The sequence below is a fragment of the Kitasatospora sp. NPDC018058 genome (assembly GCF_044327205.1).
Classification (GTDB): domain Bacteria; phylum Actinomycetota; class Actinomycetes; order Streptomycetales; family Streptomycetaceae; genus Kitasatospora.
This window is the reverse complement of record NZ_JBIRFA010000010.1, coordinates 109,508-164,609: the sequence shown is the minus strand read 5'-3', so window position 1 is coordinate 164,609 and position 55,102 is coordinate 109,508. Positions and strand designations below refer to the sequence as shown.

Below are 55,102 nucleotides of genomic sequence, written 5' to 3'. Positions count from 1 at the left end.
TCGAGCCCGAACGGGACGAGGTACTCCCAGCCGCCGGAGAGACCGAGGTTCTGCACGCCGAAGCCGACGAGGCCGTGGAAGGAGAGCGCGGCGGCGACGCCGGCGCAGCAGAACAGCAGCGTGTACGAGGCGGCGCCGTACAGGGACTCCTTGTGGCGGCGCCGTTCCTCGGAACGCTCCCAGGAATCCGCGCCGCCGACGGTCGCGGATCCCCGGCCCCGGGCCAGGGCCACCAGGAGCGCGCTGACCAGCAGCCCAGCAACCCCGGTGACGGCCCAGCCGAGCGGTATGTCGGACAATTTCATCGCCGGAACCAGCCTCGCTTTCCTGCGTCGCGTTCCTGCGTCGTGATGGCGGGGACCATCATGACGGATGCTCGGCGGGGGAACGGCTGATTCGCTGTCAATGCGCTGAGGAGAGCGATTTCCGATCTGGCGGCAATCGCATTGTCATATGAATATGAAGCGGATTGTTCCCGAAATCTCGGGCTTTTCAGACTCGGAATCGGACGGATATCCGTCAACTCCGCGTGACGCCGGGGTGGCGGGGCTCAGCGCCGCCGGATCCGCGGGCAGCCGCCGCACATGTCCTTGGGCTCCACGGTGTACACGAGGCAGCAGCTGGCCCGGGCCCGGTCGGTGCCCGAAGCACCCGGTGCACCACGCGAAGCGCCGGCGCGGTCGGGCGCCGGGTCCGCGAAACCGGCGCCCGGAGTGAAGGGGGCCGGGGCGGGAGCGGGATACCGGCCCGCGCCGGGCGTGTGCGCGGGCTCGGCGGGTGCGGTGGATTCCGTCGGCCCGGCCGGCCTCCCGGGCGCCAGCAGCGCGGTCAGCTCGGCGCGCGCCCGCTCCTGCTCCCCGAGCAGCCCGCCGGCGTACCCGAGCCCCTCCACCACCGCGTCGGTGGCCATCGCCCACAGCACCCGCGGCCCGCGTCGCACCTCCGGCCCGAAGGCGGTCAGCACCGGTCCGAGGAACTCGGCCAGCGCGCACCGGAGTTCGGCGGCCAGTGCGTGCTCGTCCGCCGCCGTACTGGCCTGCGGGGAGCCGGCCGCCGGGTCGTCCGGCAGACAGGCGAAGGCCTCCGGGCGGACCGTCAGCTCGACCGTGTTCGGGCCGCGGTGGACCGAGACGTCGTCCAGGCCGAGCAGCGGGACGCGCCGCTCCAGGAACCACGGCACGGTGAACAGCAGCGAGACCGGCCAGACGAAGCGGTGCAGCCCGAAGCCCGCCGCCACGTCCGGGCGCAGCGGCTGCCCGTAGCGGGCGAGGCCCTGCCGGGCGTCGTGGGCGACCAGCTCGCGCACCGCCCCGGGGTCCGCGACCAGGGCGGCGGCGGTCAGTCGGCCCTCGCCCCGCCGGGGCGGGCCGCAGCGCACGCTCACCACCGGGGTGAGCACGGCCAGCCGGTGGTACGACGGCGCGCAGGGGGCGGGGGAGTCCGGCGCGGGGCCGGGCCGGGTGCTGCTCGCGGTCATGGGCGGGCCCCATCGGGTCGACCGGGGCCGCCGCTGGACCGCCCGGCGGGCCCGGACGCCACGGCGACCGGGCCCGGTCGGACCGGGGCACGGCGGTGCCCGGGGAACGGCAAGGCGACCCGTCCGGGGCGCTGCTCACCCCGGACAGGTTAGGCTCACCTTAGCTGATTGTTCCCCGGGTCTCGCCGGTGATGCATCCGTCCGGGCGAGGCCCCGGCGCGCGGGCGGTGCCCGGGGGCGTGGCGGACAGCTGGCGTGCGAGCCAGACCGGCACCCCGCCCAGGGCGTGCACCAGCCGGGCGGCCTCGGCGCGCAGCCGCGTCGCCTCGGCCGGCTCGGACACCTCGGCGAGCGCCGCGAGCGCCGGCGCCACCCCCACCGTGAAGCCGAGTTGCTCGCGCAGCCGCAGCGAGGCGTCGAACCCCTCCCGGGCGTTCCCGCGGTCCCCGCGTGAGAGCGCCAGCGCGGCCAGGTGTCGCCAGGTGTACGAGCGCAGCAGTTCGTCCCCCCGCTCGCCCGCGCCCTCGTGCGCCCTCCGGTAGGCGATCCAGGCGGCGCTGCGGTCGCGCAGCAGGTTCTCGGCGACCAGCCCGCGCCGGAAGTCCAGCAACGGGCGGCCCGGCGCGTCCGGCGGCAGCAGGGCCGAGGTGCGGCCGAGCGCGGCCTGGGCCTCGTCCAGTCGGTCGCGGGGGCCGAGCACGCTCGCCAGGTACGCCAGGAAGCCGCGGGCGCAGGCGGCGGCCGCGCGCTGCTCGGTGCCCTCCGCCAGGGCCTCGGCCAGTCGCAGCGCCTGTTCCGCCTGGGTCCAGTGCGCGGCGGTGAACAGGCACTGCTCGATGAGGAGTTCGGCCCGCGCTAGGGCGGCCGTCGGGTCGTGTTCGGCGGCCGGGCGCAGCAGTTCGGCGGCCTCCTGCCAGCACCCCCGGGATCGCAGCCGCCACACGGTGTCGCCCGGTTCCTCCGCTGCCGCCCGCCCCCGCCCGTCCGGATCGCTCGGGTCCCATCCGTGCTCCGACAACGCCACCTCCTTGTGTGCGCCATCCGGCAAGGGCGCGGACCTGCCCCTGAGGCCCGACCGTCACGGTCCGTTCGCATGGTGACGGCAGGGCGAAAGGCCCACGCTGTGGCGGCAATTCAACACGGGGGTGAGCTTGTGCACCAGATCACGAGCGGAGGTTGTTGCTTTTGGTGGGGAAATGATCTAGTGGGGTGGTCGGACGGCGGCCGGCGGCGGTCAGGAGGTCCAGCCGGTCTCCATCAGGGCCTCGGCGGCGCCGTTGGCGGGCTGCGGAACGCCGGCCAGGTCCAGGCTGAACAGGGCGACCAGCAGCTGTTCGCCGCGCACGGTGGCCTGGTGCGAGTACCCGGCCAGGGTGAACATGGCGGCGGCCATCTCCTCGGCGTGCAGGGTCTGCAGCCACAGGCACTCGACCGACTTCACGTCGGCCGGCTCGGTCCAGGTGTCCACCTGGGCGACCATCCGGCTGCCCAACAGGGTCACCCCGTCGCGCTCCTGAGCCTCGGTCAGCTCCAGGTCGTCGAAGCCCAGCCACTCCAGGTAGCGGGCGGCGGTGAACACCGCGTCCTGCGAGGTGCGCACCGGGTGCGGGCGGAACGGCGTGCGGTGGCGGAACGGGCGGGAGCGCCCGGCCGAGCCCCCGGGCGGCGCGGGCGGGGCCGGCACCGGGGCGCTCATCGGGTGGGCCGGGTGCGGGCGGGAGGCCTGCGGGCCGGGGGCGGCGAGCGGGCCGGCCGTACCGCTGCCCAGCCGGGTGGCGCGGTCCACCGGGAGTCGGACGGTGGCCCCGCAGTTGCAGGTGAACTCGGGCTGCGGCCACTGGTCGGAGCGGCCGCAGTGCGGGCAGCGCATGCTCAGCCAGGAGTCCTCCCAGGAGCGGAACCGCACCTGCACCGGCACCCCGCCGCGCAGCAGCGGCACCTTCAGCGAGGCGCCGCACGGACACGGCAGCGACGGCGGCTCGTACAGGTGCTCGCGGCGGCAGGCGGGGCAGCGGATCGCCCGGGCGCCACCGCCCGCCCCGGGCCCTGGCCGCGCGGGGTCGTGTCCGGTGAAGTCGTCGGGCAGTCCTGCCATCGCGGGCTCCGTCCGTCGGTGTCGGGTGGGTGGGACGGTTTCCATGCTCCCCGAAACGTCCGGTTCTGGGCGCGGAATGGGGCAATCCTCAGGGACGGATCAGGGGACGCCGCTCCGCAGGGGCGATGCCGACACCCATCGCGGGGAGGATGCGCGGTCGGCGTGCGGACGGTGCTCAGTGCGCGGACCAGCGTGCCAGGTCGGCGGGGGTGTCCAGGTCGTCCGGGAGGGCCACGTCCGCGCACTCGACCAGGACCAGTTCCCCGGCGCGCGCCGCCAGCAGGGCGCGGGCCCCGGCGTCGCCGGCGGCCCCCGCGGCCGCCTCCGCGAAGTGCCGGGCGCCGATCAACACCGGGTGCCCGCGCCGCCCGTCGTACGCCGCCGCGGCCAGCTCGGCGCCCGCCCGGTGCGCGGCCAGCAGCCGGGCCACCGCGGCCGGGGTGACGCCCGGGGTGTCCACCAGCATCACCAGCACCGCCGGGGCCCCGGGCGGCAGGGCGGCCAGCCCGGCCCGCAGCGAGGAGCCCATGCCGTCCGCCCAGTCCGGGTTGGCCACCAGCCGGCAGCCCGGCAGGTGCGCGGTGGCCCGCACCCGCTCGCCCTCCGCCCCGAGCACCACCGTCACGTCCGGGCAGCCGCCGGCCCGTACGGTGGCCACCGCGTGCTCCACCAGTGGCCGGCCCGCGTACCGGACCAGCGCCTTGGGCCGCCCGCCGAGACGGCGCCCGCCTCCGGCGGCGAGGACGAGGGCCGGGACGGCGGCTGCTGCGTTCTGCATGGGCCCAGCCTGCCCGGTGGGGCCGGGGTCGCGCAGCACCCCCGCGGTTGTACGAATCCACAAGGTGAAGACGCAGGTCGCGGGCGGTCCCCGGCTGTTCGGCCGCTGGCCTCGCGGGCGCCCGCCCTCTGTACTGGGCCGATGAACACCGCACCGAACACCGAGCCGCGCCGCCCGCTGGTGGACCGCTTCGGCCGGGTCCACACCGATCTGCGGGTCTCGCTGACCGACCGCTGCAATCTGCGCTGCACGTACTGCATGCCGGCGGAGGGGCTGGACTGGCTCGCCCGGGCCGCGGTGCTCGACGACGACGAGCTGGTGCGGCTGGTGCGGATCGCCGTGGAGCGGCTCGGGATCCGCTCGGTGCGGCTGACGGGCGGGGAGCCGTTGCTGCGGCGAGGGGTGGTGGGGCTGGTCGGGCGGCTGGCGGCGCTGGGGGTGGAACTGTCGCTGACGACCAACGGGATCGGCCTGGCCCGTACGGCCGTCGGGCTGCGGGAGGCGGGACTGGGGCGGGTGAACGTCAGCCTGGACACCCTGCGGCCGGAGCGCTTCGCGGCGCTCACCCGGCGGGACCGGATCGGCGATGTGCTCGCCGGGCTGGCGGCGGCGAAGGCCGCCGGGCTGGACCCGGTGAAGATCAACGTGGTGCCGGTGCGCGGGGTGAACGAGGACGAGATCGTCCCGCTGGTCGAGTTCGCCGTCGAGCACGGCTACCGGATGCGCTTCATCGAGTCCATGCCCCTGGACGCGCAGGGCGCTTGGGAGCGCGACGCGATGGTGACGGCGGACGAGATCCTGGCGCGGCTGGGCGAGCGCTTCGACCTGGTGCCGGCCGGGCGGCACGGCAACGCCCCCGCGGAGGAGTGGCGGATCGCTGGGACGCAGGCGGTGGTCGGCGTGATCGCCTCGGTGACCCGCCCGTTCTGCGGCGGCTGCGACCGGGTGCGGCTGACCGCCGACGGGCAGCTGCGCAACTGCCTGTTCGCCACCGAGGAGTCCGATCTGCGCGCCCTGCTGCGCGGCGGCGCGGACGACGACCGCATCGAGGCGGCCTGGCGGACCTCGGTGGCGGGCAAGGGGCCCGGACACGCCGTCAACAGCGCCGAGTTCGTCCGCCCCGACCGCCCGATGTCCGCCATCGGCGGCTGACAGCCGGCGAAGTGTGAGCTCCGACAAGCTCCTTGGGGCCCCCGTGGCGTCGGCCGATGCCTCAGGCGACCTCCCGAGCGACCCCCGAGAGACCTCCCGAGCGGATCCCCGAGCGACCCCCCGAGAGACCTCCCGAGAGACCTCCCGGGCGACCGCCGGGCGATCCCCCGGGTGGGTATGAGGCCGGTGCGGTGTGCCACGGGCCGGGGGCGGGTGGTATTCGTGGGCGGTGGCCCCGTTGATCCCCCGCCTCCCGCGGCGCGCCCTGCCCGCCCTCGCCGCCCTCCTGCTCGCCCTGCCGGCCGGCTGCACCGGCCCGGGCGGCCGGCACGCCTCGGGCGCCCCGACCACCCGCCCGCCGCTCGCCGAGCGGGTCGCCGTCGACACCTCCCCGGCCCTGAAGGGGTTCTACGACCAGCGGATCGACTGGACTCCCTGCCCCGACCAGGGCGACGGCGACCAGGACGAGCCGGTCGTGCAGTGCGCCACGCTCAAGGTCCCGCTGGACTACGCCGACCCCGGCGGTCGCACCATCGGGGTCGCCGTCGCCCGGGTGCCTGCCGCCCACCCCGACGCGCGGCTCGGCTCCCTGCTGCTCAACCCCGGCGGACCCGGCGGCTCCGGAGTCGGCATGGCCCGCTGGCGCTGGAAGGGCTACGGCCCGCTGCACGACCACTACGACCTGGTCGGCTTCGACCCGCGCGGCGCCGGCGACACCACCCCCGTGCACTGCCTGGACGACCGCACCCGCGAGGAGTGGACCAGCACCGACGACCCGACCTACGACCATGGCCGGATCCTCGCCGACGCCTGCCAGGACCGGCACGCCGACCTGCTGCCGCACCTCGGCACCCGCGACAGCGCCCGGGACATGGACGTGCTGCGCGGCGCTCTCGGCGAGCGCAAGCTCGACTTCCTCGGCCTCTCCTACGGCACCTACCTCGGCGCCCTCTACGCCGAGGAGTTCCCCGACCGCACCGGCCGGCTCGTCCTCGACGGCGCTGTCGAGCGCAGCACCGACCTGGTGCACCTCAACGGCGAACAGGCCGTCGCCATGGAGGCCGAGTTCCGCGCCTTCGCCGCCGACTGCGCCGCCGACGGCGGCTCCTGCCCGCTCGGCAGCGACCCGGCCACCGCCCCGAACCGGCTCGCGGACTTCCTCGACGGCCTCAAGGACCACCCGCTGCGCGCCTCCGACGGCCGTACCGTCACCGCCGCGCTCGGCTGGGCCGGCGTCATCGACGCGCTCAACGACGGCGCCCGCTCCTTCCAGCGGCTGCGCGGCGCCCTCGAACCGGCCCTCGCCCACGGTGACGTCGACGAACTGCTCAAGCTCGCCGACGGCGCCAACGGCCGTGAGGAGGACGGCCGTTACGAGACCGCCGCGGACGCCTTCGCGGCCATCCACTGCGCGGACGCCCCGATGGCGCCCACCGGGCAGGAGGTGGACGCGGCCCTCGCCGACCTCGCCGCCAAGGCCCCACTGACCACCCGGCACGACCCCGGCGCCACCCTGTTCGTCCCGGACTGCCGCCCCTGGCCCTACCGTTCGCCGGAGCGGCCGCACACCGTGACCGCGCCCGGCAGCGCCCCGATCCTGGTGGTCGGCTCCACCGGCGACCCGGTCACCCCCTACCCGTGGGCGCAGCGGATGGCGGCCGGACTGCCGCACGCCGTGCTGCTCACCCGCGACGGCGACGGGCACATCGCGTACGACAAGAGCGGGTGCGTGCGCGACGCCGTCACCGCTTTCCTGGTGGACGGCCGGATGCCGGCGGCCGGGACGCGCTGCCCGTCCGACTGACGGTGCACGCGAAGGGGGCGCACCGCGCGAACGCGGTACGCCCCCTGGGGAGTCGGGGTCAGGACTGCGGGGCCGTCAGGTCGTAGAAGGTGGCGCCGCCGACCGTCTTGGCGGTGAAGTGGCCGGTCACCCAGGCCTCGATCTGGGCGGACTCGGTCTGCTGGCCGCCTTCGCCGCCCTGGCCGCCTTCGCCGCCCGGGCCGCCGAAGCCGCGGTGGGAGCCGCCACCGATGAACCAGTGCACCTTGCCCTCCTGGACGTACTTCTGGAAGTCCGCCAGGCTGAGCGAGGGGTCGGTCCCGTTGAAGCCGCCGAGCGCCATCACCGGTCGGCCGGTGGCGAGTTGGTAGCTCGCGGCGTTCTGCGAACCGCTGGTGGCGGCCGCCCAGGTGTAGTGGTCGGCGTCCTGCGAGACCAGGGCCGCGGCCTCGTCGCTGACCTTGGTGCCGCCCAGCAGGCCGCCCATGCCGCCCGCGAAGCCGCCGGGGCCCATGCCTTCGGGGTCCTGGAGACCGGGGAAGCCGGTGGTGCCGCCGCGCTCGTGGCGGCCACCGGTGCCGTCGGAGCCGTTGCCGCCGTTGCCGCCCCGGCCGCCGGCGCCGTTGCCGCCCGGGAAGCCGGGGAAGCCGCCAGGGAAGCCGTTCTGCCCGTGCGAGCCCTGACCGCCGGCCCCGCCCGGGAAGCCGCCCTGGCCGCCGAAGCCCTGACCGCCCTGGCCGCCTTGACCGCCTTGACCGCCCTGGCCGCCCTGGCCGAACATCCGGCCGTTGCCCGGGAAGCCCTTGGCGCCCTTGCGCCCCGCGCCGCCCGGCCCGAACGCGCCCTTCACGGAGGGCCCGGCGGTGATGATCGAGCCGTTGTGGGCGGTGTCCACGGTGTCCACCGCGTACGCCGCCGGACCGCCGAGCGCCGCCGCCAGGCCCAGCAGGCCGGCCACCGAGGCGATCCGCGCGCCCGTCCGTCCGGACACCTTCCCGGCGAACTGCCCGGCCACCAGCGCGGCCGCCGCGACCAGTCCGCCGACCAGCACCGCCCAGCGCAGCCAGGGCAGGAAGTCGGAGCTGCGCCCGAGCAGGACGAAGGCCCACACCGCCGTCACCGCGAGCACGCCCGCCAGCAGCAGCGCGTACGGCAGCCGGTGCCGCGCCCGCCACAGCCCGTCCACGCCCATGCCGAACAGCGCCGCGACGGCCGGGGCCAGCGCCACCGTGTAGTACTGGTGGAAGATCCCGGACATGAAGCTGAAGATCAGCGCGGTGGAGATCAGCCAGCCGCCCCAGACCAGGAAGGCCGCGCGGGCGGTGTCGGGCCGGGCGTAGCGGCGGGTCGCCCAGAGGCCGACCACCAGCAGGATCAGCGCGGCCGGCAGCAGCCAGGCGATCTGCCCGCCGATGTCGCTGCCGAACAGCCGGGTGATGCCGGTCTGGCCCCAGCCCCGGTTGCGCATCGCGCCGCCCGGCAGGTCGAGCCCGGCCGGCAGCCGTCCGCCGCCGCCCACGCTGCCGCGCTCGTTGCCGTCGACCCGGCCCAGGCCGTTGTAGCCGAAGGTGAGCGACAGGAAGCTGTTGTCCTGCGAGCCGCCGACGTACGGGCGGGCCGAGGCGGGCAGCAGCTCGACGATCGCCACCCACCAGCCGCCGGAGACGACGACGGCCGCACCCGCGAGCAGGGTCTGCCGCACCCGCCTCCAGAAGCCGGTGGGCGCCACGACCAGGTAGATCACCGCGAAGGCGGGCAGGATCAGGAAGGCCGCCAGGGTCTTGGTGAGGAAGGCGAACCCGAACATCACCCCGGTGAACACCAACCACCGGGTGCTCGCCGTCTCGATCGCACGCACCAGCCCGTACGCGGACAGGGTGAGCAGCAGCACCAGCAGCGCGTCCGGGTTGTTGAAGCGGAACATCAGCGCCGCCACCGGGGTCAGCGCCAGCGCCGCGCCGGCCAGCAGACCGCCGATCGGGGAGAAGCGGCGGCGCACCGTCGCGTACAGCACGCCGACGGTGGCGGCGCCCATCAGCGCCTGCGGGGCGAGGAGCGACCAGGAGGAGAGGCCGAAGATCCGGGCCGACAGCGCCATCGGCCACAGCGACGCCGGGGGCTTGTCGACGGTGATGAAGTTGGCGGCGTCGGAGGAGCCGAAGAAGAAGGCCTTCCAGCTCTGGCTGCCGGCCTGGACGGCGGCCGAGTAGAAGGCGTTGGCCCACCCGGAGGCGCTCAGGCCCCACAGGTAGAGGACGGCGGTCGCGGCCAGCAGCGCCAGCAGGGCCGGGCGCACCCAACGCGGGTCGTCCGCGCGGCCGCGCCAGGCGCGGGCCGGGAGGGTGCGCAGCCGTCCGGACCAGGAGGCGGGGCCCTTGGGGCCGGCGGGCGGCAGGGGCTGCTCGGGGAAGAGCGGTGCCGGGTCCGGCCGGTCGGCGCCCGGCTGCGGCACCTCCGGCGGCGGGTACTTCGCGGCCTCGGGCCACGGGTCGCCGGCCGGAGGGGAGTAGCTGCTCGTGGTCATGCGCCATACCGTGCGTGGCGCGGCTGAGAGAACCGTGAGACGGGGCTGTGAGACGGGTGTGATCTGCCCGCCTATGCGGCGGTCGGCATGGTGATGTGCTTGCCCAGCCACTCCAGGGCCGGGGGGATCTCCCGGGTCCAGGTGTGGAAGTTGTGGCCGGCGGTGTCCAGGGTGATGGTGGACATCTTGGTCGGGGCCTTGAAGGCGCCGACCATGGCCTGGGTCTCCTCGTAGTTGTTCTCGTCGTTCGCGGTGGTCAGCAGCAGCGAGACCGGGGCGGCGGGCTGGTTCTTCAGCCGCCACAGCAGGTCGTTCTCCTGCTTCAGCTTGTCGTTGCCGCCGAACAGGTCGCCGGTGGTCGGGTCGTGGGCCGCGCTGTAGTAGCCGGAGAGCGCGACCGCGGCGGGGTAGCTGTCGGGCTTGCGCAGCGCGAACTTGAGCGCGCAGTAGCCGCCGGTGGAGTTGCCGATCACGGCCCGGTTCGCCGGGTCGGTGCCGATCCGGTAGGTGGTGGCGAGGGCCTTGGGCAGGTCGCTGGTGAAGAAGGTCTCCACCTGGGGGCCGTTCGGCACGTCGACGCACTCGGTGTCCCGGTCGCCGACCAGGGTGGGGCGGGTCATCACCAGGATGGTGGGCGGCAGCTTCTTCTGCTCGATCGCGTCGAGGGTCGACGCCGGGTACTGCATCAGCGAGATCAGCTTCTCCGGGGTGCCCGGGTAGCCGGTGAGCACCAGGGCCATCGGGAAGCGCTGCTTGGCGAAGCCCGGCTGGAAGTACTGCGGCGGCAGGTAGACGTACGCCTCGGTGGTCAGGCCGCTGCCGGCTCCTTTGACGTCGACCTTCTGGATCAGCCCGGAGCGCTCGGGCTCCGAGCCCTGCGCCGAGTAGAAGCTCTGCTGGCCGGTGACGGCCACGCCGGAGGCGTTCGGCGAGTGGTCGACCACCGTGCCGAGCTTGCCGCTGGTGCCGAGCAGGTCGGTCCAGGAGCTGTAGAAGCCGAAGTAGCTGTTGGCGATCAGCCCCATCGCGGCCAGCACCGCCACCTGGGTCGCCAGGAAGGCGCCGATCCGGCCGGCCCAGGCCTTCCAGCCCTTCCCGCCGAACCGCGGCCAGAGCCACATGGTGGCGGCGAAGACGGCGATCGCGAGGACGCAGGCGACGATCTGGAGGGGAAGGCCGGTGAGACTGAGCACGAGCCCGATCGTAGTTGACCCAGATGGGTGGGCCGGGACGGCCCCTTCGGGTGATCTATTGAAACCTGTTGACCGGGCGGTCCGTGCTCGGCAGCATGTCACGGGGTGTGCGCGCGCTGTGCGCGCCGGGTGTCAATGGGGTGGGGTCATGAGGTCCTTCGGCAAGGCCGGTCTGGCCGTCGGTATGGCGCTGCTGCTCGCGGCCTGCTCCGGCGGTGGGGGCGATGACACCCGCTCCTCGTCCACCGGTACGGCGACGGGCCTGACCGCGCCTCAGGTCACGCCGACGCCGACGCCGACGCCGTACGGCCCGGTGCTCAGCGCGAGCATCGACCCGCTCAACGCCGCGCTCGCCCAGGTGGCGGGGGCCAAGAACCTCGCCGACCTCGGCACCGTGCTCACCACCGTCTCCACCAGCGCGCAGACGGCCGCCGCGAGCCTGAGCAAGGCGGACCAGCCGGCCGCGGTCTCCAAGGACCAGACCGTGCTGGTGGCCGCGCTGAAGCTGCTCGCCAAGGACGCGACCACGGTCCGCGGTGACATCAAGTCCCACGGCGTCTGCGCCCTGGGCTCGGCCGAGGCCGAGCTCGGCGCCTCGCAGGGGGTGGCGGAGGTGTCGGCGGCCCTGAGCAAGATGGCGGAGGCCGGCTACTCGACCACCTTCGCCGTCCCGCAGCTGCCGAAGCAGCAGTCCCGCTCGCTGGACAACGGCACGATGGTCAGCAAGGGCAAGCTGCGCGGCGACGGCGTGTTCAAGGTCGACAACGGCACCAAGAAGGACGCCGTCGTCTCGCTGGTGCTGAACGGCAAGACGGTGCACTCGATGTTCGTGGCCAAGGGGCAGAAGGCCGACCTCGAGGGCGTGGAGGACGGAACGTATGACGTCTTCGTCTCCGAGGGCGCGGACTGGGACTCCGAGGCCAAGGCCTTCACGCAGAGCTGCGGGTTCACCAAGTTCGAGGACAACTTCCCGTTCGAGACCGGCCGTACCTCGACTTCCTGGTCGATCACCCTGCAGCCGGTGGCCGACGGCAACGCCAAGACCAACGATGTGGACCCGAACTCCTTCCCGCAACCGTAGCGTTCATCCTGCCGTCGCGTAACGGTCATAACGGGACGGGAAGTTGCCAGCCAGTGGCACAACACAAGCCGAACAGTGGCGAGTTGTGCCGGAACGGTTGACCTCTTGAAGTGACCATGGCACTTTCGTGCGCGCGGGCCTCGGCGACCAGTCGTACACCCCGCGATCCCCCACAAGGAGAGCCATGTTCAAGAGACTTGTCGCGATGGCCGGTACGAGTGCCGTCGTCGCGAGCGGGCTGGTCTTAGCGGCCGCCCCCGCGCACGCCGTCCAGGCGGCCGACCTGACGTCCACCATCGCCCTGAGCAACTGCTCGGCCTCGCTGGTCCGTTACCCCACCTCCGTGGACGGCGACCGGGCGATGATGCTCACCAATGGCCACTGCCTGCCCAGCATGCCCTCGGCCGGCGTGGTCATCCAGAACCAGAGCGCCAGCCGCAGCGGCACCCTGCTGGACGGCGCGGGTAACAGCCTCGGCACCGTCCAGGCCGACCAGGTGCTCTACGCGACGATGACCGGCACCGACGTCGCGCTCTACCGCCTCACCGACACCTACGGGTCGATCAGCTCCAAGTACGGCGCCACCGCGCTGACCATCAACGACGCGCACCCGAGCGACGGCGCCTCGATGTACATCCCGTCCTCGTACTGGAAGCAGGTCTGGAACTGCTCCGTCAACGGGTTCGTGCCGACCCTGCGCGAGGACCAGTGGACCTTCCACGACTCGCTGCGCTACAACTTCGCCTGCAACACCACCCACGGCACCTCCGGCTCGCCGATCATCGACTCCGCGAGCGGGCGGATCATCGGCATCAACAACACCGGCAACGACAACGGTGAGATGTGCACCCTGGACAACCCGTGCGAGGTCGCCGCCGACGGCACCACCACGGCCACCAAGGGCCAGAGCTACGGTCAGGAGACCTACTGGTTCACCACCTGCCTGAACTCCAGCCGGGCCATCGACCTCACCGTGCCCGGCTGCCTGCTCACCAAGCCGGCCGGCACCGGTGCCGTCTCGGTCAGCAGCCCCGGTGACCAGTCCACCGCGGTGGGTGGCTCGGTCAGCCTGCAGATCAACGCCTCCGGCGGCACCGCCCCGCTGTCGTACAGCGCGACCGGCCTGCCCGCCGGGCTGTCGATCAACTCCTCCACCGGCGTGATCTCCGGCACCGCGACCACCGCGGGCAGCTCCAACGTGACGGTGACGGTGAAGGACTCGGCCGGCAAGACCGGGACCACCAGCTTCACCTGGGCGGTCACCGGTGGTGGCGGCGGTACCTGCACCCCGGCGCAGCTGCTGGGCAACCAGGGCTTCGAGACCGGCTCGGCGGCGCCGTGGACCGCTTCGAGCGGCGTGGTCGACAACAGTTCCTCGCAGGCGGCGCACGGCGGTAGCTGGAAGGCGTGGCTGAACGGCTACGGCAGCACCCACACCGACTCGCTGTCCCAGACGGTGACCATCCCGGCGGGCTGCAAGGCGACGCTGAGCTTCTGGCTGCACATCGACACCGCCGAGACCGGCTCGACCGCGTACGACAAGCTGACCGTGTCGGTCAACGGCACCACGCTGAAGACCTACTCCAACGTGGACGCCGCGGCCGGCTACCAGCAGCGCACCTTCGACCTCTCGTCCTACGCGGGCCAGAGCGTCACCCTGAAGTTCAACGGCGTCGAGGACTCCTCGCTGCAGACGAGTTTCGTGATCGACGACACCTCCATCCAGACCAGCTGACGCCGTACGACGGCTGGACGTTCGAAGGGCCCGGTGGCTTCGGCCGCCGGGCCCGTCAGGCCAGGCGCCGTACGTCCGCGCCGCGGTGGAAAGCGGCCACGGACAGGCCCCGGGGCCGCTTTGCTCAGGTTCCGCTCAGATTTTTAGCGCTTTTTTTACGCGACAACGGCCGATGGTTAGGCTGCCGACTGATGTCGAACGGGTGGGCGATTCATCGGCGTGATCATCTGTCGTGCGCCGGCGCCGCTCGCGCCGGTTCACGGCCGCATGGAGCCGTACGGGCTGGGGGCGGAGACAAGTGACTGACCTTGATTTCGAGCGACGGGTGAATCCGTGGCTCTTCGACAAGTCGGGAAACCTGACGGAGGACGCGAAGAAGCGGTTCCCCGACCTCGCCGCCGCCGCCTCGGGCGCCGCGGCCCCGGGGTGGACGCCGCCACCGGTGGCCACGGCGGCCCCCGGCGGGCCGACGGTGAAGGTGAGCCCGGAGGCGCTGCGCAAGGCGGGGACCAACGCGGGCACCCTGCACACCGACTTCGACAAGGCCACCAAGGACGTGTGGAAGGACCTCCAGGGCAGCCTCCAGGGCATGTCCAAGGACTGGGCGATCGTGGGGGCGGTCCAGGCCGCGCACGAGATGTGGGCGGCGCAGGCGCAGACGACCAGCCAGGCGATCGCGGACATCTCCACCGGTCTGACCAGCAATGCCGACCAGTACGCGCGCGCCGACCAGGTGAACGCCCAGAACTTGAAGACGAACTGAGGCCGGTGACATGAGTACCTACTCCGACCTGCGCCAGGAGACGTTCAAGGGCATCGAGACCCTGGCCTCGGCCTTCGAGTCGTTGACGAGCAACTGGAATCTCTCCTCCGAGTTCACCGGCGACATCCTCACGCCGCTCCAGGGATCGAACTGGCGGGGCGACGCGGCCGAGCGGGCCGCCGCCACCATCACCAAGACCCGCAACGAGCTCGACGCGGCCTTCGAGGAGGCCAGCGCGATCGGCAAGACGCTGCGGGACGCACACACCGAACTCGCCGCCGCCCGGGCGGACCTGGACGCGGCGTTGAAGAGGGCCGCCGACAACTCCCTGACGGTGGACGCGGACGGCGTCAACATCAGCTGGCCCGCGCCGACGAGCGAGGCCGACAAGCACGACCCGACCTATGCCACCTCGTACAAGGCTTTGGCCCAGTCGGTGGGCCAGGACATCGCGAAGGCCGTGGCCCGCGCGACGGCGGCCGACACCGCGGCCGCCGCGGCGCTCGGCGGTGCCACCGGGAAGAGCAAGACCGCGTTCCAGCCGTCGACGGGCCCGGAGGAGCAGGGCAAGAAGGCGGCGGACCTCCTCAAGCTGGCCGGGAATCTCTCCGACGCCCAACTCGACGAGCTCAACAAGGCACTGAAAGCCAACGCCAACAACCCGCAGTTCACCACCGCCTTCTACAACCGGCTGGGACCGGACGGCTTCCTCAAGTACTACGGCCAGCTGGCCGTCGCCTCGGCGGACAAGGGCAACCGCTCGACCGCCATCGCCGACCTCCAGAAGAACCTCGGCACGGCGCTGGCCAGCGCCACCGACAGCCACAACTTCCCGCACCTGTCCGACGAGTGGGAGGCGGGCCTGCGCCGGGCCGGAGCCACCAGGACGGAGATCCTGCCGCGCGGCGACCGGGTCAGCGGCAGCGTCCAGCCGTACGGCTACCAGATCCTGGCGAACATCCTGCGGACCGGAACGTACGACCCGCACTTCCTCAACCCGGTCGCCGAACACGTCACCCAGCTCAGTGAGATGCCCGGTTTCTGGACCACGACGCCCTGGCTCGACACCGACTTGGACAAGATGAAGCTGCTGGGCTACTCGCAAGGTTCCCAAGCGGGCGGATTCAACCCGATGACGGGCGTGCTGGACGCGCTCGCGCACAATCCCGAGGCCGCGACCAAGTTCTTCAACGACGAGAAGACGGAGTACAACCTCGATGGGTCGGTGAAGGCTGACCACCAGAAGAATGACTACCTCACGGCGCTGACTGTGGGGGGTGACCGCTCGCCGCTCCAGGACATCTCGAAGGGGAACTACTACCTCGCCAGCGGCCACGCGGAGTCGCCCGATATGCTGGCCCTGGGCCACGCGCTGGAGGCGGCCACCACCGGACGCGCCCTCGACGCGCCCCAGGACGCCCCCTTGCCGCAGCACACGCCGGAGATGGCGAAGGTGATGCAGGACGTGGTCGACCGCTTCGGGAGCGGGGACGGTCCCAAGCTGCTCCGCAAGGGGGCTGACCTCGCGGACCTGGCGCCCAGTCTGGGCCATCTGACCGCTGCCTACATGGGCGACGTGCAGGGGACGATCAGTCCGCAGGACCACTCGCTGACGACCTACGGTTCCCGGGCGGACCTGAACCCGGGTAACACCGCGAAGCTGCTGGGGGCGCTGGGCCGTAACCCCGATGCCTTCGGGGCCGTCGCGCAGGCCCAGCAGGCCTACACGACGGCCCACATCCAAAACGTGATGCTGGATCGGGACACCTATGGCGCCGAGTTCGACCAGGCCGTGAAGAACGCGGCGCACTCCGGCGGTGAGGTGGCCGGGATTCTCACCGCGGGCCGGACCGCCGGCTTGGTGGACGAGATGAAGGGCCAGGCGGACGCGTACAACAAGTCCATCGACCAGAACGGCATGTGGGGGAAGACGGTCTGGGCCATGACCGGCGGCAGGCTGCTGGGGGACATTCCCGGTCTCGGTAAGGGCATGTCGTTGCCGGCGAACTTTCTCATCGACCAGCTGACGTCGAGCTACCACATCGCTGACCCGAACACCGCGGACCCGGCCACGGACGCGGACGTCGCGGGCTTCAGAGGGCTGGGCGACGCAGCCAAGAAGGCGGTGGAGAGCGCCGTGCAGGGGACCGGGCTGAACCCGCAGCAGATCGAAGTGCTGTCCTCGGCAGCCGCGGACGCGGCGCGGGACGGTGCGACCGGCGGCGCCGGGCTCTTCACGAGGGCCATCAATGGCTGAGGGCAAGCGGCTCCGGCGGCGGTGGCTCGCCAGCGGAGCCGCGACTGTGCTCCTCGCCGGAGCCGGGCTCGGGCTGTGGTGGCGGTCGGCACACGCAGCGGCGGAACTACCCGCCAGCGCCTGCTGGTCGGTGCTCACCCGGGCGGACCTCAAGCCCCTGGCGAATGACGCGCACGGGACGTTCGTCGAGCACTACTGGCTGAACTACGGCGTGCGGCTCCACCCCACGGTGAATGGTCAGAGCTGCGAGGTCCGGCGGGAGCTGGAGGCCCCCATCGTGCAGATCAATGTGTGGTCGATGGACGAGTTCGTCATGAACGCCGTCTACGGCGCGGGCGCGAAGAAGCCCAAGAGCCGGCTCGATTTCGGTGCGGACGTGCAAGGGTGGGTCGGGCAGGATGACGTGAGCCTCGGGTTCCGGTGCGACAACCCGGAGACCACGCGTCTGGGCGCGCCATACGTGGGGCTCCAGGTTTTCACGCGCGACAACAGTCCGAAGTCGGACAGCAGTCACCGGGCGGTCCTGGGCATCGCGTTGAAGTACGCCAAGGCCGTCGTGGCGGACTTTTCCTGCTCGAACCCGTTGCACCTGCCGGACAGCGTGCCCGAGACGGCGGCGAACTTCCCGTCGGCGGGCCCCTGACCGTTCACGGTCCACCCCTATGCTGAGAGGATGATCGACCCGATAGAGCTGGTGATATTCGACTGCGACGGCGTCCTGGTGGACAGCGAGATCATCGCCGTCCGCGTCCTGGTGCAGCTGGGGGAGGAGTACGGCTGGCCGCTGACCGAGGCCGAGGTGATCGAGAAGTTCGTCGGGCGGTCCGAGGCGGCCAACCACGCGATGGTCGCCGAGCGGCTCGGCGAGGAGACGGCGACGCTGTTCGACAAGCGCTTCCGCGAGTTGCACGCCGAGGCGGTTGACGCCGGGTTGACCCCGGTGGACGGACTGCCGGAGGCGCTGGCCACGATCACCCTGCCGACCTGTGTGGCGTCCAGCGGCACGCACGAGAAGATGCGCCACACCCTGGGCCGGACCGGGCTGTACGAGCGGTTCGCCGGGCGGATCTTCAGCGCCACCGAGGTCGGGCGCGGCAAGCCCGCGCCCGACCTGTTCCTGCACGCCGCGCGGAGCATGGGCGTCGACCCGGCCGCCTGCGTCGTGGTCGAGGACAGCGGGCCCGGCGTCACGGCCGCCCGCGCCGCCGGGATGCGCGCGCTCGGCTACGCGGGCGGCGTGACGGCGGCGGAGCGGCTGGCCGGGCCGGGCACGGTCGTCTTCCACGACATGCGCGAGCTGCCGGCCCTCATCGCTTCCTACCAGGGGTAGGTGCCGCCCTCCGCGTTGAAGAACTGCCCGGTCGCCCCGGCCTCGGCCTCGCCCAGCTGCCGGGCGATCCGGCGGCCGCCCTCCTCAGCGGTGGCGTGGCCGCTGTGGCCGTTGAGGTCGGTCGCGCAGTAACCCGGCTCCAGCGCGCAGACCTTGATGCCGGACTCGCGCAACGCCCGGGCGTAGACCAGCGTGACGGCGTTCAGCGCGGCCTTGGAGGAGTTGTAGGCGAGCAGGGTCGCGTGCTCCCAGATCGGGGACTCCGGGTCGGCCAGGAAGGAGAAGCTGCCGAGGCCGCTGGAGACGTTGCCGATCAGGGCGGCCGACGACTTGCGCAGCAGCGGCAGCATGGCGTTGACGACGGTGACGACGCCGAACACGTTGGTCTCGTACGTCTCGCGCACCGCCTCGACCGGCAGCTCCTCCGGCGTGCGCTGCCAGTCCCGGGCGACGCCCGCGTTGTTGACCAGGGTGTCCAGTCGGCCGTACTCGGCGGCGATCAGCTCGGCCGCGGCGGCGACGATTGCCGGGTCGGTGACGTCCAGGCGGACGAAGCGGGCGGACAGGCCCTGCGCGGTCAGCCCGGCGGCGGCCGCGGTTCCGCGCTCGGGGTCGCGGGCGCCGATCAGCACGGTGTGCCCGGCGCGGGCGAGTTCGCCGGCGGTGGCGAGGCCGATGCCCTTGTTGGCGCCGGTGATCAGGATGATGCGGTTGGTGGTCATGCCTCGACTCTGGCCGGGCGGCGGCGGGGTCGGGAGAGCACTGTCGAGGGTGGTATCGGGAGTCCCATGGTCGCCGCGCGGCGACCGGGCCAGACTTGGGGGCGTGGAACACGTGGACCGGGCCGAGCTGGCCGCCTTCCTGCGGCGCTGGCGAGCCCGCATCCAGCCCGCCGACGTCGGCCTGCCGGCCGGCGGACGGCGCCGCACCCCGGGCCTGCGCCGCCAGGAGGTCGCGCAACTCGCGGGCATGTCGGTGGAGTACTACATCCGGCTCGAACAGGGCCGGGGGCCGCGTCCGTCCCGGCAGATGATCGGCGCGATCAGCCGGGCCCTGCGGCTGTCCGAGGACGAGACCGCCCACCTGCACCACCTGGTCGGCGAGCCGCCGCTGCCCCCGAGCGCGCTGCCCCGCGACGTCCGGCCCGGCATCCTGCACCTGCTCGACCGGCTGGACGACACCCCGGCCATGGTCTGCAGCGCCGCCCGCGACGTGCTCGCCTGGAACGCCATGGCGGCCGCGCTGCTCGGCGACTTCTCCGCCCTGCCACCCGGCGAACGCAACCTCATCTGGCGCTTTTTCACCGACCCGGACGCCCGCGCCCGCCACGACCCCGCTGGCCAGGCCCAGTTCGCCCGTCACGCGGTCGCCGACCTGCGCTCCGCCGCCGCCCGCTACCCCGCCGATAGCGGGATGCGCCGCCTGATCGACCGACTGCTCGCGGGCAGCGCCGAGTTCCGCGAACTGTGGGCCCGGCAGGACGTGGAGGTGCGCCGCTCCACCCGCAAGCGCATCGTGCACCCGGTGGTCGGCCCGCTCGACCTCGACTGCGAGGCGCTGCACGACCCGCACCGGGACCAGTGGACGATTTTCTACACCGCCGCCCCCGGCACGCCCTCGCACTCGGCGCTGCGGCTGCTCAAGGTGGTCGGCAGCCAGGACCTCGCGGTCAGGCAGTGAGCAGATCAGAGCGACTGAGCCGGTCAGCGCGAGTGAGCCGGGCAGGGGGTGAGTCGGTCAGGGAGTGAGCGGGCGCAGGGTGGCGACGGCGATGTCGAGGAAGTCCCGTACGACGTCCCCGCGGCTGTCCTCCGGGACCGCCAGGCAGGTCTCGACCGGCGGGTAGTCGGTGACCGGCCGATAGACGAGGTCGGGGCGGGAGTAGGAGCCCGCGACGCTCAGCGGGACGAGCGCGATGCCCTGCCCGGAGGCGATCAGCTCGAACTTCTCGTCCAGCGTGTAGGTCCGCCGCGCCCGGGCGTCGAGGATCGGCTCGCCGTCGAGGTCGGCCGTGGTGAGGCTGGGCCGGCCGGCCAGCGGATGCGTCACGGGCAGGCAGGCGACCTTGGTCTCGTGCCCGATGGGGATGGTGCGCAGCCCCGCGTCGTCGAAGGGGCGCCGCAGGTAGCCGACGTGCGCGCGGCCGTCGCGCAGCGGTGCGTCCTGCTCCCACCAGCGCAGCGGGAGCACGTCCACCCCGACGTCCGGGCGCCGCGCCGTGAACGCCCGGATCGCCTCCGACACGTGCAGGCCGGGCGAGAAGGCGATGACCAGCCGCTGTTCGCCCAGCGCCGCCTCCTGGACGCGTCGTACGGCCGCGTCCACGGTCGCGGTGATCCGCCGCGCCTCCTCGTACAACTGTCGCCCGGCGGCGGTCAGTTCAACGCTGCGGGTGGTGCGGGTGAACAGCGTGCAGCCCCACTCCCGTTCGAACGCCCGGATCTGCCGGCTCAGGACCGGCTGGGCGATGAACAACGCGCCTGCCGCCCGGCCGAATTGGCCGTGCTCGACCACCGCGACGAAGTAGCGGAGCTTGCGCAGGTCCAGATCCATGCCCGCACGGTATCAATGCGCTCGGAAGGGTATTGGACGCCCGGTCCGCGCCGCTCGGAGACTCGGACCATGACCGACAATCGCCACACTGCACTGATCATCGGCGCCTCCCGGACCCTGGGCCTCGGGCTCGCCACCGAATTCCTCCGCCGTGACTGGGACGTCATCGGCACGGTCCGCGGCAGCCGGCGCACCGGCCTGCACGACCTGGCCGACACCTCCGACGGGCGGCTGACCGTCGAGTCGCTGGAGATGACCGACCCGCAGCAGATCGCGGCCCTGCGCGACCGTCTCGCCCACCGCACCCTCGACCTGCTCTTCGTCAACGCCGCCATCACCCGCGGCGACCTCCCGATCGGCGAGGTCCCGACGGACATGTTCACCGAGGTCATGGTCACCAACGCGCTCAGCCCGATGCGCGTCGTGGAGGTGCTCGGCCCGTTGGTCGCACCGACCGGAACCGTCGGAGTGATGTCCTCCGACCAGGGGAGCATCGCCCTGAACACCGACGGCGGCCAGGACCTCTACCGGGCCAGTAAGTCCGCGCTGAATCAGCTGATGCGCTGCTACGCCGCTCGCCGTGCGGACGACGCGCGGACGCTGCTGCTGATGGACCCGGGGTGGGTGCGCACCGAACTCGGCGGCTTCGAGGCCGAGCTCAGCGTGGAGGAGAGCGTTCCCGGAGTGGCGGAGACGATCGAGCGGCACCAGGGGAAGAGCAGCCTGCACTTCGTCGACCACCTGGGGCGGGTCGTGCCCTGGTAATTCGTTTGCCAGGCCCGATGGGTGCTGGCAAGGTCGGACGCCATGCCGTCCTCCCCCAAGATGCACGCTGACGAACTGGACATCGACGAGGCGCTGGTGCTGCGCATGGTGTCCGCGCAGTTCCCGCAATGGGCCGACCTGTCCGTGGAGTTGGTTGACTCCGCCGGGACCAGCAACGCGATGTACCGGCTCGGCGCGGAGCTGGTGGTACGGATCCCGCGCATCCCGGGGGCGGCCGAGGACATCGGCAAGGAGCACGCCTGGCTGCCCCGCCTGGCGCCCCGACTGCCGGTCGCGGTACCGGCCCCGGTGGGCCTGGGCACGCCGGTCGACGGCTGCCCGTGGCCGTGGTCGGTGCTCCGCTGGCTGAACGGGGCCAACCCCGAGGCCGGGCACTCCCCGCAACCCGGGCTGCTCGCCCGGGACCTGGCGTCCTTCACCACCGCCCTGCACCGGGCGGACCCGACCGGCGGCCCGGCCTCCTACCGCAACGAGTCCCTGTCGGACCGGGACGGCGCGGTCCGGCGGGCACTCGCGGCGCTGGCCGACGTCATCCCCGTCGAGGTGGCAACCTCCGCCTGGGAGGCGGCACTTCGTGCCCCGTCGCACCCGGGCCCACCGATCTGGATCCATGCCGACCTCCAGCCCGGAAACCTCCTGGTCGACGGCCACGGCCGCCTCAGCGCCGTCATCGACTTCGGCTGCGCGGGCCTCGGCGACCCGGCCGTGGACCTGCTCCCGGCCTGGTACGTGCTCCCCGCCGCCGTGCGCGACGCCTTCCGGACGGCCGTCGGCGCCGATGACGCGGCCTGGGCCCGGGGGACGGGCTGGGCGCTGTCCGTCGCGCTGATGGAACTCGACTACTACCGGGGGACCAACCCCCGGATGGTGCGCACCGCCCGGTACGTGGTCGGCGAGCTGCTCGCCGACCGCGCCACGAAGTCCTGACGGAGCACGGCCCGCGACTCCTACGGGGAGACGACCTGGGCCGCGCAGAGGAGCCGCTTGGTCATACCCAAGCGCTCGTACACGGCGATGGCCGCCTGGTTGTCCGCGTGCACCATGAGGGCGGCACGCCCGTGCCGACGCACCAACGCCTCGATGACGAAGCCACAGACGGCCTGCGCAAGCCCGCGCCCGCGGGCAGCGGGGTGCACGCACACGCCGGCCAGGAAGCCGCAGTTGGCCGCCGACCAGACATCGGCTGCCACGGCCAAGGGCTCCGGTCGTTCGCGGCCCCCGAGGGAGTCGACGATTCCGGCCCAACGGCGCACGGCACTGTCCTCCGGTTGCGCGTACGAGTCGGGGAAGAAGCGGTCGAACAGCGAGATCGCCTCTTTCACCGTCACCTCATCCAGCCACTCCACCCCGACGGCGGGAGGGGCTGGCAGGGCTGCGGTCTCCATCCAGAAGAACTCGCGGATCGGAGCGAGGCCGGGGACCCTGCCGATCAGCGCGTCGATCAACGGAGCGTGGCCGACGGGGCGGTAGGACGGCCCGACCTCGTCCAGGACGTGTCGCACCAGGTGTGCGGCGTCATCGGGATCACCCTTGATCACCAGCCGGTCCCGCCGGGAGAGGTCGGGGCTCGTCACCGCAAGGGCCGTCCCATGACGCCAGGCCCGCACGCCCGGCCCCAGCCGGCCATTGTGCTGCGCCTGAGCTGCCCACAGAAGCGGCCCGTCTCCGGCTGCGGCTTCCTCGACGTCCCTGAGGCGTACAAGTTCTTCCATGCGTCTCTACCTATCAACCGCCATGATCATGCGCAGTGATCCAGACCTCACCTGCGCTGTTCGAGGTCGGCGGGCAGCCGCCACTCGAAGGGCCACAGGTCCGCCGCCCAGGCGGGCGAGGCGGCGGCGGTCGCGGGGGTGCGCAGGAAGGTGCGGTGGCGCAGGAGTTCGCGGCGCTCGGCGGGGGTGAGCAGGCGCTCGTCCGGTCCGAGGTTCCCGTAGTCGTCCGGGTCGAGGTCGGGGCGGCCGTCGATCGGGGCGTCCTCGGCGAGGTTGAGCAGGTCGCCGTCGGCGGTGCGGTAGTCGAGGCGGAAGTCGGTACGCCACTGGGAGTTGTTGCCCCAGCCCTGGGAGAGGTCACGGGTGGGGCGGTGGGCGCGACGGTGCGTCCAGTAGATCGGCCAGCGGTCGGCCACCCCGCGTTCCGCGTGCGCGAGGCCCGCCCGGACCCGCACGCCGGCGCGGCTGAACAGCAGCTCGCCGAGCATCAGGCCGGGCCAGCGGACGTCGAGGATCTCGATGGGGGAGTCCGGGTCTTCGGCCTGCTCGACCTCGGTGATCTCGTGCAGGAAGGGGTCGAAGGGGGTGGTGTCCTCGAACGGGGTCATGCCGAGGGCAGTGAACAGGTCCAGGTACGGCGGAAGTTGGGGGTCGAGGAGGAGGTAGTCGCTGACGCGGCTGAGGGCGTAGAGCTCGCAGAGGAGGTTCCAGCCGTCCTCCTTGTCGGTCCACCAGTGGTTGCGAGGGGTGGCGGCGGTGTGGAGGTGGGCGCGGTAGCCGTCGGCGGAGGCCTGGGTGAGCCAGGGGGCGATGACGTCCTCGTAGGGGCCGTTGGTGTCGAGGAGCGCCTCGTACAGCGCGCGAGCGTTCACCTGGGCGATCCTGGCAGGTTTTGCCGAACGGTCAACCAATTTGAGAGGTGACGCGGGTAGCGTCCCTGGTCATGAGCTTGGTGGACGTGAAGGAACGCGCTGCCCAACTGCCGGATGCCTGGCGGTCGGTGGTGCTGGCGCAGGTCGGCACGGCGGCGGTGAAGGTGCTGCGGATGGACGGCCGGGAGCTGGAGGCGGAGGTGCATGGGACGGCCGAGGTGCTGTTCGTCGCCGACGGCGTCCTGAAGTTGGAGATGGGCGGCGAGGAGTTGACGGTCGGCGCCGGCGAACTGTGCCGGGTACCGCCGGGCGCCCGGCATGCCGTGCGGGCGGGCAGCCGGGGGACGCTGCTCATCGTCGAGGTGCCCGAGGAGGGGTAGCGGTGCCTCGCCAGGAATGGGCGAGGCGCCGCAGAGTGACGATCAGAGGAGCCCGAAGTCGAACTCCCCGGCGGAGACGGCATTGATGAAGGCTTCGTGTGCCGCCCGATCGAAGCCCAGGGCAGGGCCGGATGGGTCCTTCGAGTCGCGGATCAACGAGGCCGATCCGTCCAGGCAGGCGACCTCGACGCAGTTGCCGGAATCGTTGCTGCGTGAGGACTTGCGCCAGGTGAGCTTCAGGGAAGCCGCGTTGGGGTGGGGCGTCATGTGAGTTTGTCTCTCTGGTCAGTGATGATGGCGAGCGAGTCGTCGAAACCGAGGGCGTCGGCCCTGATCGCGTCGAACTTCGCTCCGTAGATTTCTACGTCGGTGACCTCTTCGACCCAGAGGTTGCTCAAAGTGCCGTCCACCATGACGACGTCGAGGTCCTGGCGCTGCGGGAAGCCGAGAATGGTGAAGGCTCCACCCATTCCGTGGTGAGCCGGCGCGCCGATCGGCATGACCTGGATGTTGATGTTCGACTGGGCAGCGCGATCGATGAGACGGGACAGTTGTTCGGCCATGGCGGCGGGGCCGCCGACGCCGGACCGGATGGCTGCCTCGTGGATGACCGCCCAGAGTGTGAGCGGCTCGGACCGGGTGAGTGCACCTTGCCTGGCCATGCGCACGTCGACGAGAGCCTCGACGTTGACGTCGGGCCGCATGCTGAGCTTCTTGATGATTTCGCGTGCGTATGCGGGAGTTTGGAGAAGGCCTGGGATGAAGGAACCCTCGTAGGTGCGAACGGACGAGGCGCTGGCCTCAAGGGTGATCAGATCGCCGAGTTCGGGGCTGATGTGCGCGCCGTAACTCTGCCACCACATGCCGCGCTGCGAGCCGTTTTTGGCCATGTCGACCAGTGCTGAGATCAGTTCGGTGTCGTCGCAGCGGTACAGCGCGAGGAGCCGCTTGACGTCGTCCACCTTGGTGGCGCCACGGCCGTTCTCGATGCGGGACAGCTTCGGCTGGCTCATGCCGCTCAGAGCTTCGGCGACCTCCTCGTGCGAGAGGCCGGCTTCCTCTCTCCTGCGGCGTAGCTCGGCTCCGAGTTGCCTCCGTTGAACCGTCGGACCTGTTGTTCCGGCCATCCCCGCCCTCTCTGAGCCTCGCGGACCAGTCTGCCTTCCCGGCGGTCTCGTTCGCCATTGCCGTCGTCGCGCTCGGCGTGGTCGTCGTCCTGCGGATGCCCCACCGCCCGGACGACACCGTCTGATTCGCGCGATCGCTCAGGCCGTCCGGTCAGACCCGCCGGGCGGCCGGCGCCGCTGCCCGGCGCGATGTTCCTGGCCGCGGGGCTCGCGCAGCGCTGACCGAACAGTACGGGAGCCGGGTCCGTTCGCGCCCCAGTGACTCGGCTCGCATCGTTGACCAGGTAATCGACGGGCGGGACGCTTTGCTGTGAGTGGTTGGCCTGCCTGTGGGGCCCCGCTTAACATCACCTGCCATGACTGCTGAATTCCGTCCCCCGGCGGAGCCCGATGTGACGCTCACCAACCCGGCCGAGTTGTTGGCGGGCTATCTGGATTTCTACCGTGACGCCGTGCTGCGCAAGCTGGACGGCCTAACCAACGAGGAGTTGCGGGACAGCCGGCTGCCATCCGACTGGGCTCCGCTGGAGCTGTTGAAGCATCTGGCCTATGTGGAGCTGCGCTGGCTGGAGTGGGGCTTCGCCGGCCAGCAGGTCGAACAGCCGTGGGGCGATATGGAAGCCCGTGGCGGCACATGGCGTGTCGAGGCGGGTGAGACCGTCGAGGATGTCACGGCGTTCTTCCGCGCCCAGTGCGAGCGGTCCCGCGCGATTGTCGCCAGCGCGCGGCTGGAGGACCGGATGGCCACGCTCGGGGGCCGGGTCCCGCCCGAGGAGGAGCGGCCAACGCTGATCTGGGTGCTGTTCCATTTGCTCCAGGAGTACGCGCGGCATGTCGGGCAGCTCGACATCGTCCGGGAGCTTGCCGACGGCGTCACCGGCGAGTAGCCGGAGGCGGTGTCTCACCGGCTCTCGACAGGACAGGTCGTCCGTGACGACCTGTTGGTAACCGCCCGTCGATGACCCGGTCAACGATCTAGAAGGGCGGCCAGTCGGAACCGGGCGGGGGAGTGATCTGTGGCCGCTGGCGCCTCTCGCCCTGCGGGTCCGTCGGCCAGCGTCGGTCGATGACGACCGCGGCCTCCTTGCAGGCCGTGCAGGCGTTGTCCCGGCCCGGCAGCCAGTAGTACGGCGAGGCGTGCAGGCCGTCCTGCCGGATGCCGCACAGGGTCGTGGCGAAGTACCCGTAGGCGTGGGCGACATCGGGGGGCAGGTGCTCCGACTCGGCCCGCTCCCAGCGCCAATCGGGCGGCTCGTAGCGCGGACGGGAGACCTCCTGGGGGCCGTGGCCGAGTTCGGTCCACGCGTAGCACCAGGCGCAGAACCAGCTCTCCTTCACCGGGAGGGCCCAGTCCGGCCGAGGGTTGGAGACCGGCACCGGCCGCATCTCGTGGTCGCACACATCGCAGGTCACAATCGAACTCTCCCAGGCGCCGCTGACAGAGCTCTCAGGGCTTGGTCCAGGTCAGCGAGTAGCGCCGCAACAGGTGCCACCGGTAGCGCACCCCGGGCAGCACCCGCCGGGCGGTCTCCCGCACCTCCTGGTAGCTCATTCCCGGCGGGGCCATGGGCATGCCTTCCGGGGCGCCCGCCCGCCGCAGCGCCTTCACCGCTCGTACCAGCGGCGCGGCCGCGGCCCACCGGGCCCAGTCCGCCGCCGACTCCTCCTGCGCCAGACCGACCACCACCAACACCCCGCCGGGGCGCACCAGTTCCCGCATCCGGGTGAGGGCAGCCTCGAAGTCCATGTGGTGGACGGCCGTGACCGAGCAGACGAAGTCGAAGCCCTCGCCCGGCAGGTCCAGGGTGAGGAAGTTCCCCTCCAGAAAGGTGGGTTCGGAGTAGGTGGCCCGCGCCAGCGCGACCATCTCACCGGAGAGATCCACCCCGACCACCCGCCCGCACCGCCGCGCCAACCTTGCCGCCAACAGCCCGTCCCCGCACCCCACATCCAGCGCCGCCCGACACCCGGGCGGCACCGCCCGCAGAATGCCCGGGTGGCGGGCCACATTGGTGTTCCAGTACGGGACTTCGTCGTGCATGACCCCCACGGTAGAGGTTCTGTGCTCCCGGCGGCGCCCGGCGGAACCGGCCGGGCGCCGCAGCGGGGTGGGGTCAGGCCCGGGTCAGGTGGCGGGCGAAGAAGCGGGCGGCGCTGTCGGCCTCGAAGCGGGGCAGGTCCTTGTGCCTGCCCGAGTTCACGTGCAGCGACTTCTCCTTCGAGGCGAAGGCGTCGAACAGCGCGAGGCCGGCCTCACGGGAGATGTGCTCGTCGTCCCACTGCATGTCGTACTCGATCGGGATGGTGATCCGCTTCGCCTTCTCGGCCAGGGTGTCGGGCCAGTGCTGGCCGAAGACGGCGGCGGTGATCCGGGGTTCGGTGGCGACGAACGGCAGTCCGATCGCGGTGCCCATGTTGATGCCCCAGAAGCCGACCGGCCCGTCGGTGCTGATCTCCGGAAGTTCCTGAAGGGCGTCCAGGGTGGCCCGGTACTCGGGTACGGCGAGGTCTGCGAGGTGGTCGTTGTAGCGGACGACGATCGGGCCTTCCGGCTCGCCGGCCGCCCGTGCCCGGTACAGCTCGGCGATTTCCGCCTCGTCGTGTGCCGTGCGCGGCCGGTCGCCGTGGCCGGGGGCGTCGAGGACGGCGACGTGGAAGCCGGAGCCGGTCACGAGGAGACGGGCCCGGCCGGACATGGCCGGGTGCTTCTTGTGGTTGCCGCCGCCGTGGGCCATCAGCACCAGGGGTGCGCGGTCGGCGCCGGAGGCGGGGGACCAGAGGACGCCGGGGGCGTCGCCCAGGGTGAAGTCGCGCTCGCGGATGCCGTGCGAGGACGACTCAGAGGTGAACTGAAGAGCGTACATAGCGTGTTGCCTTTCGGGAGTGCCCAAGCGTGTTCGGGGGCTCCCGGCGGACAGCTACGTCTATCGCCTGACCGTGACGGCGAGGGGGAGCACCCACATCGATACAGCGTTCACGGGGTCTCACCTCCTCGTTCGGTGTCGCGGTCGAGGGAGATCTTGCAGCCCGAACGCCCTCCCGCGCAAGTCCGGTTTCTCCTCACCGGCCGTCAAGTGCCGCGGCCACGGCAGCCTCCGCATGCAGACGAGCGGTGGGGAACAGCGGGACCGGGCTGTCCTCCGGCTGGACCAGCAGTTCGATTTCGGTGCAGCCGAGAACGATCCCCTCCGCTCCCGCCGCCACCAGGTCCTCGATCACCCGTCGGTAGGCCGCCCGGGACTCCTCCCGGACCTCCCCGACGCACAGCTCCTGGTAGATCACCCGGTGGACCAGGGCGCGCGAATCCGCCTCCGGCACCAGGACGTCCAGTCCGCTGGACGCCAACCGCCCCCGGTAGAAGTCCTGTTCCATGGTGAACGCCGTTCCCAGCAGGCCCACCCGTCGAAGGCCCGCCGCCCGGACGGCCGCCGCGGTGGCGTCGGCGAGGTGCAGCAGCGGCACGGAGACCGCGGCCGCGACCTGGTCGGCGACCTTGTGCATGGTGTTGGTGCAGATCAGCAGCAGGTCCGCGCCGGCCGCCTCCAGCGAGCGTGCCGCGCCGGCCAGGATCGAGCCGGCCTCCTCCCACCGCCCCGCCGCCTGCAGCTGCTCGATCTCGGCGAAGTCGACGGAGTAGAGCACCAGTTGGGCGGAGTGCAGTCCGCCCAGCCGGTCCCGGGTGAGCTCGTTCAGCAGGCGGTAGTACTCGGCGGTGGATTCCCAGCTCATGCCGCCGATCAGTCCGAGCGTCTTCATGGGCCAGTTATAAGTCAGAGGAGAGTATCGAGGCAAGGATATAAGGATTACTTTGGGGCGTTCCCGGCCCTACCGCGGCACCCTGTGCTGCCACTCCCGGGTGAACACCACCGACCCCGCCTCCAGCGCCCGCAGCTGCACGATGCTGAGGAAGTGCCCGGCGTCGCACCGGAGTTGGGTGCGGGTCTGGACGGTGACGTCCCAGCCGATGTCCGGCCGCTCCAGCCGCACCGTGTGGTCCGTACGGGCCTGGGCGCTGAGCGGGGCGCCGGTGAGGATGCGGTACGCGGTGACGGTGTGCTCGTCGCGAACCAGCCCGTCCGGGTGGGTGCGGGTGCCGTCGGCGGCGGGGGAGAGTTCGGTGCGCCACTCGTGGCGGCCGATGTCGTGGACGATGACGTGCTCGGGCCGGGCGGTGAGCGGTTCGGTGAGGTGGATGTCCGGTGGGTCGGGCAGTGCGGGCGTCTCGAAGGTGACGGGCGCGGTGCCGATGTCGGCCGCGAGGTGGCGGACGGGCAGGCTGAGGGTGGAGCGGGACGGGTCGAGGGCGTAGCCGCGGTCGTCGGCGGGCGGCCACACCCAGGGCCAGTAGACGGAGGAGAGAGCGAGCCGCAGCCGGTGTCCGGCCGGCACGGTGGCCGCGCAGGCGGCGAGCTCGATCTCGGCGTCCGGGCCGGCGGCGGTCAGCACTCCTCGGGTGAGCAGTTCCGAGGTGCCGTCCGGGCCGACCGCGCAGAGCCGGGCCGCCAGCTGGACGGGACCGCCGTCCTCGCGGGAGCGCAGCCGCAGCCGTACGGTCGGGGCGCCGAGCAGCTCGACCGGTTCGGGCAGTGGCTGGGAGTCGAAGCAGACCGAGCGGCCGTCCTCCTCCCGCTGGTCCGGCGGCTGGTCGGCGGGGCGGCCTCGCGGGACGTAGGCGCCGGCGTTGAGGCCGGTGTGCTGCGGGGAGCGGACGTGGACGTAGCGGTCGTCGGAGGTGGTGCCGGCGGTGCGCAGCTGGCCGTCCAGGTCGTAGTGGATCTCCCGGACGTCGGGGGAGGGCCAGCTGTCCTCACCGGTCCAGCGGGTGCTGATCCAGCTGCGCAGGGCCGGTTCCTTGAGGGCGCCGGTGTCGACGCCGCGCAGCCAGTGGTTCCACCAACGCAGGGTCTCGGGCAGGGCGGCCTCGGGAAGGCCGTGCGGCCAGGGGCCGATCAGCGCGTGCGCGGTGGGGGATTCGGCCAGCAGGCGCAGGACGAAGGAGCAGGACGGGTCGCCCCAGCCGGCGACCGCGAACACCGGGACGGAGACCGGCACGGTGGTGTCCCCGGCAGCGAGCCAGGCGTCGACCGGGGGCTCCAGCGACTCCATCCGGGCCAGCCAGCCGGAGCGCCAGGCGTCGCCGGTGTGCCGCGGGTCCGGGGGGAGGGCGGCGTCGGCGACCAGGGCGGTGAGCCGGGCGTGCAGGTCGGCGGCGAGGACGGCGCCGCCGAGCCGGTGGCCGCCCTCGGGGCAGGCGACGACGACCGCGCCGACGGTGTTCGGGGTGCGGGCGGCGAGCCGCAGCGCGGTGGTGCCGGCGGCGCCGACGCCGAGCAGGCCGACCCGGCCGTTGCACCAGGGGCGGCGGGCGAGCCAGTCGATGACGGCGGTGCCGTCGGTGAGTTCCTGTTCGCCGCCGGGTTCGGCAGGCAGGCCGCCGGAGTTGCCGTGGCCGCGGGTGTCGACCCGGACGGTGGCGTAGCCGTGGCCGGCGTACCAGGGGTGGCGGCGGGCGTCCTCGGCGGCGGTGCGGTCGGACAGGCGGTCGGCCGAGTACTCCAGCAGGGCCGGGACGGGCTCGTCGCCGACCGGGCGCCACAGCCGGGCGGCCAGCTGGGTGTCGTCGGGCAGCGGGATGCGGACGTCCTCGCGGGTGGTGTGGAAGGGGTAGGACGGCATGGCCGCTCCCATCGGGTCCCGGGCCGGTGAGCGTCGAGCGGCCCGCAGCGCGTACGGGGATCGCGCTGCGGGCTGTCGGCATTCCGACCCTAGGGGAGGAAGCGGCGGATTTCCTGATGAGATGGGACGAAGCGGCTACACCCTGCTCGGCCGGACGGGGGGCGGACGTGAACCGGGCAGGTCCCGAAACCGACCTGTAATTGCGTATGACTTGCAACTACTTGCCCAAGGAGGCAAAGATGGCCCAGCTCTGACCGCCCTGCCGAAAGGACAAGACGATGACCGGCCCCCGCTGGCGCGACCGGCTCACCCGTGAGGAGTGGATGCGCCTGGCCGGGATGGGCGGCTTCATCCTCGTGCTGCACGTGGTCGGCTGGTTCACCCTGCTCGCGCTGGTCGCGCCCGAGCACTACGACGTCGGCGGCCAGGTCTTCGGCGCGGGCATGGGCCTGACCGCCTACACCCTCGGCATGCGGCACGCCTTCGACGCCGACCACATCGCGGCGATCGACAACACCACCCGCAAGCTGATGGGCCAGGGCAAGCGGCCGCTGTCGGTCGGCTTCTGGTTCTCGCTCGGGCACTCCTCGATCGTCTTCGGCCTCTGCGCGCTGCTGGCCTTCGGCATCCGCTCGCTCGCCGACCAGGTGGAGGCGGACGACTCCACCCTGCACAGGATGACCGGCCTGATCGGCACCGCCGTCTCCGGCACCTTCCTGCTGCTGCTCGGCCTGATCAACCTGGGCGCGTTCAACGGCATCCTCAAGGTGTTCCGCCGGATGCGCGAGGGCGAGTACGACGAGGCCGAGCTGGAGCGCCAGTTGGAGCGGCGCGGGCTGATGAACCGGATCCTCGGCAAGGTCACCCGGGCGGTCACCAAGTCCTGGCACATGTACCCGGTGGGCCTGCTGTTCGGCCTGGGCTTCGACACCGCCACCGAGGTGTCGCTGTTGGTGCTGGCAGGCGGCGCGGCGGCCTTCTCGCTGCCCTGGTACGCGCTGCTGACCCTGCCGATCCTGTTCGCGGCCGGGATGAGCCTGCTGGACACCATCGACGGCTCGTTCATGAACTTCGCCTACGAGTGGGCGTTCTCCAAGCCGGTCCGCAAGATCTACTACAACCTGACCGTCACCGGCCTGTCGGTGCTGGTCGCGCTGGTCATCGGCCTGATCGAGCTGATCGGCCTGCTCGGCGAGAAGTTGGACATCACCAGCGGCCCGATCGCCTGGATCGGCGCGCTGGACCTCAACTTCGTCGGCTACGCGATCGTCGTCCTGTTCGTGTTGACCTGGATCGGGGCGATCGCGTTCTGGAAGTTCGGCAAGGTCGAGGAGAAGTGGTCGGCCGGGCTGGCCTCGGCCGAGTCGGAGTAGCAGTGGGCCGAGGGGCCGGTGACCGGGGTCTGGTCACCGGCCCCTCGGGGCTTTCGGGCTTTCGGGGCTTTCCCGGAGCGGGTGTTACCGCAGCGCGGCCAGCACCGCGTCCGCCATCACCTTCTCGCCGGTCGCGTTCGGGTGGAACGGCACGGCGGGTGAGCCGGGCAGCGCGCCCTCGATCCAGCGGTCGTCCGAGCAGACGTCGTGCCCGACGGTCGGCGTCGCGGTGTCCACGTACGTCGCGCCGTTGGCCGCTGCCGTGGACTTGAGGGCGGCGTTCAGCTTGTTGAGCACGCCGTACATGTACTCGACGTCGCCCGGCGTCACCGGCTGGCGCAGGACGCACTTCGAGCCGTCGGCGGGCAGCACGGACGGGTAGCCGACCAGCAGCACCTTGGCCTTGGGCGCCTTGGCGTGGATCTGCTTCAGGGTGGTGGCGATCTGCGGGGTGATGGTGGTGGTGATCCGCTCGGCCAGGTCGTCGTTGCCGTACTGCCAGGACCAGGTGTTCCAGTCCCAGTAGCCGTGGTGGTAGACGTCCTTGCAGGGCGTGCCGAGCGGGTTGACCACCGCGCCGGCGATGCAGGTGGCGACCAGTTCGCCGAGGCCGAGGTCGCTGGACGCGAGGTCGTTGCCGCCGATCCCGAGGGTGACCAGGTCGGTGTCGCCGGTCACCGAGTCCAGCTGCGGGTCGTTGACCCGGATGAAGGCGTCGTACTGCGGTTGAGTCATGGCCTTGACCTTGGCGGCCGCGCAGGTGGCGTCGGTGTACGCGCCGGCCTTGAGCGCGGCGGCGACCAGGTGGCCGTAGTTGTGGTCGGAGCGCAGGCACAGCCCGGCCGACTGGCCGGGCACTCCGGCGCCGGCGGCGTAGGAGTCGCCGAGGGCCACGACGTGCTTCGGTGCGGCGGTCGCGGCCTGGGCGGTGGTGGAGGTGAGCGCGAGGGCGGCGCCGAGGGCGACGGCGGCGAGCGCGGTGGAATTACGGAGTCGCCGGGAATTCCGGGCAGGGCGGAGCACGGTTCCTCCTGGGGGAGAGAAACGACGGGTGGGGGTCGTGGTTCGACGGGTGGGGGTCGTGCCGAGCCGGGCCACAGCTACTCGCAGGTAAGTTACTGCCAGGTTTCGCGCACGTCCATCGTTTCGGCGGAAATTCCGGAAATCCCGTCAGATGGCACTGGGTGACATTTCGAATTCCGCTCCACCGTGTATCGGAGATATTTCCGAAACGGGGTGGAGCGGAATTCGTGTCGGCGCTTGTTACCGACCGGTTGACCGGGCGTCACCCCAGACCGCACTATCGGGCGCACACCGACAGCCGCGACGGAGGACTGCGCAATGGCCCTGGACGCCGACGTCATCGTCATCGGAGCGGGACTCGCCGGCCTCGCCGCCACCGCCGAACTCGCCGACGCCGGACGGAAGGTGATCCTGCTCGACCAGGAGCCGGCCGCCTCCCTCGGCGGCCAGGCGCACTGGTCCTTCGGCGGCCTCTTCCTGGTCGACTCGCCCGAGCAGCGCCGGATGCGCATCCGTGACTCGCACGCCCTCGCCCGGCAGGACTGGTTCGGCACGGCCGGCTTCGACCGGCCCGAGGACGCCTGGCCGCGCCGCTGGGCCGAGGCCTACGTCGACTTCGCGGCCGGCGAGAAGCGCGCCTGGCTGCACGGCATGGGCGTGCGGTTCTTCCCGGTGGTCGGCTGGGCCGAGCGCGGCGGCTTCCTCGCCGACGGGCCCGGCAACTCGGTGCCGCGCTTCCACATCACCTGGGGCACCGGGCCCGGACTGCTCGCCCCCTTCGTCCGGCGGGTCCGCTCCGCCGCCGCCCGCGGACTGGTCGACCTGCGTTTCCGGCACCGCGTCACCGGGCTGTCCGCGACCGCGGGCGTCACCGACACCGTCAGCGGCGAGGTGCTGGTGCCCAGCCCGGCCGGCCGCGGCGAGGCCAGCTCGCGCGAGGTCGCCGGGAGCTTCGAACTGCGCGCCCAGGCCGTGATCGTGACCTCCGGCGGCATCGGCGGCAACCACGACCTGGTCCGCAAGGCCTGGCCCGCCCGGCTCGGCACCCCGCCCGCCAAACTGCTCTCCGGGGTACCCGCGCACGTCGACGGCCTGATGCTGGAGATCGCCGGACGGGCCGGCGCCAACCTGATCAACGGCGACCGGATGTGGCACTACACCGAGGGCATCGAGAACTGGGACCCGATCTGGGCCCGGCACGGCATCCGCATCCTGCCCGGCCCCTCCTCGCTCTGGCTGGACGCGCGCGGCCGGCGGCTGCCGGTCCCGCTCTTCCCCGGCTTCGACACCCTCGGCACCCTCGAACACATCATGGCGAGCGGCCACGAGCACACCTGGTTCGTGCTCAACCAGCGCATCATCGCGAAGGAGTTCACCCTCTCCGGCTCCGAACAGAACCCCGACCTCACCGGCAAGTCCGTCCGCGGGGTGCTCGGACGGGCGCTGCCCGGCGCCCCCGGGCCGGTCCAGGGGCATCTGCGGCGCGGCCCGGACTTCGTGGTCGCGGGCAACCTCGCGGACCTCGCCCGGGGCATGAACGCCAAGACCCGCGAACCGCTGATCGACCCGGACGAGCTGCGCCGCACCGTCGAGGACCGCGACCGGCAGGTGGCCAACCCCTTCGCCAAGGACCTCCAGATCACCGCCATCCACGGCGCCCGCCGCCACCTCGGCGACAAGCTCGTCCGCACCGTCGCCCCGCACCGCATCCTCGACCCGGCCGCCGCTCCGCTGATCGCCGTCCGGCTCACCATCCTGACCCGCAAGTCGCTCGGGGGGCTGGAGACCGACCTGTCCTCGCGGGTGCTGCGCCCGGACGGCGAGGTGCTGCCCGGCGTCTACGCGGCGGGCGAGGCGGCCGGCTTCGGCGGCGGGGGCGTGCACGGCTACCGCTCGCTGGAGGGGACGTTCCTCGGCGGCTGCCTGTTCTCCGGGCGGACGGCGGGACGGGCGGCGGCGGAGGCCGTGGCGTAGCGGGGGCCGCGACGGTGCGGGCCTCGACGGTGCGGGCTTTGAGGTGCGGGCCGTCGGCTCCGGGGCCACGTCGTCGCCGTCGCCGTCGCGGTGCGCCCCCTCCCCCGTCGGGGGCGCACCGCCACCGCTCGCGTCCAGCCTCCCCGAACGGTGGCGCCGCGCCTATCCGCATTCGGCCCGCGCCGGTGCGCGTTTCCGGATAGCCGGACAGCCGGACAGCCGGACGGGCGGTCAGGCGCTGCGGCCGAGGGTCTCCGAGGGTGAGCGCCCGTAGGTGCGCCGGTAGGCCGCGCTGAACCGGCCGAGGTGGGTGAAGCCCCAGCGGCAGGCGACCTCGGTGATCGTGCCGGTCGCCCGGCCGTCGGCGATGGCGAGCAGTTCGTGGTGGACCCGGTCGAGCCGGACCTCCCGCAGGTACGCCAGCGGGGTGGTGTCCAGGTGGGTGCGGAAGCCCTCCCGCAGGGTGCGCAGGCCGACCCGGGCGGCCTCGGCGATGTCGCCGACCGAGACCGCCTCGTGGGCGTGCTCGGCGCAGTAGGCGGTGGCCCGGCGCAGTGCGCTCGGCAGCATCGCGCGGGCGCCGTCCGCCGTCGGCCCGCTGAAGGAGTGCGGCTGCGCGTCCAGCAGGCCGTCGACCAGCAGCCGCTCGAAGTGCTGGAGGCCCAGCGGGGAGCGGCGGCCGAGCGGTGAGACGGCGAACCGCATGAAGTGCCGGGCGAGTTCGACCCAGGCGCGGACGGCCGGGTCGGCGGGGTCGAGGTGGTGGCGGAACCGCGGCGGCTGCCGGGGGAGGTCGCCGAGCCGGACCGCGAGCGCCTGCTCGACCGTCTCGCGGGAGACCGCGAGCGCCCCGTTCCGGGCCCGGCTGTCCCATTCCATCGAAATCCGGTCGCCGGGCCCGGCGACGAACAGCGAGGAGGGCAGTTCGACGCCGTTGGCGTGGACCCGTACGCCGCCGGTGGCGGGGAGGATCACGCTGTAGAAGTCGGGCAGTTCCTCGGTGTTCAGCCGGACGTCCGCGCCGTAGCACAGGTCGTAGAGCCCGATCCCGCCCTCGTGGAACACCCGGAAGCAGCTGGCGAGTGGCTGTCTGCCCAGGAGCGTCAGACGGTGCGAGGAGAGCCGCTCGCTGACGATCTGCCGCAGTTCGTCGATGCTGCTGCCCCGGTACAGCGCGACCGGGCCGGACCCGTCCGCGCCGTCGCCCGGCTCGGTCGTGTCGCCGTCCGGTCCGGTCGTGTCTCCGTCCGGTTCCGCCGGGTGCGTCACGCCGCCGTCCGGCGCCGGGCGGCGGCGAAGGCGGCGATGACGACCGAGGCGACCAGCCCGGCCAGGGCGAGCAGGGCCCCGAGCACCAGCAGCACCGCCGCGCCGATCAGCTTGCCGGGCAGGGCGGGGGCGTCGGCGCCGGAGTGCCACACCACCCGGCCCGCGGTGAGCTTGGCGAGGTCGACGGTGCCCTGCTGTCCGTCGTCGACCCTCTGCCGGGAGTCGATCGCCTCGTCGCGCCGGTCGCCCATCAGGAAGGCCCGTCCGAGCGGGACGGTGACGTCGAAGTCGTGGGAGCAGGTGCCGGTCTGCCGGGTGAGCGGTTCGTCCAACGGCTTGCCGTTGAGGCTGAGCCGTCCGTCGGCGCAGGCGATCCGGTTGCCGCCGACGGCCATCACCCGGGAGACCGCGGGGTGCTGGAAGTCCCAGGGGGAGTCGACGACGTAGATCTCGCCGCGCCGGACGTCCGCGGCCGCGACCCGGTCGGTCAGCATCCGGTCGCCCTGCCGCAGTCCCGGCCCCATCGCCGTACCGTCCATCCGGTGGACCGAGTAGCCGCCGGTGAGGACCACCGAGAGCCCGAGCGCCCCGCACAGGATCCCGAGCACGCCCACGGCCACCGAGAACCACAGGCCGGCGCCCCTCCGCTTCGGCATCCGCCCGTCCTTCCCTGGGAACTGCCCCGTGTCGGCGCGGGGCCCTGGGCATCCTAGTGAGCGCCGCCCGGCCCGGCCGAGGGTCCCCGGGCGCCCGGTAAAGTTCCGGTGCAGAGCGTGCCGCCGACCAGGGCTCGCCGACCAGGAGGGGTAGCAGAGCCGATGAGCCGCCGAGAGCGCGACCGCGACCGTGACCGCCGGCCCGGGGCCGGTTCCCCGGTGACCGTGACCGTCTGCCGCGGCTGCTGCTGCGGCACCGAGGCGAAGCACCCCGGGGTGGACCACGCGGGGCAGTACGAGCGGCTGCGGACGGCGGTCGGCTCGGCGGGCCGGGTCCGTGCGGTGAAGTGCCTGGACGTCTGCACCCAGTCCAACGTCGTAGTGGTCGGCCCGTCCAGCGAGGGCCGGGCGGCGGGCGGCCGTCCGGTCTGGCTCGGCTTCGTGCTGATGGACGAGATGATCGACGACATAGCCGCCTGGGTGCACGCCGGCGGCCCCGGTCTCGCCGACCCGCCCGGTCTGCTCGACCTCCAGCTGATCTCGGTCTCCCGCCGGGTGCGCGAGGCCCTGCCGGACTGACCGCTATTACTGGCGGATCGTCAGATCGAAGTCCCGGGGCGGCCGCGAGACCGGACCACTACCATGACCGGTGCATCGAGCGGTTCCGCGCAAAGGGAGGAAGACGATGACGACGGTCTGCCGCATCTGCGCGGGCACCGGCCGGACCGCCGGCCTCAACTGCCGTACCTGCCAGGGCACCGGCACCACCGAGGTGGGCGGAGGGGGCGGCAACTGCTTCCTCTGCAACGGCACCGGGGTTTACGTCCGCTACCGGGTGGACGCGACCGGTGCCAGGCAGGCCTACCGGGACGAGATCTGCCGCACCTGCGACGGCACCGGCGACCGGGCCGCGCCCCACTGGGACGAGCCGTCCGCCTGAGGCGTACTCGCCGGTGTCGCGGCGGCCGGGTGCAGTCGCGACGCCGGGTCAGGCCGTCGCGCCAGTGCGGCCCATGATCCGACATCGATTCGGTATGGACATGCTCTTTACCTAGTCATGGTCGAACATTGGTGTTCGAGTGGGGGATGCGCTGACACTCGTTCACCGGAAGTCCGCGTGCGGTCAACGCGTCGCTGACAGAGTCCGGCGCATGGATATCCCCAACATGGGCGTGCCGGCCAAGCTTGCCGACCGCATGAGCATGGCCGAGCAGCACGAGTACCTGCGGGCCCGCTTCTCCCGCCGCCGGATGCTCCGCGCCGGCGCCGTGACCGTGGGCGCCATCGCCGTCGGCGGTGCGCTGGGCGGCGGCACCGCGGTCGCGGCCCCGGCCGGCCCGCAGCTGCTGACGGGCGGCACGACGGACGGCATCGACGGCTCGCTGGTCGCGCCGATCGGGCGCCACCTCCAGTTCGGCCCCGAGCCGGACACCCAGTTCCGTATCTCCTGGCAGGTCCCGGCCCCGGTGAAGAAGCCGTTCCTGCGCTTCGGCAAGCACCCGTGGGACCTCAGTCACAAGATCCAGGCCGAGGTCCGCGCCCTGCACACCCCGGCGCTGACCCCGAACAGCCAGCCGGTGGACCAGTACTACCTGCACGTGGCGCTGGAGGACCTGCACCCCGACACCACCTACTACTACGGTGTCGGCCACGAGGGCTTCGACCCGGCCTCGCAGCAGCAGATCTCCACCCTGCACACCTTCCGCACCGCGCCCTCCCGAGACCACCGCTGGGGCAAGGCGTACGAGCCGTTCACCTTCACCGCCTTCGGCGACCAGGGCGTCAGCTCGCACGCGGCCGGCAACGACCACGTGATCCTGGCCCAGAAGCCGGCCTTCCACCTGCACGCCGGCGACATCTGCTACGCCGACCCGGCCGGTTCCGGCACCGACCCGGACAAGTCCGTCTACAACGCCCGGACCTGGGACGACTTCCTGGTCCAGACCGAGACGGTCGCCGCCAGCGTGCCGTGGATGGTCGCGTACGGCAACCACGACATCGAGGCCTGGTACTCGCCCAACGGCTACGGCGGCGAGAACACCCGCTTCTACCTGCCGGAGAACGGCCCGGACCCGCGCAAGGTCCCCGGTGTCTACAGCTTCCGCTACAAGAACGTCGGCGTCATCTCCCTCGACGCCAACGACGTCTCCTACGAGATCCCGGCCAACCTGGGCCTCTCGGCGGGCAAGCAGACCGCGTGGCTGGAGCGCACCCTCAAGGACCTGCGCGGCGACGAGACCGTCGACTTCATCGTGGTCTTCTTCCACCACTGCGCCTTCTCCACCACGGTGGCGCACGCCTCCGAGGGCGGTGTCCGCGAGGCCTGGGTGCCGCTGTTCGAGAAGTACCGGGTGGACCTGGTCATCAACGGCCACAACCACATCTACGAGCGCACCGACGCCATCCTCGGCAACAAGGTCTCGAAGCAGGTGCCGAGCGGCGCCGTCATCGAGCCGGAGAAGGACGGCGTGGTCTACGTGACCGCGGGCGCGGCCGGCCGCAGCCTGTACAAGTTCGACGTGCCGGACACCTACGAGGGGCACGAGAACCACCAGGACGAGGTCAAGACCTACTACTGGAGCAAGGGCCGGGTGAAGACCCCCGAGACCATCCAGTGGTCGCGGGTGCGCTACACCGGCTACTCCTTCATCAAGGTCGACGTCACCCCGGCGCACCTGGGCCAGAAGTCGGTCATGAAGGTCACCGCGTTGACCGAGGACGGCAAGCAGATCGACGACTACAGCATCCTGCGCAAGGTCGGCGAGGGCTGGGAATCCGGCCGCGACGACGACGGCGAGGGCGGCGGCTGGGGCTGGTAGGCCCCGACCGGTGTGACGGGCCCCGCGCGGTGCGGCCCCGACGTCGAGGTCGGGCGGCCTCGACGTGCGGGGCCCGCTCGGTTCTCAGCGCCGGGGCCCGTACATGATCACGGCGACCCCGGCCAGGCAGATCAGCGCGCCCAGCACGTCGTAGCGGGTCGGCCGGAAGCCGTCCACGAACACGCCCCAGAGCAGCGAGCCGGCCACGAACACCCCGCCGTACGCCGCCAGCACCCGGCCGAAGTGGCTGTCCGGCTGCAGCGCCGCGACGAAGCCGTACGCGCCGAGCGCCACCACCCCCAACCCGGCCAGCCACCACGTCCGTTGCTCCTTCACGCTCTGCCAGACCAGCCAGCAGCCGCCGATCTCGGCGACTGCGGCGAGGGCGAACAGGGCGACGGAACGCAGGACGGTCATGGTGCCGAGCGTATGCGCTCAGCTCTGCCGGTACGTGGCCAGGAAGCGCCCGATCCGGTTGATCGCCGTCTCCAGGTCGTCGGCACGCGGCAGGGTGACGAAGCGGAAGTGGTCCGGGCGGGGCCAGTTGAAGCCGGTGCCCTGGACGACGTGGATCTTCTCGCGCAGCAGCAGGTCCAGCACGAAGCGCTCGTCGTCGACGATCCGGTGCACCGCCGGGTCGAGCCTGGCGAAGGCGTACAGGGCGCCCTTGGGCTTGACGCAGCTGACGCCGGGGATCTCGTTGAGCGCCTTGACCGCGATGTCGCGCTGCGCGGTGAGCCGGCCGCCGGGCAGCACCAGGTCGTTGATGGACTGGTGGCCGCCGAGCGCCGCCTGGACGGCGTACTGGGCGGGCACGTTGGGGCACAGCCGCATGCCGGAGAGCATGGTCAGGCCCTCCAGGTAGTCGGTGGCGTGCTGCTTGGGGCCGGAGACGACCAGCCAGCCACTGCGGAAGCCGGCCACCCGGTAGGCCTTGGAGAGGCCGTTGAAGGTGAGGGTGAGCACGTCGTCGGCGAGGGCCGCCAGGCAGTGGTGCTCGGTGCCGTCGTAGAGGATCTTGTCGTAGATCTCGTCGGCCAGCACCATCAGCTGGTGGCGGCGGGCCAGGTCGAGGATGCCCTCCAGCAGTTCCTTGGGGTAGACCGCGCCGGTGGGGTTGTTGGGGTTGATGACGACGATCGCCTTGGTGCGGGCGGTGACCTTGGCGGCGATGTCGTCCAGGTCCGGGTACCACTCGGCCTCTTCGTCGCACAGGTAGTGCACGGCCTTGCCGCCCGCCAGCCGGACCACGGCCGTCCAGAGCGGGTAGTCGGGCATCGGCACGAGGACCTCGTCGCCGTCGTCCACCAGCGCGGTGACGGCCATCTGGATCAGCTCGGAGACGCCGTTGCCGAGGTAGACGTCGTTGACGTCGACGCCCTGGACCCCGCGCTGCTGGTAGTACTGCACCACCGCGCGACGGGCCGGCAGGATGCCGCGCGAGTCGCTGTAGCCGTGCGCCTGGGGCAGGTTGCGGATGATGTCCTGGATGATCTCCTCGGGCGCCTCGAAGCCGAACGGGGCCGGGTTGCCGGTGTTCAGGCGCAGCACGCTGTGCCCCGCCTCCTCCAGGGCGTTGGCCTGGTCGACCACCGGCCCCCGGATCTCGTAGCACACGTCATTCAGCTTGCTGGACTGCCGAAACTCCACCTGCGGCCTCCCGACCGTCACCACCGCTCCGTTGCTTCTGCTTTGTTCTACCAAGCTGGCGCTTGGAAAGTCCAACCTCTTAGCTATGCTGATCCACATGTCACGCCGAAGCTACGACCAGTACTGCGCCGTCGCCCGCGCCCTGGACGCGGTGGGGGAGCGCTGGAGCCTCCTGATCGTCCGTGAACTCCTCCGCGGCCCGCGCCGCTACACCGACCTGCACGCCGACCTGCCCGGTGTCTCCACCGACATCCTCGCCGCCCGGCTCAAGCAGCTGGAGGGCGAGGGGCTCGCCGTCCGGCGCAAGCTGGAACGGCCAGCCAGCGCGACGGTCTACGAGCTGACCGAACGCGGACGCGAACTGCGGCCGGTGATCGAGGCCTTGGGGGCGTGGGGGCTGGGCGCCCTGGGCGCACAGCGGCCCACCGACGCGGTGCGCGAGCACTGGTTCACGGCTCGAAGCGCGGTGGAGGAGGCGGCCGTCGTCGCGGAGTGACCGCCGCGTGAAGGGGCGGCGGCAAGGCCCCCGTTGCCGGCCGCCGCCCCGTGTCCCCAGGATGGCGCGGACCGATAAACGGGCACTGGACGCGGAATGAGCGCCGGGGCCCCGACGTTGAGGCCCGCGGGCGCGCACGTACGATCGTCGGACCGCGAAGCCGTCTCAGGAGAGCGGAGGCAGTCCGTGCCCACCATCTACCGCAGCTACGTCGCCGTCGGGGACTCCTTCACCGAAGGCATGTGCGACGACCTGCTGTCCGACGGCCACCACCGCGGCTGGGCCGACCGGCTCGCCTCGGCACTCGCGGCCGAGCGCACGGACCGGGTGGGGCCGGCGGACGGGGGTTTCCGGTACGCCAACCTCGCCGTCCGCGGCAAGCTCATCGGCCAGATCCACGACGAGCAGCTCCCCACCGCCGCCGCCATGGGTGCCGAACTCGTCACCCTGGCCGGCGGCCTCAACGACGTGCTGCGCCCCGGCTGCGACATCGACCGGGTCGAGCGGCTGCTCGGCCGCTGCGCCGCCGACCTGCGCGCCACCGGCGCCACCGTCGTCCTGTTCACCAGCACCGACCCCACCCGTCGCCTGGCCGGCAGCGCCCGGCTGCTGCCCGCCATCCTGCGGATGAAGGCCTTCGTGCAGGAACTCGGGCAGCAGGACGGCTTCGCGGTGGTCGACCTGTTCTCCGCGCCCTGCTTCGACGACCGCCGGCTCTGGGCGGAGGACCGCCTGCACCTGTCGCCCGAGGGTCACCGCCGGGTCGCCGAGGGCGTGCTGGAGGCACTCGGCCGCCCCGCCGCCTTCGACTGGCGAGCCCCGCTGCCGCCCGCCGCCCCGACCGGCCGGGCCGAGAGGCTGCGCTCCGACGCCCGCTGGCTGGGCACCCACCTCGGCCCGTGGATCGGCCGTCGCCTCACCGGCCGCTCCTCCGGCGACGGCCGCCCGCCGAAGCGGCCCGAGCTGCTGCCGTACCGCTAGTCCGACGGTTTCAGTCCTCGTGCTTCAGTCCTCCTGCTTCTCCAGGACCAGGCTCGCCATCGGGGCGTGGGTGGTCCAGCCCAGCGAGGTGTAGAGCGCCTGCCCGGCTGCCGTGCCGACCAGCACGCCGGTGCGGGCACCGGTCTCGTACGCGGCGGACTGCAGGGTCCGCATCACCACCGAGCCCAGGCCCCGGCGGCGCTGCTCGGGGGCGGTCACGATCTGGTCCGGAACGGCCACCGGGCCGGCCAGGCCCGCCTGGCCCCGGGCGGCGAGGTGTCCGTCCTCGGTGCGCACCAGGGCGCGTAGGATCCCGCCCCTGGTCCAGGTGGTCACGGTGTAGCCGGTCGGGAGCTCGGGCCGCTCGGCGGAGAGCGGGACGGTCATCAGGAAGCCCGGCTGGTTCAGCCGCCACTGCGGGCCGAGCCAGGGGCGCACCGTGTCGTCCTCGGCGAACAGCTTCAGCCAGGTGGTCGGCGCGGTGATGGTCTCGGCGAGCTTGCGGACCTCGGCCTCGGTCGGCTCGGGCAGCACGTGCCGGCCCACCTCCCCGGCCGGCGCGCCGACGTCGATGCTCCAGCCCCAGGGCCGCTCCACCGGATCGGCGGAGCCCCGGGAGACGGTCCAACCGCTGATCCACATCCGGACCAGCTCGGTGACGCTCGGCTGCGGCATGCCGCCTCTCCCCCATTTGTAACAGTCTATCTGCAGTAGCACACCTTACTGGCATGGGGGTGGTTCTGCCCAGTAGGATTTCTGCTCCATGGTGCCGGACCGGCGCCCAGCTGCTGGAAGGACCCCGGAACGTGCGCGAGACCGAGCCGCCGCAGGACCGGACGGCGGCCGCGCCGACCCCGCTCCTATCCGACTGCCGCAGCTGCTTCGGGCTCTGCTGCGTCGCCCTGCCGTTCGCGGCCACCGCCGACTTCGCCGTCGACAAGGCCGCCGGCACCCCCTGCCGCAACCTGCGGACCGACTTCAGCTGCGGCATCCACGCCCGGCTGCGGGACAGCGGCTTCCAGGGCTGCACCGTCTACGACTGCTTCGGCGCCGGACAGCGGGTCTCCCAGGTCACCTTCGGCGGGGTCGGCTGGCGCGAGGAACCCGCGAGCGCCCAGCCGATGTTCGACGTGTTCCCGATCGTGCGGCAGCTCCACGAACTCCTCTGGTACCTCACCGAGGCACTCGCCTTCGAGCCCGCCCGCCCGGTCCACGCCGACCTGCGCCGGGCCCTGGAGGAGACCGACCGCCTGGCCGGCGGCACCCCCGAGGAGATCCTCGCCGTCGACGTCCCCGCCCACCGCCGGCAGGTCAGCGACCTGCTGCTGCGCGCCAGCGAACTCGTCCGCGCCGCCGTCCCCCGTCGCCGCGAGCACCGCGGCGCCGACCTCTTCGGTGCCCGCCTGCGCGCCGCCGACCTGCGCGGCGCCAACCTCCGCGGCGCCCTCCTCGTCGCCGCCGACCTCTCCGGCGCCGACCTGCGCCTCGCCGACCTGATCGGCGCCGACCTGCGCGATGCCGACCTCTCCGGCGCCGACCTCACCTCGGCCCTCTTCCTCACCCAGGCCCAACTCAACGCCGCCCGCGGTGACGCCGCCACCCGCCTCCCCGCCACCCTCACCCGCCCCACCCACTGGCCGGAGACGGTCAGTGCCGCCGTGCCTGCCGCCGCCCCGCGCAAGTCCCGTGGCGGGGCCGGGCCGCAGGGCGGCGGCCGCTCGGGCAGGCCGCGTCGGCGGTAGGCCCGCCTCGCCGCTGTTCACGACTCGGGGTGGAGCGGGTCCTCGCAGCGCCGGCCGCCCCGCGCGGGTCCGTCGGCCCGCGCGCGGCAACCCGCCGGGGTGCCTCCGCACCGTCGGAGCCGCCGGCGTTCACCGGTCCCACGGCGGCCCGCCGGCAACGCGACCGCGGTTCAGGCGTCGGCGTAGCCGCGGGTGAGGAGGTCGAAGGCGCGGGTGGCGTCGGCGACGGCTTCGGGGTGGAGGTCGTCGGCGGTGCGGACGTTGTCGTGGATGCGGTGCCAGTTGCGCAGCGCGAGGACGCGTTGGGTGGCGGTGACCTGGGCGGCGAGCAGGGGGGCGGTGAGCTCGTGCGGCGGGGCGAGGTCGGGGGCCTCGCGCAGGGCGTCGGCGAGGGACTGTTCGGCGCGGGCGACGTAGGTGCCGACCCGGGCGGCCAGGCTCGGGGTGCCGTAGACCAGGGCGGTGAAGGCCAGCACCTGGGGGTGGTCGTTGAGGCCGGTGACGGGGTCGCGCCGGGCGAGGCCGTCGAGGAAGTCCCGGCGCAGGGCGTCGAGCACCGACTCGCCGTCGACCCGGCCCCGGACCGCCTCGGCGGCCTGTTCCTGGTGGTCGGCGAAGCGGTGGACGACCAGGTCCTCCTTGCTGGGGAAGTAGCTGAACAGGGTCGGCTTGGAGACCTCGGCGGCGGCCGCGACGTCCGCCACCGACACCTGGTCGAAGCCGTGTTCCAGGAAGAGCGCGATGGCCGCCTCGGAGATGGCCTGCCGCGTCCGTTCCTTCTTGCGCTCCCGCAGTCCGCTCATGGGGCCAGGCTAACAGCAGCGGTTGACCGGGGCAGGTTTCTCACTCGGTATGACAGTCGGGATATCGGAAGCCGGGGCCGGGGGGCGAGGGGCGGGATCGAGGGATCAGGAGTCGAAGGACTCCATGATCCGCCGGACCGCCGCCACCACCGGTGCGCCCGCCCGGACCAGCGAGGCCACCCCGGAGATGTTGCGCAGCGCCCGTCGCAGGGTGGACGGCGATGCCTCGGCGCCGTCGCCCAGCGCCTCCAGTGACTCGTCCAGTACCTCGCGGTCCTCGGCCGGCACCTGTGCGCGCAACTGGTGGACGGCGGTGACGAGCTCGCGGAGCGCGGCCTGCGGGTCGACTGGGCCTTGGTTCTTGACGATGCCGATGTTGTGGTCGCCGTGCTGGGTGACCGAGTCGCCGAAGTGGAAGGAGTTGCTCACAGTCCGACCCGCTTTCCGGTGTTGTGGTCGCCGTGCTGGGTGATCTTGTCGCCGACGTGGAGGTTCTGGGCTCGGAATGAGAACTCGGCGTGGGGATTGTTGATCCCGTCTGTGATCATTCGAACCAGGCTCTCGATCGTTTGGCGATCGTGGCTTGTCAGGACGGTGGTCTTGGCGTTGGACATCTCGATGGCCAGCTTGTGTAGCGTCTTCTGGCGTAGTCGCTTGACCAGCTGCCAAAGGTAGATCAGAGCGACGATCGCCACTAATGCGCCTGCGCCGTCCGGAAAATGACCAGCCAGCACAACCAAGGTGCCGAGTAGCAATGAGAGCATCTGGAGGATGAACCGGCCGATTGTTCGTGAGCGGCGAGGTGCGGGCCAGATCGTCTGCTGTGTATGGACAATATGGCGCAGTGGATACATGTTGCCGCCGACCCACAGTGCTTGCCCGTGCACTCTGACAATTGTGCCATTGGATGCCAAGTGCTCTCCCCCTGCCACTAGTTGCTGGAAACCATAGCAACGGCAGGAGGCGGAATTTGCAGTGTTGAAAGATCACCCGGCCGGGCGGCGGGCGGTCACCCCGATCTCGATCCGCATCCGCGGGTCGGCCAGCCCGCGGCGGGGAGGAGCAGCAGAAGGTCTAGACGCTGCGGTCGGCCAGGACCTCGCGGACGACGTGGCGGGCGTTGGCGGTCAGGGCCGGGTCGGTGTGGCGGTAGTAGGGGATCGTCACCAGGGCGATGGAGAACGCCCAGGCGCGGCCGCGGGCCCACATCGCGTCGTCCGCGTGCAGGGCGGCCCGGAAGGTGGGGCGGGCGGCGGCGGGGAGCAGGTTCCAGGCGGCGATCAGGTCGGCGGTGGGGTCGCCGACGCCCATCAGGGCGAAGTCGATGACGGCGGCGAGCCGGCCGGTTCTGGAGACCAGCAGGTTGCCGGGGGTGAGGTCGCCGTGCATCCAGGTCGGTGGGCCCTCGTAGGCGGGGAGGCGCAGTGCCTTGTCCCACAGCGCGGTTGCGGCGGCGGTGTCGATCGCGCCGGCCAGCTGGGCGATCGCCGCGCGGGTGGCGCCGTCCCGGGAGGAGAGCGGGAGGCTGCGGTGCCCGGCCGGGCCGCCGGCGGGGTCGGCGGCGCGCAGGGCGTTGACGAAGCCGGCCAGGTCGCGGGCCAGTGCGTCGGGGGCGGCGAGGGCGCCGACGGCCGGGTTGACGCCGTCGAGCCAGCGCAGCACCGACCACTCCCACGGGTAGCCGGCGGCGGGGCGGCCGACGGCGACCGGTGCGGGGACGGGCAGCGGCAGTTTCGGTGCCAGTCGGGGCAGCCACTGGTGCTCCCGGCGGACGTCCCCGGCCGCCCACTCCACCCGGGGCAGTCGGACGGCGAGTTCGGGCCCGAGCCGGAACATCGCGTTGTCCGTCCCGGCGGACCCGACCGGCGTGACCGGAAGACCCACCCATTCGGGGAACTGGGCGGAGAGCAACCGCCGTACCAGGGCCGCGTCGACGACCGGTTCATCGGGGTGCATCCGGGCGGCAGCGCACATGCCCGGCAGCGTACAGCGCAGATCGCCGGGCTTCAGCCGGATTCCCGAACTACCGGGCCCGATAAGGTGAGGAGATGGTGATCAGTCAGCGGCCGGACGGGGAGCGCCGGGCACTGCGCGCGGCGCTGGGTGCGTTGGCGCTGCTCACGCTGCTGGGCGCGGTGGGCGACTACGGCGGACGCCAGGGCGGGCTGTTGGTGCTGCGTGAGTGGTTCGACCGGCCGCTGCTGCTGTTCACCGTCGCGCTGCCGCTGCTGCTGGTGGTGCTGTACTGCGTCACCTGGCGAGCCTGGATCCGGGTGGTCCTGGGCCTCGGCGTGCTGCTGACGGCCGCGGCGACGGTCCCGGTCTGGATCTTCCACGACTACCCGCAGGTCGTGGCGACGCACGGGACACCCGACCGGTCGGACCGTCGGATCGTCCGGCAGGAGCAGTCCGGGATGCTCAGTACCGCACAGTGGATCTTCGTCGACCAGGGCACCGGCCTGACCACCCGCCGCTGGCAGATCGCCTACGCGGACTTCACGTACGGGGACGTGATCGACGCGGCCTGGGACGGGCCGGACCGGATCAGGTTGACCTACGGCAGCCGGACGAAGGTGATCGAACTCGCCGCCGACGGCCGGCCCAGCGGCTCGCTCACGCTGGCGTGACCCGCACCCCCGATCGCCCCGCCCCGGCCCGTCGGGGTGGGAAGCCGCAACTTTGGCCCGCTCAAGCCTGATTGGAGCCGCCGCGGGACCGCGCCACGCCCGCCGCCCCGGGTGCGGCCGGGAGCCGTCACCGGTACCTGCCAGAATGCAGGGCGTACGGCGAACGCTCTGAAGGAGAAGGTGACCGGCTTCGTGACCACGCCAGTCGAACAGGGGGCCCGGCAGGCCCAGCAGGCGATCGAGCGGAAGATCGCCGAGGAACTGGGCGTCCGCGAGGGGCAGGTGAAGTCGGCCGTCGACCTGCTCGACGGCGGCGCGACCGTCCCCTTCGTGGCCCGGTACCGCAAGGAGGTCACCGGGTCGCTGGACGACGCCCAGCTGCGCACCCTGGAGGAACGGCTGCGCTACCTGCGCGAGCTGGAGGACCGCCGGGCGGCCGTCCTGGAGTCGATCGAGGCCCAGGGCAAGCTGGACGACGCGCTGCGCGCCCAGGTGCTCGCCGCCGACTCCAAGGCCCGCCTGGAGGACATCTACCTGCCCTTCAAGCCCAAGCGGCGCACCAAGGCGCAGATCGCCCGCGAGGCAGGGCTGGAGCCGCTGGCCGACACCCTGCTCGCCGACCCGACGCAGGACCCGGCCGTGCTCGCCGCCCGGTACCTGGGCGAGTCGGTGGCGGACGGCCCGGCCGCCCTGGAGGGTGCCCGGGCGATCCTGGTCGAGCGCTTCGGCGAGGACGCCGACCTGGTCGGCTCGCTGCGCGAGCGGATGTGGACCCGCGGCCGCCTGGTCGCCAGGGTCCGTGACGGCAAGGAGGGCGACGGCGCCAAGTTCGCCGACTACTTCGACTTCGCCGAGCCCTACACCAAGCTTCCCTCGCACCGCATCCTGGCGATGATGCGCGGCGAGAAGGAGGAGGTGCTCGACCTCGAACTCTCGCCCTACGACGGCGAGTCCGAGGGGGACCTGCCCGGCGAGAACGACTACGAGCAGCGCATCGCCGGCCGCTTCGGCATCGCCGACCGCGGCCGCCCGGCCGACAAGTGGCTGGGTGACACCGTCCGTTGGGCCTGGCGCACCCGCATCCTGGTCCGGCTGGGCATCGACCTGCGGGCCCGGCTGCGCGCCGAGGCCGAGGACGAGGCGGTGCGCGTGTTCGCCGCCAACCTGCGCGACCTGCTGCTCGCCGCCCCGGCCGGCACCCGCGCCACCATGGGCCTGGACCCGGGCTTCCGTACCGGCGTGAAGGTCGCCGTGGTGGACGCCACCGGCAAGGTCGTCGCCTACGAGACGATCTACCCGCACCAGCCCGCCAACAAGTGGGACGCGGCCCTGGCCACCCTGGCCGCGCTGGCGAGCAAGCACCACGTCGACCTGGTCGCGATCGGCAACGGCACAGCCTCCCGGGAGACCGACAAGCTCGCCGAGGACCTGATCAAGCGCCACCCCGAGCTGGGGCTCACCAAGGCGATGGTCAGCGAGGCCGGAGCCTCGGTCTACTCGGCCTCCGCGTTCGCCTCGCAGGAGCTGCCGGACCTCGACGTGTCGATCCGCGGCGCGGTCTCGATCGCCCGCCGTCTCCAGGACCCGCTGGCCGAACTGGTCAAGATCGACCCCAAGTCGATCGGCGTCGGCCAGTACCAGCACGACCTGAGCGAGGTGAAGCTCTCCCGCTCGTTGGACGCCGTGGTCGAGGACTGCGTCAACGCCGTCGGCGTGGACGTCAACACCGCCTCGGCGCCGCTGCTCACCCGGGTCTCCGGCGTCACCGCCACGCTGGCCGACAACATCGTCGCCCACCGCGACGCCAACGGCCCGTTCCGCACCCGCAAGCAGCTCAAGGACGTCGCCCGGCTCGGCCCCAAGGCCTTCGAGCAGTGCGCCGGCTTCCTGCGCATCCCCGGCGGCGAGGACCCGCTGGACGGCTCCAGCGTGCACCCCGAGGCCTACCCGGTGGTGCGTCGCATCCTCGCCTCGACCGGTGGGGAGCTGCGCGAGCTGATCGGCAACAGCGAACGGCTGCGCGCGCTGCGCCCGGCCGACTTCGCCGACGACACCTTCGGCGTCCCGACCGTCACCGACATCCTCGGCGAGCTGGACAAGCCGGGCCGTGACCCGCGCCCGGCCTTCCGCACCGCCGTCTTCAAGGAGGGCGTCGACAAGATCGGCGACCTGGAGGTCGGCATGGTGCTGGAGGGCGTGGTCACCAACGTCGCCGCCTTCGGCGCCTTCGTCGACGTGGGCGTCCACCAGGACGGGCTGGTGCACGTCTCGGCGCTGTCGAAGAACTTCGTCAAGGACCCGCGCGAGGTGGTCAAGCCCGGCGACATCGTCAAGGTCCGGGTGCTCTCGGTGGACGTGCCGCGCAAGCGGATCGGGCTCACCCTGCGGCTGGACGACGAGGTCGGCCGCGAGCGCGGCGACCGGGGCGACCGCGGCGGCGACCGGGGCGAGCGGCAGGCCCGCCCGCCGCGCCAGGAGCGGCGCGGCGGCGGCCAGGGCGGTCAGGGCGGCCGCGGCGACCGGGGTGGCTTCGGCGGCGGCGCGCCGGCCAACAGCGCCATGGCGGACGCGCTGCGCCGCGCGGGCTTGGCCGGTGGCGGCGACGGCGGCTCGGGCGACCGGCGCTCCGGGCGGCGCTGAGCGGTAGCGGCAGCGGAAACGGCCGGGGCCGGTGGGTGCGGGAACACCCACCGGCCCCGGCCGTCTTCTCGATCGGAAACCGATCAGTCTTCGATCAGTCCGATCAGAGACTGATCAGACCAGGATTTTCTCCTTGGCCTTCTGGTACTCCTCGTCGGAGATGGCGCCCTTCTCCTTCAGGTCCGCCAGTGTCGCCAGGTCGTCGACATGGCTGCGGCCGCCGGCGCCCTTGCCCGAGTCCGGCGCGGTCGAGGCCGCTTCCTGGACGTAGGCCTTGAACGCCGCCTCGGCCTTCTGGGCCTGTTCGATGTCCCGCTGCCCCATGCTCTGCCCGCGGGCGATGAGGTACACCAGGACGCCGATCAGGGGCAGGAGGATCACCAGGACCAGCCAGCCGGCCTTGCCCCAGCCGCTCAGGTCGTGGCTGCGGAAGATGTCCGTGATGATCTTGAACAGCAGGAAGAACCAGAGCACCCAGAGGAACAGCTCCAGCATCGTCCAGAAGATGTTGAGCAGCGGGTAGTCCGCGGCCAGCGATGCGGCCAACGCGTAGGTGTCCATGGCTGAGTCATATCATCGCAAAACGGGCATCGGCGCCTAGTGTTCCGCCGTTCCAGTGATCTTTCGAGGCCTCGGGAATACCGACCGGAGGGGCGGCCGGAGGGCCGACGGGACTGCCTCAGCCCCGACCGGCCCGCTCGTGCAGCTCCACCGCGAGCCCGATCAGCTCGCCCCACCACGCGTCGTGCCCGGTGAGCAGCAGCCGCTGCGCCTCGGCGGCCGGGACGGTCCGGACCTCGACCACCTGCTCGCCGTCCGCGGGATTGGTCGGCGTGGAGTCCAGCGCGACCTCGCCCCAGCCCCACAGCCAGGCCTTCTCCGGGTGCGGCTGCCACGGACGGTACGGCACCGGGTCGTCGGTGCGGCAGCGGTGCGCGCCCAGCCAGGCCGGCTCGCCGAGCAGCCGGGCCCCGGCCTCCTCGCGCAGCTCGCGCGTCAGGCAGGCGGCGACGGACTCGCCCTGCTCCCGGGTGCCGCCGGGCAGGAACCAGTGGTCCCGGTCGTCCCGGCACAGCACCACGCCGCCGTCGGCGAAGCCGACCAGGTGGATGTTGGTGACCAGATCGTCCGGCGGCAGCACGGTGGAGAACTGTGCGTCGTAGCGGCCCCAGGCCCAGTACTGCGGCGCGTGCAACGCCGGGAACAGAGCGGCGAGTTCGGCGGCTCTGGCGGAGGTGTCGGTGCGGCCCGTGGTGTCGGTCATTCGGTGATCGTAGTGCCGGCCGGGAAACGGCGGGGGGCGCTCTGGTGGACGAGGGTGATGTCGGAGGTGGAAACGGCGCGTGGCCGGCGGCGCTCCGGCTCGGCCGGGGCGCCGACCCAACTGCCCAGTGAGATCTCGGCCGTGATGCCCGGTCCGAAGCCGGCGATCAGCCCCGGGGTGCCCGCGGGCACGCCGCCGTCGGCGAACAGCCGGGCCAGGGCGTCGAAGACGACGGCACTGGCGATGTTGCCGCGCTCGGTCAGCGTGGCCCGGCTGTAACGGAAGGCCGCAGGCTCCAGGTTGAGGAAGTGGCACAGGTCGTCCAGGATGCGCGGGCCGCCCGCGTGGACGATGTAGAAGCCCAGCCCTGAGACGTCCCAGCCGTGCTGCCCGGCCAGGCCGCGCAGCGCGGGCGCGAGCATCTCCATGGTCCCGGGCACCCGCTTGTCCAGCTGGAAGTGGAAGCCGGTGTCCCTGACCCCGTACGAGATCCAGTTCTCGGTCTCCGGGACGAGGTGCGAGCCGTTGCGCTCGATCTCCACCCCGGTGCCGCCGTGCCCGCGCATCACCACGGCGGCGATCGCGTCCCCGAACAGGCCGTTGGAGAGCAGGGAGCCGACACCGAGGTCGGTCGGCTGGTAGCAGAGCGAGCAGAACTCGCAGGCGACGATCAGCACATTGGTGCCGGGGTAGGCGCGGCAGAAGTCGTGTGCCCGGTTGACGGCGGCGCCGCCGGCCGCGCAGCCGAGTTGGGCGATCGGCACCTGGCGGGTGTCGGAGCGGAAGCCCATGGTGTTGATCAGCCAGGCGGTCATCGACGGCATCATGAAGCCGGTGCAGGACACGTAGAGGATCAGGTCGATGTCCCGGGCCGCCAGTTCGGCGTGTCTGAGGGCGCGTTCGACCACCTCGGGGACGCGGGCCTTGGCCTCCCGCTCGTACACCTGGTTGCGGGCGGTGAAGCCCGGGTGGGTGAGGGTCTGCTCGATCGGCTGGACCAGGTGCCGGGTCCGCACCCCGGTGTTCTCGATCAGCCGCAGGGCCAGGCCGAGTCGGGGGTGGCCGGCGTGCAGGGTGCGGGCCAGGTCGAGGGTCTCGCCGAGGGTGATGACGTGTTCGGGCACGGCGATGGCGGGGCGGCAGAGTGTTGCCATGGTGTGGGTCTCCCCATGGGGGCCGGCCCGGGCGGGCCGGTGGGGGCACGCGGCGCGCTCGGCGGGCGGAATACGGATGTGTCGGACGGGGGCGCCGCGCGCTGCTGCGAGGCGGCGCGCGGCCGAAGTGGGGAGGGGCTACCAGGCGAGCGGCAGCGCGCGCGGGAAGCGCCAGATCGAGCCGGAGTCCCAATCGAGTTCGGACGGGTCGACGGCCAGCCGCAGCCGGGGGAAGCGCCGCAGCAGGGTGCCGATGGCGACCTGCAGCTCCATCCGGGCCAGATGCGAGCCGAGGCAGTGGTGCTGGCCGTAGCCGAAGGCCATGTGGGTGGGCGCGCCGCGGTCGAGGTCCAGCTCGTCGGGGCGCTCGTACACCGCAGGGTCCCGGTTGGCGGTCAGGTAGGAGACGTGCACGGCCTCGCCGGCCCGGATCAGCAACCCGCCCAACTCCACGTCCTCGACGGCGACCCGGGCGATGCCCACGCCCTGGCGGAACGGGATGAAGCGCAGCAGCTCCTCCAGCGCCTGCGGCAGCAGCTCCGGCTGGGCGCGGAGCTTGGCGAGCTGCTCGGGGTGGGTGAGCAGGGTGTAGGTGATGTTGCTGAGCTGGTAGGTGCTGGTGTCGTGGCCGGTGACCAGCAGGACCATGGCCATGACGGCCAACTCCTGGTCGTCCAGCAGCTCGTCGCCGTCGCGGGCGGTGGCGAGCGCGCTGATCAGGTCCTCGCCGGGGGCGGCGCGGCGGGCGGCGGTGAGTTCGGTGAAGTAGGCGCGCAGGCCCGCCTTGGCCTCCTCCTGGCCCTCCCGGCTGCCCGGGCCCATCCGCATCATCGCGACCGCCCACGTTCGCAGCTGGGCGCGGTCCTCCTCGGGGATCTCCAGGAGCTCGCAGATGGTGTGGAGCGGGAGCCGGCTGGAGAGGAAGTGGGCGAGGTCGGCCGGGGCGCCGTGTTCCTCCATCTCGTCCAGGTAGCCGTTGACGATGGCCTGTGTCCTGGCGCGCATCCGCTCGACCCGGCGGTTGGTGAAGCCCTGGGCGACCAGGCGGCGCAGCCGGTTGTGGCCGGGCGGGTCCATCAGGTTGATCGCCTCGGCCTGGGCGATCGCGGCGGGCGTCATCCGCGGCAGGTCGCGCCCGATGCCGGCGGCGCGGCTGAACCGGCGGTCGGCGGTGACCACCTTGACGTCCTCGTAGCGGGTGGCCAGCCAGGCCGCGCCCTCGCCGTGCGGCAGTCGGATCCTCGCGATCGGGGCCTCGGTGAGCAGCCGCTTGAGGAGGGGGTCGAACGCCAGGCCGTCGGTGTGGTGGAAGGGGCAGTCCCACACGGGGGCGGTGGTGGTCACGGGCCTGTCCAAT

General features: G+C 72.2%; 54 protein-coding genes and 3 pseudogenes (1 of these 57 only partly in view). 25 read left to right on the top strand and 32 right to left on the bottom strand.

Annotation, left to right across the window (positions count from 1 at the left end; all coding sequences use genetic code 11):
- The 5 genes from ACH4E7_RS16700 to ACH4E7_RS16680 form a co-directional block, all read right to left on the bottom strand.
- Positions 1–305 carry the start of a DUF2637 domain-containing protein gene (locus tag ACH4E7_RS16700; RefSeq protein WP_396249782.1) on the bottom strand. It extends 760 nt beyond the left edge of the window, so 305 of the gene's 1,065 nt are visible here — the first part of the coding sequence; its start codon is at positions 303–305; its stop codon lies beyond the left edge, outside the window.
- 245 nt (positions 306–550) lie between these two features.
- Entirely contained in the window at positions 551–1,477 is a 927-nt protein-coding gene (locus ACH4E7_RS16695) for a (2Fe-2S)-binding protein (protein ID WP_396249781.1), read from the bottom strand.
- A gap of 160 nt (positions 1,478–1,637) precedes the next feature.
- On the bottom strand, positions 1,638–2,495 hold the full coding sequence (locus tag ACH4E7_RS16690) for a hypothetical protein (protein WP_396249780.1): 858 nt from the start codon (positions 2,493–2,495) through the stop codon (positions 1,638–1,640).
- Between the two features lie 216 nt (positions 2,496–2,711).
- Positions 2,712–3,572 (bottom strand): hypothetical protein, encoded by an 861-nt coding sequence (locus ACH4E7_RS16685; RefSeq protein ID WP_396249779.1) that lies wholly within the window; start codon positions 3,570–3,572, stop codon positions 2,712–2,714.
- A gap of 175 nt (positions 3,573–3,747) precedes the next feature.
- On the bottom strand, positions 3,748–4,350 hold the full coding sequence (locus ACH4E7_RS16680; protein ID WP_396249778.1) for an NTP transferase domain-containing protein: 603 nt from the start codon (positions 4,348–4,350) through the stop codon (positions 3,748–3,750).
- Between the two features lie 141 nt (positions 4,351–4,491).
- Between ACH4E7_RS16680 and moaA the strand changes: the two genes are divergently transcribed.
- Together moaA and ACH4E7_RS16670 are read left to right on the top strand one after the other, a co-directional pair.
- Positions 4,492–5,502 carry a GTP 3',8-cyclase MoaA gene (gene moaA, locus ACH4E7_RS16675; protein WP_396249777.1) on the top strand — a complete coding sequence of 337 codons (1,011 nt, stop codon included), beginning with the start codon at positions 4,492–4,494 and terminating at the stop codon, positions 5,500–5,502.
- Between the two features lie 238 nt (positions 5,503–5,740).
- A complete protein-coding gene (locus ACH4E7_RS16670) occupies positions 5,741–7,306 on the top strand; it encodes an alpha/beta hydrolase (RefSeq protein ID WP_396249776.1) in 1,566 nt (521 codons plus the stop codon).
- A gap of 58 nt (positions 7,307–7,364) precedes the next feature.
- Here ACH4E7_RS16670 and ACH4E7_RS16665 read toward each other — a convergent pair whose 3' ends face one another.
- Entirely contained in the window at positions 7,365–9,809 is a 2,445-nt protein-coding gene (locus tag ACH4E7_RS16665) for a glycosyltransferase family 39 protein (protein ID WP_396249775.1), read from the bottom strand.
- Between the two features lie 71 nt (positions 9,810–9,880).
- A complete protein-coding gene (locus ACH4E7_RS16660) occupies positions 9,881–11,002 on the bottom strand; it encodes an alpha/beta hydrolase (RefSeq protein WP_396249774.1) in 1,122 nt (373 codons plus the stop codon).
- A gap of 148 nt (positions 11,003–11,150) precedes the next feature.
- On the opposite strand from ACH4E7_RS16660, the gene ACH4E7_RS16655 reads away from it, so the two are divergent.
- The 7 genes and pseudogenes from ACH4E7_RS16655 to ACH4E7_RS16625 all read left to right on the top strand — a co-directional run bounded on the left by ACH4E7_RS16655 (position 11,151) and on the right by ACH4E7_RS16625 (position 18,168).
- Positions 11,151–12,083, top strand: coding sequence for a hypothetical protein (locus ACH4E7_RS16655; RefSeq protein ID WP_396249773.1), 933 nt, complete (start codon positions 11,151–11,153; stop codon positions 12,081–12,083).
- A 184-nt stretch (positions 12,084–12,267) separates the two neighbouring features.
- A pseudogene (locus ACH4E7_RS16650) lies at positions 12,268–12,885 on the top strand (trypsin-like peptidase domain-containing protein); the annotation flags it as partial.
- Positions 12,886–13,089: 204 nt separating this feature from the next.
- A pseudogene (locus tag ACH4E7_RS16645) lies at positions 13,090–13,818 on the top strand (putative Ig domain-containing protein); the annotation flags it as partial.
- A gap of 298 nt (positions 13,819–14,116) precedes the next feature.
- Positions 14,117–14,581, top strand: coding sequence for a WXG100 family type VII secretion target (locus tag ACH4E7_RS16640; RefSeq protein ID WP_396249772.1), 465 nt, complete (start codon positions 14,117–14,119; stop codon positions 14,579–14,581).
- A 10-nt stretch (positions 14,582–14,591) separates the two neighbouring features.
- Positions 14,592–16,838: a hypothetical protein gene (locus ACH4E7_RS16635; protein WP_396249771.1), complete on the top strand. Its 2,247-nt coding sequence runs from the start codon at positions 14,592–14,594 to the stop codon at positions 16,836–16,838.
- Positions 16,831–17,481 (top strand): hypothetical protein, encoded by a 651-nt coding sequence (locus tag ACH4E7_RS16630; protein WP_396249770.1) that lies wholly within the window; start codon positions 16,831–16,833, stop codon positions 17,479–17,481. Before ACH4E7_RS16635 ends, ACH4E7_RS16630 begins: the two co-directional genes overlap by 8 nt.
- Before the next feature lie 30 nt (positions 17,482–17,511).
- A complete protein-coding gene (locus ACH4E7_RS16625; RefSeq protein ID WP_396249769.1) occupies positions 17,512–18,168 on the top strand; it encodes an HAD family hydrolase in 657 nt (218 codons plus the stop codon).
- Here the strand turns inward: ACH4E7_RS16625 and ACH4E7_RS16620 are convergent.
- Positions 18,156–18,890 (bottom strand): SDR family NAD(P)-dependent oxidoreductase, encoded by a 735-nt coding sequence (locus ACH4E7_RS16620; protein ID WP_396249768.1) that lies wholly within the window; start codon positions 18,888–18,890, stop codon positions 18,156–18,158. The two genes, ACH4E7_RS16625 and ACH4E7_RS16620, sit on opposite strands and share 13 nt — an antisense overlap.
- Before the next feature lie 103 nt (positions 18,891–18,993).
- Here ACH4E7_RS16620 and ACH4E7_RS16615 point away from each other — a divergent pair, with 103 nt between their 5' ends.
- Complete coding sequence (locus ACH4E7_RS16615) at positions 18,994–19,848, top strand: helix-turn-helix transcriptional regulator (RefSeq protein WP_396249767.1); 855 nt, start codon at positions 18,994–18,996, stop codon at positions 19,846–19,848.
- 57 nt (positions 19,849–19,905) lie between these two features.
- Here the strand turns inward: ACH4E7_RS16615 and ACH4E7_RS16610 are convergent, their stop codons facing one another.
- Positions 19,906–20,721 (bottom strand): LysR family transcriptional regulator, encoded by an 816-nt coding sequence (locus ACH4E7_RS16610; protein WP_396249766.1) that lies wholly within the window; start codon positions 20,719–20,721, stop codon positions 19,906–19,908.
- 69 nt (positions 20,722–20,790) lie between these two features.
- On the opposite strand from ACH4E7_RS16610, the gene ACH4E7_RS16605 reads away from it, so the two are divergent.
- Both ACH4E7_RS16605 and ACH4E7_RS16600 read left to right on the top strand, forming a co-directional pair.
- Complete coding sequence (locus tag ACH4E7_RS16605; RefSeq protein WP_396249765.1) at positions 20,791–21,486, top strand: SDR family oxidoreductase; 696 nt, start codon at positions 20,791–20,793, stop codon at positions 21,484–21,486.
- Positions 21,487–21,528: 42 nt separating this feature from the next.
- On the top strand, positions 21,529–22,434 hold the full coding sequence (locus tag ACH4E7_RS16600; protein WP_396249764.1) for an aminoglycoside phosphotransferase family protein: 906 nt from the start codon (positions 21,529–21,531) through the stop codon (positions 22,432–22,434).
- A 20-nt stretch (positions 22,435–22,454) separates the two neighbouring features.
- Here ACH4E7_RS16600 and ACH4E7_RS16595 read toward each other — a convergent pair whose 3' ends face one another.
- Together ACH4E7_RS16595 and ACH4E7_RS16590 are read right to left on the bottom strand one after the other, a co-directional pair.
- Positions 22,455–23,081 (bottom strand): GNAT family N-acetyltransferase, encoded by a 627-nt coding sequence (locus tag ACH4E7_RS16595; RefSeq protein ID WP_396249763.1) that lies wholly within the window; start codon positions 23,079–23,081, stop codon positions 22,455–22,457.
- Positions 23,082–23,266: 185 nt separating this feature from the next.
- Complete coding sequence (locus ACH4E7_RS16590; RefSeq protein ID WP_396249762.1) at positions 23,267–24,091, bottom strand: hypothetical protein; 825 nt, start codon at positions 24,089–24,091, stop codon at positions 23,267–23,269.
- Positions 24,092–24,162: 71 nt separating this feature from the next.
- On the opposite strand from ACH4E7_RS16590, the gene ACH4E7_RS16585 reads away from it, so the two are divergent.
- Positions 24,163–24,471 (top strand): cupin domain-containing protein, encoded by a 309-nt coding sequence (locus ACH4E7_RS16585; protein ID WP_396249761.1) that lies wholly within the window; start codon positions 24,163–24,165, stop codon positions 24,469–24,471.
- A 42-nt stretch (positions 24,472–24,513) separates the two neighbouring features.
- Here ACH4E7_RS16585 and ACH4E7_RS16580 read toward each other — a convergent pair whose 3' ends face one another.
- Together ACH4E7_RS16580 and ACH4E7_RS16575 are read right to left on the bottom strand one after the other, a co-directional pair.
- Positions 24,514–24,738 carry a DUF397 domain-containing protein gene (locus tag ACH4E7_RS16580; protein WP_396249760.1) on the bottom strand — a complete coding sequence of 75 codons (225 nt, stop codon included), beginning with the start codon at positions 24,736–24,738 and terminating at the stop codon, positions 24,514–24,516.
- The gene (locus ACH4E7_RS16575; RefSeq protein ID WP_396249759.1) at positions 24,735–25,598 is read right to left on the bottom strand and encodes a helix-turn-helix domain-containing protein; all 864 of its coding nucleotides are present in this window, start codon (positions 25,596–25,598) and stop codon (positions 24,735–24,737) included. The genes ACH4E7_RS16580 and ACH4E7_RS16575 overlap by 4 nt, the downstream gene beginning before the upstream one ends.
- Here ACH4E7_RS16575 and ACH4E7_RS16570 point away from each other — a divergent pair.
- Positions 25,586–25,723, top strand: a complete 138-nt coding sequence (locus ACH4E7_RS16570) for a hypothetical protein (RefSeq protein WP_396249758.1) — start codon at positions 25,586–25,588, stop codon at positions 25,721–25,723. The two genes, ACH4E7_RS16575 and ACH4E7_RS16570, sit on opposite strands and share 13 nt — an antisense overlap.
- A gap of 231 nt (positions 25,724–25,954) precedes the next feature.
- A complete protein-coding gene (locus ACH4E7_RS16565) occupies positions 25,955–26,485 on the top strand; it encodes a DinB family protein (RefSeq protein WP_396249757.1) in 531 nt (176 codons plus the stop codon).
- Between the two features lie 88 nt (positions 26,486–26,573).
- On the opposite strand, the gene ACH4E7_RS16560 is transcribed toward ACH4E7_RS16565, so the two are convergent.
- The 5 genes from ACH4E7_RS16560 to ACH4E7_RS16540 form a co-directional block, all read right to left on the bottom strand.
- A complete protein-coding gene (locus tag ACH4E7_RS16560; protein WP_396249756.1) occupies positions 26,574–27,011 on the bottom strand; it encodes a hypothetical protein in 438 nt (145 codons plus the stop codon).
- Positions 27,012–27,045: 34 nt separating this feature from the next.
- On the bottom strand, positions 27,046–27,639 hold the full coding sequence (locus ACH4E7_RS16555) for a class I SAM-dependent methyltransferase (protein WP_396249755.1): 594 nt from the start codon (positions 27,637–27,639) through the stop codon (positions 27,046–27,048).
- Between the two features lie 73 nt (positions 27,640–27,712).
- Positions 27,713–28,462 carry an alpha/beta hydrolase gene (locus ACH4E7_RS16550; protein WP_396249754.1) on the bottom strand — a complete coding sequence of 250 codons (750 nt, stop codon included), beginning with the start codon at positions 28,460–28,462 and terminating at the stop codon, positions 27,713–27,715.
- Between the two features lie 196 nt (positions 28,463–28,658).
- Positions 28,659–29,354 (bottom strand): aspartate/glutamate racemase family protein, encoded by a 696-nt coding sequence (locus tag ACH4E7_RS16545; RefSeq protein ID WP_396249753.1) that lies wholly within the window; start codon positions 29,352–29,354, stop codon positions 28,659–28,661.
- A gap of 69 nt (positions 29,355–29,423) precedes the next feature.
- A complete protein-coding gene (locus tag ACH4E7_RS16540) occupies positions 29,424–31,274 on the bottom strand; it encodes a CocE/NonD family hydrolase (protein ID WP_396249752.1) in 1,851 nt (616 codons plus the stop codon).
- Positions 31,275–31,552: 278 nt separating this feature from the next.
- On the opposite strand from ACH4E7_RS16540, the gene ACH4E7_RS16535 reads away from it, so the two are divergent.
- Complete coding sequence (locus ACH4E7_RS16535) at positions 31,553–32,647, top strand: HoxN/HupN/NixA family nickel/cobalt transporter (RefSeq protein WP_396249751.1); 1,095 nt, start codon at positions 31,553–31,555, stop codon at positions 32,645–32,647.
- Positions 32,648–32,731: 84 nt separating this feature from the next.
- On the opposite strand, the gene ACH4E7_RS16530 is transcribed toward ACH4E7_RS16535, so the two are convergent.
- Positions 32,732–33,670 (bottom strand): SGNH/GDSL hydrolase family protein, encoded by a 939-nt coding sequence (locus ACH4E7_RS16530; protein WP_396249750.1) that lies wholly within the window; start codon positions 33,668–33,670, stop codon positions 32,732–32,734.
- 318 nt (positions 33,671–33,988) lie between these two features.
- Here ACH4E7_RS16530 and ACH4E7_RS16525 point away from each other — a divergent pair, with 318 nt between their 5' ends.
- Positions 33,989–35,644, top strand: a complete 1,656-nt coding sequence (locus tag ACH4E7_RS16525; protein WP_396249749.1) for an FAD-binding dehydrogenase — start codon at positions 33,989–33,991, stop codon at positions 35,642–35,644.
- A gap of 231 nt (positions 35,645–35,875) precedes the next feature.
- Here the strand turns inward: ACH4E7_RS16525 and ACH4E7_RS16520 are convergent, their stop codons facing one another.
- Both ACH4E7_RS16520 and lepB read right to left on the bottom strand, forming a co-directional pair.
- Positions 35,876–36,913, bottom strand: coding sequence for an AraC family transcriptional regulator (locus ACH4E7_RS16520; protein ID WP_396249748.1), 1,038 nt, complete (start codon positions 36,911–36,913; stop codon positions 35,876–35,878).
- Entirely contained in the window at positions 36,910–37,569 is a 660-nt protein-coding gene (gene lepB / locus ACH4E7_RS16515; RefSeq protein ID WP_396249747.1) for a signal peptidase I, read from the bottom strand. Before lepB ends, ACH4E7_RS16520 begins: the two co-directional genes overlap by 4 nt.
- 162 nt (positions 37,570–37,731) lie before the next feature.
- Between lepB and ACH4E7_RS16510 the strand changes: the two genes are divergently transcribed.
- The 3 genes from ACH4E7_RS16510 to ACH4E7_RS16500 all read left to right on the top strand — a co-directional run bounded on the left by ACH4E7_RS16510 (position 37,732) and on the right by ACH4E7_RS16500 (position 40,388).
- On the top strand, positions 37,732–38,148 hold the full coding sequence (locus ACH4E7_RS16510) for a (2Fe-2S) ferredoxin domain-containing protein (RefSeq protein WP_396249746.1): 417 nt from the start codon (positions 37,732–37,734) through the stop codon (positions 38,146–38,148).
- Between the two features lie 106 nt (positions 38,149–38,254).
- Entirely contained in the window at positions 38,255–38,509 is a 255-nt protein-coding gene (locus tag ACH4E7_RS16505) for a hypothetical protein (RefSeq protein WP_396249745.1), read from the top strand.
- Between the two features lie 211 nt (positions 38,510–38,720).
- Positions 38,721–40,388, top strand: coding sequence for a fibronectin type III domain-containing protein (locus tag ACH4E7_RS16500; protein WP_396249744.1), 1,668 nt, complete (start codon positions 38,721–38,723; stop codon positions 40,386–40,388).
- 84 nt (positions 40,389–40,472) lie between these two features.
- Here ACH4E7_RS16500 and ACH4E7_RS16495 read toward each other — a convergent pair whose 3' ends face one another.
- Together ACH4E7_RS16495 and ACH4E7_RS16490 are read right to left on the bottom strand one after the other, a co-directional pair.
- The gene (locus ACH4E7_RS16495; protein ID WP_396249743.1) at positions 40,473–40,805 is read right to left on the bottom strand and encodes a YnfA family protein; all 333 of its coding nucleotides are present in this window, start codon (positions 40,803–40,805) and stop codon (positions 40,473–40,475) included.
- Positions 40,806–40,823: 18 nt separating this feature from the next.
- Positions 40,824–42,038: a pyridoxal phosphate-dependent aminotransferase gene (locus ACH4E7_RS16490; RefSeq protein WP_396249742.1), complete on the bottom strand. Its 1,215-nt coding sequence runs from the start codon at positions 42,036–42,038 to the stop codon at positions 40,824–40,826.
- A 97-nt stretch (positions 42,039–42,135) separates the two neighbouring features.
- Between ACH4E7_RS16490 and ACH4E7_RS16485 the strand changes: the two are divergent.
- Both ACH4E7_RS16485 and ACH4E7_RS16480 read left to right on the top strand, forming a co-directional pair.
- Positions 42,136–42,489 (top strand): annotated as a pseudogene (locus tag ACH4E7_RS16485) (winged helix-turn-helix transcriptional regulator); the annotation flags it as partial.
- Between the two features lie 231 nt (positions 42,490–42,720).
- Positions 42,721–43,515 (top strand): SGNH/GDSL hydrolase family protein, encoded by a 795-nt coding sequence (locus ACH4E7_RS16480; protein WP_396249741.1) that lies wholly within the window; start codon positions 42,721–42,723, stop codon positions 43,513–43,515.
- 24 nt (positions 43,516–43,539) lie between these two features.
- On the opposite strand, the gene ACH4E7_RS16475 is transcribed toward ACH4E7_RS16480, so the two are convergent.
- Positions 43,540–44,190, bottom strand: coding sequence for a GNAT family N-acetyltransferase (locus tag ACH4E7_RS16475; RefSeq protein WP_396249740.1), 651 nt, complete (start codon positions 44,188–44,190; stop codon positions 43,540–43,542).
- 131 nt (positions 44,191–44,321) lie between these two features.
- On the opposite strand from ACH4E7_RS16475, the gene ACH4E7_RS16470 reads away from it, so the two are divergent.
- On the top strand, positions 44,322–45,257 hold the full coding sequence (locus tag ACH4E7_RS16470; protein ID WP_396249739.1) for a pentapeptide repeat-containing protein: 936 nt from the start codon (positions 44,322–44,324) through the stop codon (positions 45,255–45,257).
- A gap of 170 nt (positions 45,258–45,427) precedes the next feature.
- On the opposite strand, the gene ACH4E7_RS16465 is transcribed toward ACH4E7_RS16470, so the two are convergent.
- From ACH4E7_RS16465 to ACH4E7_RS16450, 4 genes are all read right to left on the bottom strand, one after another.
- Positions 45,428–46,060, bottom strand: a complete 633-nt coding sequence (locus tag ACH4E7_RS16465; RefSeq protein WP_396249738.1) for a TetR/AcrR family transcriptional regulator — start codon at positions 46,058–46,060, stop codon at positions 45,428–45,430.
- 105 nt (positions 46,061–46,165) lie between these two features.
- Positions 46,166–46,489, bottom strand: a complete 324-nt coding sequence (locus tag ACH4E7_RS16460; protein ID WP_396249737.1) for a hypothetical protein — start codon at positions 46,487–46,489, stop codon at positions 46,166–46,168.
- The gene (locus ACH4E7_RS16455) at positions 46,486–46,947 is read right to left on the bottom strand and encodes a DUF6232 family protein (protein WP_396249736.1); all 462 of its coding nucleotides are present in this window, start codon (positions 46,945–46,947) and stop codon (positions 46,486–46,488) included. The genes ACH4E7_RS16460 and ACH4E7_RS16455 overlap by 4 nt, the downstream gene beginning before the upstream one ends.
- 187 nt (positions 46,948–47,134) lie before the next feature.
- Positions 47,135–48,034, bottom strand: a complete 900-nt coding sequence (locus ACH4E7_RS16450) for an aminoglycoside phosphotransferase family protein (RefSeq protein ID WP_396249735.1) — start codon at positions 48,032–48,034, stop codon at positions 47,135–47,137.
- Between the two features lie 74 nt (positions 48,035–48,108).
- Here ACH4E7_RS16450 and ACH4E7_RS16445 point away from each other — a divergent pair, with 74 nt between their 5' ends.
- Both ACH4E7_RS16445 and ACH4E7_RS16440 read left to right on the top strand, forming a co-directional pair.
- A complete protein-coding gene (locus ACH4E7_RS16445; protein WP_396249734.1) occupies positions 48,109–48,687 on the top strand; it encodes a hypothetical protein in 579 nt (192 codons plus the stop codon).
- 192 nt (positions 48,688–48,879) lie between these two features.
- The gene (locus tag ACH4E7_RS16440; protein WP_396249733.1) at positions 48,880–51,327 is read left to right on the top strand and encodes a Tex family protein; all 2,448 of its coding nucleotides are present in this window, start codon (positions 48,880–48,882) and stop codon (positions 51,325–51,327) included.
- A gap of 114 nt (positions 51,328–51,441) precedes the next feature.
- Here ACH4E7_RS16440 and ACH4E7_RS16435 read toward each other — a convergent pair whose 3' ends face one another.
- The 4 genes from ACH4E7_RS16435 to ACH4E7_RS16420 all read right to left on the bottom strand — a co-directional run bounded on the left by ACH4E7_RS16435 (position 51,442) and on the right by ACH4E7_RS16420 (position 55,089).
- Positions 51,442–51,888, bottom strand: coding sequence for an SHOCT domain-containing protein (locus tag ACH4E7_RS16435; RefSeq protein ID WP_396249732.1), 447 nt, complete (start codon positions 51,886–51,888; stop codon positions 51,442–51,444).
- Between the two features lie 118 nt (positions 51,889–52,006).
- A complete protein-coding gene (locus tag ACH4E7_RS16430) occupies positions 52,007–52,591 on the bottom strand; it encodes an NUDIX domain-containing protein (RefSeq protein ID WP_396249731.1) in 585 nt (194 codons plus the stop codon).
- Positions 52,588–53,745, bottom strand: a complete 1,158-nt coding sequence (locus ACH4E7_RS16425; protein ID WP_396249730.1) for a type III polyketide synthase — start codon at positions 53,743–53,745, stop codon at positions 52,588–52,590. The genes ACH4E7_RS16430 and ACH4E7_RS16425 overlap by 4 nt, the downstream gene beginning before the upstream one ends.
- A gap of 138 nt (positions 53,746–53,883) precedes the next feature.
- Positions 53,884–55,089 (bottom strand): cytochrome P450, encoded by a 1,206-nt coding sequence (locus ACH4E7_RS16420; protein WP_396249729.1) that lies wholly within the window; start codon positions 55,087–55,089, stop codon positions 53,884–53,886.
- Positions 55,090–55,102: the final 13 nt, after the last annotated feature.

Bases quoted from the DNA above. Each gene is read 5' to 3' on its own strand.
- ACH4E7_RS16695 (WP_396249781.1), bottom strand. From the start codon at position 1,477: ATGACCGCGAGCAGCACCCGGCCCGGCCCCGCGCCGGACTCCCCCGCC.
- ACH4E7_RS16685 (WP_396249779.1), bottom strand. From the start codon at position 3,572: ATGGCAGGACTGCCCGACGACTTCACCGGACACGACCCCGCGCGGCCA.
- ACH4E7_RS16680 (WP_396249778.1), bottom strand. From the start codon at position 4,350: ATGCAGAACGCAGCAGCCGCCGTCCCGGCCCTCGTCCTCGCCGCCGGA.
- moaA (WP_396249777.1), top strand. From the start codon at position 4,492: ATGAACACCGCACCGAACACCGAGCCGCGCCGCCCGCTGGTGGACCGC.
- ACH4E7_RS16665 (WP_396249775.1), bottom strand. From the start codon at position 9,809: ATGACCACGAGCAGCTACTCCCCTCCGGCCGGCGACCCGTGGCCCGAG.
- ACH4E7_RS16655 (WP_396249773.1), top strand. From the start codon at position 11,151: ATGAGGTCCTTCGGCAAGGCCGGTCTGGCCGTCGGTATGGCGCTGCTG.
- ACH4E7_RS16635 (WP_396249771.1), top strand. From the start codon at position 14,592: ATGAGTACCTACTCCGACCTGCGCCAGGAGACGTTCAAGGGCATCGAG.
- ACH4E7_RS16630 (WP_396249770.1), top strand. From the start codon at position 16,831: ATGGCTGAGGGCAAGCGGCTCCGGCGGCGGTGGCTCGCCAGCGGAGCC.
- ACH4E7_RS16625 (WP_396249769.1), top strand. From the start codon at position 17,512: ATGATCGACCCGATAGAGCTGGTGATATTCGACTGCGACGGCGTCCTG.
- ACH4E7_RS16620 (WP_396249768.1), bottom strand. From the start codon at position 18,890: ATGACCACCAACCGCATCATCCTGATCACCGGCGCCAACAAGGGCATC.
- ACH4E7_RS16610 (WP_396249766.1), bottom strand. From the start codon at position 20,721: ATGGATCTGGACCTGCGCAAGCTCCGCTACTTCGTCGCGGTGGTCGAG.
- ACH4E7_RS16605 (WP_396249765.1), top strand. From the start codon at position 20,791: ATGACCGACAATCGCCACACTGCACTGATCATCGGCGCCTCCCGGACC.
- ACH4E7_RS16600 (WP_396249764.1), top strand. From the start codon at position 21,529: ATGCCGTCCTCCCCCAAGATGCACGCTGACGAACTGGACATCGACGAG.
- ACH4E7_RS16585 (WP_396249761.1), top strand. From the start codon at position 24,163: ATGAGCTTGGTGGACGTGAAGGAACGCGCTGCCCAACTGCCGGATGCC.
- ACH4E7_RS16580 (WP_396249760.1), bottom strand. From the start codon at position 24,738: ATGACGCCCCACCCCAACGCGGCTTCCCTGAAGCTCACCTGGCGCAAG.
- ACH4E7_RS16575 (WP_396249759.1), bottom strand. From the start codon at position 25,598: ATGGCCGGAACAACAGGTCCGACGGTTCAACGGAGGCAACTCGGAGCC.
- ACH4E7_RS16565 (WP_396249757.1), top strand. From the start codon at position 25,955: ATGACTGCTGAATTCCGTCCCCCGGCGGAGCCCGATGTGACGCTCACC.
- ACH4E7_RS16555 (WP_396249755.1), bottom strand. From the start codon at position 27,639: ATGCACGACGAAGTCCCGTACTGGAACACCAATGTGGCCCGCCACCCG.
- ACH4E7_RS16550 (WP_396249754.1), bottom strand. From the start codon at position 28,462: ATGTACGCTCTTCAGTTCACCTCTGAGTCGTCCTCGCACGGCATCCGC.
- ACH4E7_RS16545 (WP_396249753.1), bottom strand. From the start codon at position 29,354: ATGAAGACGCTCGGACTGATCGGCGGCATGAGCTGGGAATCCACCGCC.
- ACH4E7_RS16540 (WP_396249752.1), bottom strand. From the start codon at position 31,274: ATGCCGTCCTACCCCTTCCACACCACCCGCGAGGACGTCCGCATCCCG.
- ACH4E7_RS16535 (WP_396249751.1), top strand. From the start codon at position 31,553: ATGACCGGCCCCCGCTGGCGCGACCGGCTCACCCGTGAGGAGTGGATG.
- ACH4E7_RS16525 (WP_396249749.1), top strand. From the start codon at position 33,989: ATGGCCCTGGACGCCGACGTCATCGTCATCGGAGCGGGACTCGCCGGC.
- lepB (WP_396249747.1), bottom strand. From the start codon at position 37,569: ATGCCGAAGCGGAGGGGCGCCGGCCTGTGGTTCTCGGTGGCCGTGGGC.
- ACH4E7_RS16510 (WP_396249746.1), top strand. From the start codon at position 37,732: ATGAGCCGCCGAGAGCGCGACCGCGACCGTGACCGCCGGCCCGGGGCC.
- ACH4E7_RS16505 (WP_396249745.1), top strand. From the start codon at position 38,255: ATGACGACGGTCTGCCGCATCTGCGCGGGCACCGGCCGGACCGCCGGC.
- ACH4E7_RS16500 (WP_396249744.1), top strand. From the start codon at position 38,721: ATGGATATCCCCAACATGGGCGTGCCGGCCAAGCTTGCCGACCGCATG.
- ACH4E7_RS16495 (WP_396249743.1), bottom strand. From the start codon at position 40,805: ATGACCGTCCTGCGTTCCGTCGCCCTGTTCGCCCTCGCCGCAGTCGCC.
- ACH4E7_RS16475 (WP_396249740.1), bottom strand. From the start codon at position 44,190: ATGCCGCAGCCGAGCGTCACCGAGCTGGTCCGGATGTGGATCAGCGGT.
- ACH4E7_RS16465 (WP_396249738.1), bottom strand. From the start codon at position 46,060: ATGAGCGGACTGCGGGAGCGCAAGAAGGAACGGACGCGGCAGGCCATC.
- ACH4E7_RS16450 (WP_396249735.1), bottom strand. From the start codon at position 48,034: ATGTGCGCTGCCGCCCGGATGCACCCCGATGAACCGGTCGTCGACGCG.
- ACH4E7_RS16445 (WP_396249734.1), top strand. From the start codon at position 48,109: ATGGTGATCAGTCAGCGGCCGGACGGGGAGCGCCGGGCACTGCGCGCG.
- ACH4E7_RS16435 (WP_396249732.1), bottom strand. From the start codon at position 51,888: ATGGACACCTACGCGTTGGCCGCATCGCTGGCCGCGGACTACCCGCTG.
- ACH4E7_RS16430 (WP_396249731.1), bottom strand. From the start codon at position 52,591: ATGACCGACACCACGGGCCGCACCGACACCTCCGCCAGAGCCGCCGAA.
- ACH4E7_RS16425 (WP_396249730.1), bottom strand. From the start codon at position 53,745: ATGGCAACACTCTGCCGCCCCGCCATCGCCGTGCCCGAACACGTCATC.